The 56649-nt window shown below is 45.6% G+C and carries 59 protein-coding genes, 3 pseudogenes and 1 other annotated feature (1 of these 63 only partly in view); of the genes and pseudogenes, 15 read left to right on the top strand and 47 right to left on the bottom strand.

What is annotated here, in order from left to right; translation table 11 throughout:
- The 3 genes in view from CI597_RS11670 to CI597_RS11660 are tightly spaced (at most 9 nt apart) and all read right to left on the bottom strand, a layout consistent with a single transcriptional unit that may run on beyond the window.
- On the bottom strand, positions 1 to 369 hold the start of the coding sequence (locus tag CI597_RS11670; protein ID WP_024728544.1) for a transglutaminase domain-containing protein. 759 nt of this gene lie to the left of the window's left edge; 369 of the gene's 1128 nt are visible here — the first part of the coding sequence; its start codon is at positions 367 to 369; its stop codon lies off the left edge, out of view.
- A gap of 9 nt (positions 370 to 378) precedes the next feature.
- Positions 379 to 1164 carry a Cof-type HAD-IIB family hydrolase gene (locus tag CI597_RS11665; protein WP_024728545.1) on the bottom strand — a complete coding sequence of 262 codons (786 nt, stop codon included), beginning with the start codon at positions 1162 to 1164 and terminating at the stop codon, positions 379 to 381.
- A 9-nt stretch (positions 1165 to 1173) separates the two neighbouring features.
- Positions 1174 to 1848, bottom strand: a complete 675-nt coding sequence (locus CI597_RS11660) for a uracil-DNA glycosylase (RefSeq protein ID WP_024728546.1) — start codon at positions 1846 to 1848, stop codon at positions 1174 to 1176.
- Positions 1849 to 2004: 156 nt separating this feature from the next.
- Between CI597_RS11660 and CI597_RS11655 the strand changes: the two genes are divergently transcribed.
- A complete protein-coding gene (locus tag CI597_RS11655; protein WP_024728547.1) occupies positions 2005 to 3564 on the top strand; it encodes a ClC family H(+)/Cl(-) exchange transporter in 1560 nt (519 codons plus the stop codon).
- A gap of 448 nt (positions 3565 to 4012) precedes the next feature.
- Here CI597_RS11655 and CI597_RS11645 read toward each other — a convergent pair whose 3' ends face one another.
- Positions 4013 to 5401, bottom strand: coding sequence for a YjbE family putative metal transport protein (locus CI597_RS11645; RefSeq protein ID WP_024728549.1), 1389 nt, complete (start codon positions 5399 to 5401; stop codon positions 4013 to 4015).
- 89 nt (positions 5402 to 5490) lie between these two features.
- A complete protein-coding gene (gene aspS, locus CI597_RS11640) occupies positions 5491 to 7236 on the bottom strand; it encodes an aspartate--tRNA ligase (protein WP_024728550.1) in 1746 nt (581 codons plus the stop codon).
- Positions 7237 to 7306: 70 nt separating this feature from the next.
- Positions 7307 to 7536 (bottom strand) — a binding site (T-box leader).
- Between the two features lie 174 nt (positions 7537 to 7710).
- Here aspS and CI597_RS11635 point away from each other — a divergent pair.
- On the top strand, positions 7711 to 8091 hold the full coding sequence (locus CI597_RS11635) for a hypothetical protein (RefSeq protein ID WP_024728551.1): 381 nt from the start codon (positions 7711 to 7713) through the stop codon (positions 8089 to 8091).
- A gap of 70 nt (positions 8092 to 8161) precedes the next feature.
- Here CI597_RS11635 and CI597_RS11630 read toward each other — a convergent pair whose 3' ends face one another.
- The 9 genes from CI597_RS11630 to CI597_RS11590 form a co-directional block, all read right to left on the bottom strand.
- Entirely contained in the window at positions 8162 to 8551 is a 390-nt protein-coding gene (locus tag CI597_RS11630; RefSeq protein WP_034550129.1) for a MerR family transcriptional regulator, read from the bottom strand.
- The gene (locus CI597_RS11625; protein WP_024728553.1) at positions 8552 to 9301 is read right to left on the bottom strand and encodes an energy-coupling factor ABC transporter ATP-binding protein; all 750 of its coding nucleotides are present in this window, start codon (positions 9299 to 9301) and stop codon (positions 8552 to 8554) included.
- Between the two features lie 14 nt (positions 9302 to 9315).
- On the bottom strand, positions 9316 to 10116 hold the full coding sequence (cbiQ, locus tag CI597_RS11620; protein WP_024728554.1) for a cobalt ECF transporter T component CbiQ: 801 nt from the start codon (positions 10114 to 10116) through the stop codon (positions 9316 to 9318).
- Positions 10100 to 11122 carry an energy-coupling factor ABC transporter permease gene (locus CI597_RS11615; RefSeq protein WP_024728555.1) on the bottom strand — a complete coding sequence of 341 codons (1023 nt, stop codon included), beginning with the start codon at positions 11120 to 11122 and terminating at the stop codon, positions 10100 to 10102. Before CI597_RS11615 ends, cbiQ begins: the two co-directional genes overlap by 17 nt.
- Positions 11123 to 11125: 3 nt before the next feature.
- A complete protein-coding gene (gene larE, locus CI597_RS11610; RefSeq protein ID WP_024728556.1) occupies positions 11126 to 11959 on the bottom strand; it encodes an ATP-dependent sacrificial sulfur transferase LarE in 834 nt (277 codons plus the stop codon).
- A complete protein-coding gene (gene larC, locus CI597_RS11605) occupies positions 11946 to 13214 on the bottom strand; it encodes a nickel pincer cofactor biosynthesis protein LarC (protein ID WP_024728557.1) in 1269 nt (422 codons plus the stop codon). The genes larE and larC overlap by 14 nt, the downstream gene beginning before the upstream one ends.
- Positions 13215 to 13216: 2 nt before the next feature.
- Entirely contained in the window at positions 13217 to 13957 is a 741-nt protein-coding gene (larB, locus tag CI597_RS11600; protein ID WP_034550134.1) for a nickel pincer cofactor biosynthesis protein LarB, read from the bottom strand.
- Positions 13958 to 14147: 190 nt separating this feature from the next.
- Positions 14148 to 15644 carry a glycerol kinase GlpK gene (gene glpK, locus CI597_RS11595; RefSeq protein ID WP_024728558.1) on the bottom strand — a complete coding sequence of 499 codons (1497 nt, stop codon included), beginning with the start codon at positions 15642 to 15644 and terminating at the stop codon, positions 14148 to 14150.
- Between the two features lie 149 nt (positions 15645 to 15793).
- Positions 15794 to 16684: a DMT family transporter gene (locus CI597_RS11590; protein WP_024728559.1), complete on the bottom strand. Its 891-nt coding sequence runs from the start codon at positions 16682 to 16684 to the stop codon at positions 15794 to 15796.
- Positions 16685 to 16810: 126 nt separating this feature from the next.
- On the opposite strand from CI597_RS11590, the gene CI597_RS11585 reads away from it, so the two are divergent.
- On the top strand, positions 16811 to 17101 hold the full coding sequence (locus tag CI597_RS11585) for a hypothetical protein (protein ID WP_024728560.1): 291 nt from the start codon (positions 16811 to 16813) through the stop codon (positions 17099 to 17101).
- A gap of 143 nt (positions 17102 to 17244) precedes the next feature.
- A complete protein-coding gene (locus tag CI597_RS11580; RefSeq protein ID WP_024728561.1) occupies positions 17245 to 17826 on the top strand; it encodes a zinc dependent phospholipase C family protein in 582 nt (193 codons plus the stop codon).
- Here CI597_RS11580 and CI597_RS19490 read toward each other — a convergent pair.
- The 5 genes from CI597_RS19490 to CI597_RS18600 all read right to left on the bottom strand — a co-directional run bounded on the left by CI597_RS19490 (position 17802) and on the right by CI597_RS18600 (position 20201).
- A complete protein-coding gene (locus CI597_RS19490) occupies positions 17802 to 17987 on the bottom strand; it encodes a hypothetical protein (RefSeq protein WP_235824614.1) in 186 nt (61 codons plus the stop codon). The genes CI597_RS11580 and CI597_RS19490 overlap by 25 nt on opposite strands.
- A 52-nt stretch (positions 17988 to 18039) precedes the next feature.
- Positions 18040 to 18912 (bottom strand): AraC family transcriptional regulator, encoded by an 873-nt coding sequence (locus CI597_RS11570; RefSeq protein ID WP_024728562.1) that lies wholly within the window; start codon positions 18910 to 18912, stop codon positions 18040 to 18042.
- Between the two features lie 90 nt (positions 18913 to 19002).
- The gene (locus tag CI597_RS11565; protein ID WP_024728563.1) at positions 19003 to 19605 is read right to left on the bottom strand and encodes a C45 family autoproteolytic acyltransferase/hydolase; all 603 of its coding nucleotides are present in this window, start codon (positions 19603 to 19605) and stop codon (positions 19003 to 19005) included.
- Position 19606: 1 nt separating this feature from the next.
- On the bottom strand, positions 19607 to 19885 hold the full coding sequence (locus CI597_RS18605) for a hypothetical protein (protein ID WP_235824612.1): 279 nt from the start codon (positions 19883 to 19885) through the stop codon (positions 19607 to 19609).
- A gap of 145 nt (positions 19886 to 20030) precedes the next feature.
- On the bottom strand, positions 20031 to 20201 hold the full coding sequence (locus CI597_RS18600) for a helix-turn-helix domain-containing protein (RefSeq protein ID WP_235824611.1): 171 nt from the start codon (positions 20199 to 20201) through the stop codon (positions 20031 to 20033).
- Positions 20202 to 20226: 25 nt separating this feature from the next.
- Here CI597_RS18600 and CI597_RS11555 point away from each other — a divergent pair.
- Positions 20227 to 20364 (top strand): annotated as a pseudogene (locus CI597_RS11555) (winged helix-turn-helix transcriptional regulator); the annotation flags it as partial.
- Here CI597_RS11555 and CI597_RS11550 read toward each other — a convergent pair.
- From CI597_RS11550 to CI597_RS11540, 3 genes are all read right to left on the bottom strand, one after another.
- Entirely contained in the window at positions 20353 to 21456 is a 1104-nt protein-coding gene (locus tag CI597_RS11550; RefSeq protein ID WP_024728565.1) for a metallophosphoesterase, read from the bottom strand. The pseudogene CI597_RS11555 and the gene CI597_RS11550 sit on opposite strands and share 12 nt — an antisense overlap.
- Before the next feature lie 201 nt (positions 21457 to 21657).
- Positions 21658 to 22869: a zinc-binding dehydrogenase gene (locus CI597_RS11545; protein WP_235824613.1), complete on the bottom strand. Its 1212-nt coding sequence runs from the start codon at positions 22867 to 22869 to the stop codon at positions 21658 to 21660.
- Positions 22793 to 23674: a nucleoside/nucleotide kinase family protein gene (locus CI597_RS11540; RefSeq protein ID WP_024728567.1), complete on the bottom strand. Its 882-nt coding sequence runs from the start codon at positions 23672 to 23674 to the stop codon at positions 22793 to 22795. Before CI597_RS11540 ends, CI597_RS11545 begins: the two co-directional genes overlap by 77 nt.
- A 211-nt stretch (positions 23675 to 23885) precedes the next feature.
- On the opposite strand from CI597_RS11540, the gene CI597_RS11535 reads away from it, so the two are divergent.
- The 5 genes from CI597_RS11535 to CI597_RS11515 all read left to right on the top strand — a co-directional run bounded on the left by CI597_RS11535 (position 23886) and on the right by CI597_RS11515 (position 28485).
- The gene (locus CI597_RS11535) at positions 23886 to 24647 is read left to right on the top strand and encodes a DeoR/GlpR family DNA-binding transcription regulator (protein ID WP_024728568.1); all 762 of its coding nucleotides are present in this window, start codon (positions 23886 to 23888) and stop codon (positions 24645 to 24647) included.
- Positions 24648 to 24881: 234 nt separating this feature from the next.
- Complete coding sequence (locus CI597_RS11530; RefSeq protein WP_024728569.1) at positions 24882 to 25589, top strand: hypothetical protein; 708 nt, start codon at positions 24882 to 24884, stop codon at positions 25587 to 25589.
- A gap of 16 nt (positions 25590 to 25605) precedes the next feature.
- The gene (locus tag CI597_RS11525; RefSeq protein WP_024728570.1) at positions 25606 to 26721 is read left to right on the top strand and encodes a zinc ribbon domain-containing protein; all 1116 of its coding nucleotides are present in this window, start codon (positions 25606 to 25608) and stop codon (positions 26719 to 26721) included.
- Positions 26722 to 26775: 54 nt separating this feature from the next.
- Positions 26776 to 27573 (top strand): hypothetical protein, encoded by a 798-nt coding sequence (locus CI597_RS11520; protein WP_024728571.1) that lies wholly within the window; start codon positions 26776 to 26778, stop codon positions 27571 to 27573.
- A gap of 9 nt (positions 27574 to 27582) precedes the next feature.
- Positions 27583 to 28485: an N-acetylmuramoyl-L-alanine amidase family protein gene (locus tag CI597_RS11515; protein WP_024728572.1), complete on the top strand. Its 903-nt coding sequence runs from the start codon at positions 27583 to 27585 to the stop codon at positions 28483 to 28485.
- A gap of 71 nt (positions 28486 to 28556) precedes the next feature.
- Here the strand turns inward: CI597_RS11515 and CI597_RS11510 are convergent, their stop codons facing one another.
- The 4 genes from CI597_RS11510 to CI597_RS11495 all read right to left on the bottom strand — a co-directional run bounded on the left by CI597_RS11510 (position 28557) and on the right by CI597_RS11495 (position 34971).
- Complete coding sequence (locus CI597_RS11510) at positions 28557 to 29006, bottom strand: PTS sugar transporter subunit IIA (protein ID WP_024728573.1); 450 nt, start codon at positions 29004 to 29006, stop codon at positions 28557 to 28559.
- Positions 29007 to 29046: 40 nt separating this feature from the next.
- Entirely contained in the window at positions 29047 to 30432 is a 1386-nt protein-coding gene (locus CI597_RS11505; RefSeq protein ID WP_024728574.1) for a PTS fructose transporter subunit IIC, read from the bottom strand.
- Between the two features lies 1 nt (position 30433).
- Positions 30434 to 31357, bottom strand: a complete 924-nt coding sequence (locus CI597_RS11500; RefSeq protein WP_024728575.1) for a 1-phosphofructokinase family hexose kinase — start codon at positions 31355 to 31357, stop codon at positions 30434 to 30436.
- A 170-nt stretch (positions 31358 to 31527) separates the two neighbouring features.
- A complete protein-coding gene (locus CI597_RS11495; protein ID WP_024728576.1) occupies positions 31528 to 34971 on the bottom strand; it encodes a hypothetical protein in 3444 nt (1147 codons plus the stop codon).
- A gap of 249 nt (positions 34972 to 35220) precedes the next feature.
- Between CI597_RS11495 and CI597_RS11490 the strand changes: the two genes are divergently transcribed.
- Positions 35221 to 35460, top strand: a complete 240-nt coding sequence (locus tag CI597_RS11490; protein WP_024728577.1) for a helix-turn-helix domain-containing protein — start codon at positions 35221 to 35223, stop codon at positions 35458 to 35460.
- Positions 35461 to 35498: 38 nt separating this feature from the next.
- Here CI597_RS11490 and CI597_RS11485 read toward each other — a convergent pair whose 3' ends face one another.
- Positions 35499 to 36251 (bottom strand): MurR/RpiR family transcriptional regulator, encoded by a 753-nt coding sequence (locus CI597_RS11485; protein ID WP_024728578.1) that lies wholly within the window; start codon positions 36249 to 36251, stop codon positions 35499 to 35501.
- Between the two features lie 151 nt (positions 36252 to 36402).
- On the opposite strand from CI597_RS11485, the gene CI597_RS11480 reads away from it, so the two are divergent.
- Entirely contained in the window at positions 36403 to 37260 is an 858-nt protein-coding gene (locus CI597_RS11480; protein ID WP_198959580.1) for a tagatose bisphosphate family class II aldolase, read from the top strand.
- A gap of 54 nt (positions 37261 to 37314) precedes the next feature.
- On the opposite strand, the gene sdaAA is transcribed toward CI597_RS11480, so the two are convergent.
- The 13 genes from sdaAA to CI597_RS11415 all read right to left on the bottom strand — a co-directional run bounded on the left by sdaAA (position 37315) and on the right by CI597_RS11415 (position 49209).
- On the bottom strand, positions 37315 to 38205 hold the full coding sequence (sdaAA, locus tag CI597_RS11475; RefSeq protein WP_024728580.1) for an L-serine ammonia-lyase, iron-sulfur-dependent, subunit alpha: 891 nt from the start codon (positions 38203 to 38205) through the stop codon (positions 37315 to 37317).
- An 11-nt stretch (positions 38206 to 38216) separates the two neighbouring features.
- Complete coding sequence (sdaAB, locus tag CI597_RS11470; RefSeq protein ID WP_024728581.1) at positions 38217 to 38879, bottom strand: L-serine ammonia-lyase, iron-sulfur-dependent subunit beta; 663 nt, start codon at positions 38877 to 38879, stop codon at positions 38217 to 38219.
- 258 nt (positions 38880 to 39137) lie between these two features.
- A complete protein-coding gene (locus CI597_RS11465) occupies positions 39138 to 40178 on the bottom strand; it encodes a galactitol-1-phosphate 5-dehydrogenase (protein WP_024728582.1) in 1041 nt (346 codons plus the stop codon).
- A gap of 16 nt (positions 40179 to 40194) precedes the next feature.
- Positions 40195 to 40665, bottom strand: coding sequence for a PTS sugar transporter subunit IIB (locus CI597_RS11460; protein ID WP_006567449.1), 471 nt, complete (start codon positions 40663 to 40665; stop codon positions 40195 to 40197).
- 12 nt (positions 40666 to 40677) lie between these two features.
- Positions 40678 to 41238: a 6-phospho-3-hexuloisomerase gene (gene hxlB / locus CI597_RS11455; RefSeq protein ID WP_024728583.1), complete on the bottom strand. Its 561-nt coding sequence runs from the start codon at positions 41236 to 41238 to the stop codon at positions 40678 to 40680.
- A gap of 13 nt (positions 41239 to 41251) precedes the next feature.
- On the bottom strand, positions 41252 to 41926 hold the full coding sequence (gene alsE, locus CI597_RS11450; RefSeq protein ID WP_024728584.1) for a D-allulose 6-phosphate 3-epimerase: 675 nt from the start codon (positions 41924 to 41926) through the stop codon (positions 41252 to 41254).
- Between the two features lie 18 nt (positions 41927 to 41944).
- Entirely contained in the window at positions 41945 to 42994 is a 1050-nt protein-coding gene (locus tag CI597_RS11445; RefSeq protein WP_024728585.1) for a galactitol-1-phosphate 5-dehydrogenase, read from the bottom strand.
- 2 nt (positions 42995 to 42996) lie between these two features.
- On the bottom strand, positions 42997 to 43404 hold the full coding sequence (locus CI597_RS11440; protein WP_024728586.1) for a PTS sugar transporter subunit IIA: 408 nt from the start codon (positions 43402 to 43404) through the stop codon (positions 42997 to 42999).
- 18 nt (positions 43405 to 43422) lie between these two features.
- Complete coding sequence (locus CI597_RS11435; protein ID WP_024728587.1) at positions 43423 to 45033, bottom strand: PTS system mannose/fructose/sorbose family transporter subunit IID; 1611 nt, start codon at positions 45031 to 45033, stop codon at positions 43423 to 43425.
- Positions 45034 to 45164: 131 nt separating this feature from the next.
- Positions 45165 to 46574: a PTS ascorbate transporter subunit IIC gene (locus CI597_RS11430; protein ID WP_024728588.1), complete on the bottom strand. Its 1410-nt coding sequence runs from the start codon at positions 46572 to 46574 to the stop codon at positions 45165 to 45167.
- A gap of 21 nt (positions 46575 to 46595) precedes the next feature.
- Positions 46596 to 46868 carry a PTS sugar transporter subunit IIB gene (locus tag CI597_RS11425; RefSeq protein ID WP_024728589.1) on the bottom strand — a complete coding sequence of 91 codons (273 nt, stop codon included), beginning with the start codon at positions 46866 to 46868 and terminating at the stop codon, positions 46596 to 46598.
- Positions 46865 to 47281, bottom strand: coding sequence for a PTS sugar transporter subunit IIA (locus CI597_RS11420; protein WP_024728590.1), 417 nt, complete (start codon positions 47279 to 47281; stop codon positions 46865 to 46867). Before CI597_RS11420 ends, CI597_RS11425 begins: the two co-directional genes overlap by 4 nt.
- A complete protein-coding gene (locus CI597_RS11415; RefSeq protein ID WP_235824610.1) occupies positions 47278 to 49209 on the bottom strand; it encodes a BglG family transcription antiterminator in 1932 nt (643 codons plus the stop codon). Before CI597_RS11415 ends, CI597_RS11420 begins: the two co-directional genes overlap by 4 nt.
- Before the next feature lie 212 nt (positions 49210 to 49421).
- On the opposite strand from CI597_RS11415, the gene CI597_RS11410 reads away from it, so the two are divergent.
- Positions 49422 to 49904, top strand: coding sequence for a hypothetical protein (locus tag CI597_RS11410; protein WP_051405247.1), 483 nt, complete (start codon positions 49422 to 49424; stop codon positions 49902 to 49904).
- Positions 49905 to 50672: 768 nt separating this feature from the next.
- Here the strand turns inward: CI597_RS11410 and CI597_RS11400 are convergent.
- The 7 genes and pseudogenes from CI597_RS11400 to CI597_RS11370 all read right to left on the bottom strand — a co-directional run bounded on the left by CI597_RS11400 (position 50673) and on the right by CI597_RS11370 (position 54885).
- Complete coding sequence (locus tag CI597_RS11400; protein WP_024728592.1) at positions 50673 to 51923, bottom strand: diaminopimelate decarboxylase; 1251 nt, start codon at positions 51921 to 51923, stop codon at positions 50673 to 50675.
- 1 nt (position 51924) lies between these two features.
- Positions 51925 to 52623 carry a TrmB family transcriptional regulator gene (locus tag CI597_RS11395; RefSeq protein ID WP_024728593.1) on the bottom strand — a complete coding sequence of 233 codons (699 nt, stop codon included), beginning with the start codon at positions 52621 to 52623 and terminating at the stop codon, positions 51925 to 51927.
- Between the two features lie 296 nt (positions 52624 to 52919).
- Positions 52920 to 53114: a helix-turn-helix domain-containing protein gene (locus tag CI597_RS11390; protein ID WP_051405248.1), complete on the bottom strand. Its 195-nt coding sequence runs from the start codon at positions 53112 to 53114 to the stop codon at positions 52920 to 52922.
- A gap of 5 nt (positions 53115 to 53119) precedes the next feature.
- A pseudogene (locus CI597_RS19485) lies at positions 53120 to 53539 on the bottom strand (RNA polymerase sigma factor).
- Between the two features lie 255 nt (positions 53540 to 53794).
- Positions 53795 to 54019 carry a hypothetical protein gene (locus CI597_RS11380; RefSeq protein WP_024728594.1) on the bottom strand — a complete coding sequence of 75 codons (225 nt, stop codon included), beginning with the start codon at positions 54017 to 54019 and terminating at the stop codon, positions 53795 to 53797.
- Between the two features lie 19 nt (positions 54020 to 54038).
- Positions 54039 to 54656, bottom strand: a complete 618-nt coding sequence (locus CI597_RS11375; RefSeq protein ID WP_024728595.1) for a DUF998 domain-containing protein — start codon at positions 54654 to 54656, stop codon at positions 54039 to 54041.
- Positions 54646 to 54885 carry an AbrB/MazE/SpoVT family DNA-binding domain-containing protein gene (locus tag CI597_RS11370; RefSeq protein ID WP_024728596.1) on the bottom strand — a complete coding sequence of 80 codons (240 nt, stop codon included), beginning with the start codon at positions 54883 to 54885 and terminating at the stop codon, positions 54646 to 54648. The genes CI597_RS11375 and CI597_RS11370 overlap by 11 nt, the downstream gene beginning before the upstream one ends.
- 578 nt (positions 54886 to 55463) lie before the next feature.
- Here CI597_RS11370 and CI597_RS11360 point away from each other — a divergent pair.
- Complete coding sequence (locus CI597_RS11360) at positions 55464 to 55802, top strand: transposase (RefSeq protein WP_024728597.1); 339 nt, start codon at positions 55464 to 55466, stop codon at positions 55800 to 55802.
- Positions 55799 to 56456 (top strand): annotated as a pseudogene (locus CI597_RS19480) (IS3 family transposase). The gene CI597_RS11360 and the pseudogene CI597_RS19480 overlap by 4 nt, the downstream one beginning before the upstream one ends.
- The last annotated feature ends 193 nt before the right edge of the window (positions 56457 to 56649 follow it).

Here is a 56649-nt window from a genome sequence, read left to right as displayed (position 1 = left end):
CTTCGTTCCCGATGTCTTCCATTTGATATTTCCGGTAAAATCGAACCAGAACAGTTCAGGGCAGTCGGATTCCATCTGCTTTAAAATATCCTCCATCCGCTTTGTAGTAACCTGCTCAATCTCGATCTCCTTTTTTCTGTTGAAAATCCCATAGTACATGAGGCTGTAAACCCTTTTGCCCTCTTTTGAAAGGCTCTGGTAACCGTACTTGGTCTCAAACAGGTCTTTGTGGGTCTTTTTTACCTCTGTGACAATCTTCTTTTGTTCCTTCTGGTGGATGCGGCTCTGGATCGATGACACCATATTCGGCAGCATAAAGACCAGTACCAGCAGAAGGATTGATGCAAATGCTTTCAGAACTTTTTTCATAGGCAGCTCCTACCCGATCAGCCCCAGGCGTTTCAGTCCCAGTGCCAGGCCGTCCCGGTCTGCAGGCTCCGTTTTGTATTCGGCCTGTTCCAGCAGTTCAGGGACTGCATTTCCCATGGCAACCCCGTATTGTACATAATTTAACATCTCAATGTCATTGGCGCTGTCTCCAAATGCATAGCTGTCTTTCCGGCCGATCCCAAAATGATCCAGCACCATCCTGATGCCGGTGGCTTTATTGACCCCTGAAGGGATAAACTCTACGGAATTCACTTCTTTATGTATGATACCGCTCATAGTTCCCCCGGTCATCTCCTCCACATATTCCTTCTGCGCAAAGTCCATGTGATGGTATGTCCATTTGTTCACTGCCTCTGCCTGGGACAGCGGATATATATAAGGGGTCGTGGTCTCTCTCAGCCTTTCCACCACTTTCAGATAAAAACCGTCCTGATTTTCCGGGTCATAATAGCTCCCTTTCACGCCTTCTAAAACGATCCCGATCCCATGTTTTTGTCCGTAATCAATGACCTTTCGCAGGTTCTCACCGGAAACCTGATCATTGCACAGCTCTCTGCCTTCACAGATCACATGGGCTCCTGCCGCCGCGATCATGCCGTGAAAACCCAGTTCCATATAGGATTCCGGTACCATGCCGTAAGCTCTTCCGGTACAGAGCATCACTTTACACCCTTTGTCTATCAGCTCAGCCACGGCCCTCTGAGCAGACTCCGGAATACCGATCCCGTCACAGTACAAAGTGCCGTCAATGTCTAAAAATACAATTTTATTCATGCTTCGCTCCTATATATTCTCAATCTGCCAGTCCACCGGCTCAATGCCGTGTTCTTTCAGAAACTCGTTGGTCCTGCTGAAATGACGGCATCCGAAAAACCCTCTGGACGCAGAAAAAGGACTCGGGTGAGGGGCTTCAAGCACCAGCTGTTTCGGGTTGGTAAGCATCCATTTTTTATTCTGGGCATTTCTTCCCCATAGAAGATAGACGATCGGGCGGTCCTGCTCGTTTAATATGCGGATCGCAGCGTCCGTAAACTCTTCCCATCCGATATCTTTGTGGGAATTCGCCTTGTGCGCCTGGACGGTCAGAACAGTATTTAAAAGCAGGACACCCTGCTCAGCCCATTTGGTCAGATATCCGTTGTTCGGTATGTAGCAGCCCAAATCATCGTGCAGTTCCTGGTAAATGTTGACCAGGGACGGCGGTGTCTGTACTCCCGGCTTCACAGAAAAAGACAGCCCGTGGGCCTGTCCTACATTGTGGTATGGGTCCTGGCCTAAGATCACCACCTTTACCTTGCTCAAAGGCGTCAGGTGGAACGCGTTAAAAATATCATCCGCCGGCGGAAAGATGTTCTTTTGTGCGTACTCAGCCGTCACTGTCTGATACAGCTTTTTATAATACGGCTTTTTGTATTCTTCTTTCAGATGCTCAGCCCAGTCATTTGTAATCGGTGGCATACTCTGTTCTCCAATCTGTTGCTTAAATTTCTATATAATATACGTGTGTATTATAAACTATAAGGCCCTGTTTTGCAAACTTGAGAAATGCGCAGATTCCTTTTTCTTTGGCACATCTTGTGATAAAATAATCTTGACAAAGGAGGATTGTCGCATATGAAAACTTCAAAAATTGAAAATCCCCACTCTCTGTCCGTCTCTATCGTATTCGACGGACTCATGGTGGGGATAGTTGCCGGCTGTATTGCCGTCATCTACCGTATTTTATTAAATCACGCGGAATCTCTGTTGTTCCGCATTATAGACTTTACAAAAGGAAATGCCTTCTATATCGCAGGCTGGTTTGCCGTCCTGGTAGTCCTCGGCCTGATCGTAGGCAGACTGGTCAGCTGGGATGAAATGTGCTCCGGAAGCGGTATCCCCCAGGTACAGGGGGAGATGACAGGATACATAAGCCAGAACTGGATCAGCGTACTGATCACAAAGATCACAGGCGGCACACTCTCGATCCTTGGCGGTCTGTCTCTTGGACGTGAAGGCCCCTCTGTCCAACTGGGCGCCATGGCCGCCAAAGGGCTTGCAAAGATCACACGAAAGAGCAAGACAAAGGAAAGGATCATGGAAGTGTGCGGTTCCGGCGCGGGTCTGGCCGCTGCTTTTAACGCACCTCTGGCAGGCATTATGTTTGCTCTGGAAGAAATTCAGAAGAACTTTAACAGTTCCATGCTGGTCTGTGTCACTGCCGGTGCCCTGACCTCGGATTTTATTTCTAAAAATGTATTCGGATTATCTCCGGTGTTTGAATTCAGGCTGAAGTCGGCCCTTCCGCTTAAATATTACGGCCTGCTGATCCTGCTGGGGATCATCCTTGGTGCTGCCGGGGCCATATATAACCGTGTCATGCTGAAAGGACAGGATGTTTACAAAAAACTCTCCTTCCTGAAACCGGAGTACAGGACCGTAATCCCGTTCCTCGTATCGGGTGTGCTGTGCTACTGCCTTCCTTCTGTACTCGCAGGAGGCCATGCCATGATCGAACGCCTGGAGACCGGACATCTTTTGATCGGAACTATGGTGCTTCTGCTCCTTGTCAAGTTTCTGTTTTCGGCTGTCAGCTTTGGCTCCGGAGCACCGGGAGGCATCTTCTTCCCTCTCCTGATACTTGGCGCATACATCGGTTCTATTTATGGAACCTCTGTCACAGGACTTACAGGCATCAGTCAGGATTACATCATTAACTTTATTATCCTTGCTATGGCCGGATTTTTCACTGCCATCGTCAGAGCCCCGATCACCGGCGTCATTCTGATTGCGGAAATGACAGGTACTTTTGAACATTTTCTTTCCCTGGCCGTTGTATCACTGACTGCCTATGTGATTGCCCATCTTCTGAAAAGTGAGCCAATCTACGAAAGTCTTCTGGGCCGCATCCTTGCAAAGAAGGGATTAAAAACAACGGATGCCGCAGAGGGAAAAGTGCTCTCAAGCTTTGTTGCCGGAACAACCTGTCTTGCTGTGGGAAAAAAAATCAAAGATGTGGCCTGGCCGGAACACTGCCTGATCGTCACCATCAGCCGGGGCAAAGAAGAGATTATCGCCAAAGGAAGCACTGTGGTACACTCCGGCGATACGTTAGTTGTCCTGGTTGATGAAGACTACCTGGGAATGGTAACTGAAAGCTTCCAGCTTATCTGCGGGGAGATTACGGCGGGATAACCCCCGCAGCTAGATACGCTTACCCCGTTTGGTCGACAGGGTAGGCATTTTTTATATTTATAATAGAGGGGGATTAAGCCGCCAGGTTGTGTATCCACCTTTTGGAAATGGATGCCTGCCAGAAAGGATAAACTTATGAAATACAAACAAGTTTTTCAGATGCTTGACAGCATCCCTTACCTTTCTGTCGGTCCTGATGTCGGTTCTGACTTTACCTGGATGTCGATCGCTCTTTTGAACGTAGCTTTTATCGGGAAACCTTTCAAGAGCATTGTGAACGCTACGCGGCAGCACACCTTTCTGCCTCTGAAAAGGCGGCATAGTCATTTGGAAATCTGCGTTTATGGATTGAAAAGGAGAATCAATGACTCATACGAGATATAATCTGAAATACCTTCCGCAAGTCAAAACCGTGATAACAACTTTATTACTGCAATTCCTCACTCTTTTAAAAACACCTGAAATGTCTGTTATTTTTTCTCTCCCCAATCATCAGCACAGGCAATATATAGATCGCCGACATAAAGATCCCTCGCATGATAAAGATCATATCGTGCATATGGCTTTCCATGTTTTCCAGATAATAATTCGGGAACATTCCCGCCAGCACGCTGGTCTCGTCGAGCATCAGCACAGAGGATATGACCGCTTCCAGCAGGAGGAACAAAAGGCTCATCCCCAGTCCCAATCCCCCGCTTTTAAAGGAAAAACACAGGAGCCCAAAGACCGCTGCATAGACACTCATCAACAGGAATTCAAAGAGCAGTTCGGAGATGAACATCCACACATCCGGTTTTCCCAGCCCAAAGTTAAGCGTCAGCCCTATGACATAGAGGGCCGTCTGAAACAGCAGAAGTCTTGCCATCGTATTTTCTACTTTTATGTATCTCCAGAAGAATGAGGACAGCTCCCTCCGCCTCATCACATCTGCCGTATAGACGGCCACGCACAGTTCCAGTACACCCGAGGACATGGAGGTGAGATGGACCGCGTTGATCCCTTTTGGCAGAAAACCGTAGAGGGCTTCCAGACTCAGCTGGTATCCCTTCGGAGACGGCCCGGTGCTCAGGTAAGAGAGCACTGCCATGTCCATGACTGCATAGCAGGAAAGAGCCGTGACACAGGCCACGATGATCTTTCCGCTGTGATATTTAAAATCCCTCCCCTCTGAATAGACTTTAAAACAGGCCACAAGAATACCGGCCAATGCCGCACACGGAGCTGCGATGGAAAAATTAATCTCCTGAAGGAAAAGAGATACGAACTCATCTTCCATCATCATTTTGACTGCAGTGTAGACAAGGTATCCGGAGCAGATATCATTTAAGACTGGAAACTCTTCCATCCACTCTGCGATGGTTCCGCTGAACCACAAAAGCAGCGGCACACAAAATGCCAGACCGCCGAAGATCAGCAGAAATTCTCTCATATGCAGACCGCCGCCGTCCGCAGACACGACCCCGAGTATAGCCAGTACGTTGTCAAAACTCATGCTCACATCTACTGCCACAATGGAAATGATGGCAAACCAAAAGTTATCCTTCTGTTCTGTCTGTTCACGCTTTTCACTTCCCGTTCCGCTTTCCTTCATCATCGTGAAAGTGACATACAAAAGCATCACACCTCCCAGTATCCTGATGTGAAGCCATGGAATCCTGAACAAAAATCCGATGATCCCCACAAAGATCATCTTAAGAAGGATAGACAGCCAGACGCCCAGATCTCTGGCCGCTTTGGCACGGCGCTTTGAAAGCCCCCTGGTTGCCATGGCGATGACGCCAATATTGTCCAGAGACACGACAAGGTTGATAAAAATAATCTGAAGAAGCGTACCCAAAAGGCCTTCCCCCTGTACAAACTTTATTATTTACCATATATATGCAGAAAGCCGCACATTCATTTCTGAATGTACGGCTTTTTTAACAGTTAATCCCTTACCTTGATGTGTGTTTCCCTGAGCTGAAGCTCCGATACTTCTCCCGGCGCACCGCACATCAAATCCTGTGCAGTTCCGCTCATAGGGAAGGCGATCACTTCGCGGATGTTTTCTTCATTTCTGAGGAGCATGATCATTCGGTCGACTCCCGGGGCCATTCCAGCATGAGGAGGCGCACCGAACTGGAATGCATTATATAACGCTCCGAATTTTTCTTTTAATGCCTCTTCATCATATCCTGCGATCTCAAATGCCTTAACCATGACATCCAGATCATGGTTTCTCACCGCACCGGAAGAAAGTTCCACTCCATTGCAGACGATATCGTACTGGTATGCGAGAATATCCAGAGGATCTTTTTCATTCAGCGCTTCAAGTCCTCCCTGAGGCATAGAGAATGGATTATGTGTAAAGGTCACCTGCCCTGTCTCCTCGTCTGTCTCATACATCGGAAAATCGTTGATGTAACAAAAACGGTACGCATTTTTCTCACAGAGATCCAGGCGGGCGGCAAGTTCGTCCCTGATCTGTCCCGCAAACTGACAGGCAAGTTTTTCACTTGCTGCGATAAAGAAGATTACGTCCCCTGCCTCAAGATGTGCCTTCTTTGCAAGCTCGCTCTTCATATCTTCCGGAATAAATTTGTCGATCGGTCCCTTGTAGGACATATCTTCTTTTACTTCCAGGTATCCGAGTCCTGCCATGCCGATGGACTGTGCAAATTTAAGGAGCTTTTCATGGAATCCTTTTGAGAGATTTGCGTGGACTTTCACGGCCCTCACTGTCTTGTCGTGGAACGGCTTGAAAGTACATCTCTGGAAAAAGTCTGTCACGTCCACGATCCTGAGAGGATTCCTTAAATCCGGTTTGTCCGTTCCAAATTCCAGCATCGCCTGCTTATAACTGATAACCGGGAATGGCGTGTCTGTCACAACGGACCCTTCCGGTGCAAATTTCTTAAAGGTCTCTGCCAGCACTTCCTCACCGATTTTAAAGACATCTTCCTGTGTGGCAAAACTCATCTCAAAGTCCAGCTGGTAAAATTCTCCCGGAGAACGGTCGGCGCGGGCATCTTCATCTCTGAAACAAGGCGCAACCTGATAGTATTTGTCGATGCCGGATACCATCAGCAGCTGTTTGTACTGCTGCGGAGCCTGAGGGAGTGCATAAAACTTCCCTTTATATTTTCTGGACGGAACAATATAGTCCCTTGCCCCTTCCGGTGAAGATGCGCAGAGGATCGGTGTCTGGATCTCCATAAATCCAAGATCATTCATCTTTCTTCTCAGGAAACTGATGACTTCGGAGCGGAATTTGATATTGTCCTTTACTTTGCGGTTTCTCAAATCTAAATACCGGTATTTTAAACGGACATCCTCACGGATCTCTTTGGACCCTGAAACTTCAAACGGAAGGTCGGTATATACCTTTCCGAGCACTGTAATCTTATGGGCTTCCAGTTCGATCGTTCCCGTGGGAATCTTCGGATTATAAGTCTCCTCGTCCCTGTGCTCAATGATCCCTTCGATGGAAAGGCATTCTTCTTTTCTCACTTCATTTAAAAGACTTCCGTCTCTTAACACGACCTGCATAACGCCATACATATCTCTTAAATCAATAAATGACACTCCGCCGTGGTCACGGATATTTTCCACCCACCCGGCGATCTTTAACTGGGACCCGATATCGCTCTCAGAAATCTTATCCATAGTCTTGCTGCGGTACATATCTGACATTTTTTTCTCCTTTTTCTTTCATCATGTTAGACTTTTTTGTAATAAAAAAAGTCGTCTATCCTAAAAAATCATTCAGGACGGACAACTGTACAAGTTCCGCGGTACCACCTGATTTGCTGCTTTTACAGCCTCTCTGGTATGCTGAATAACGCACAGCCTGCGACGCACCTACTGATCCTATGGACGTTCAGATTGCAGCTCCTGAGTGTTCTTCACATGGATTCACTCTGCAGGGTTCCCACTGTCTCCTGCTCACTGTAAGCGATAATCTATGCTACTTTTCTCAATCTACGCTTTTTGGATCATTATAGTTCAGTTTTGTCTGTCTTGTCAATTTATTTTTCTCTTTTTCTTTATTTCCTCTCTTGAGATTGACTGATTTACACAAAAAATACTATATAGTAAATTGGCCTGACAGGAATATACATATGAATACTAATAATTTTACTTCGGAAACGAGCATTTATATCATAGATGATCATTACAGGATCGTGCATTTCAACAGGGAGCTTCAGCAGGTCTTTCCAAAAGGGCAATAAAAACCTGTTTTATAATCTCACGAATCTCTCTGCCTATAATGAATTATTTGAACTGAATCTCACAAAAGATTCCTTCAAAGTTTTATTCCATCTTTCTGACAAATATATTATTCCCCCAGAAGAGGGATCTTTATCCACTTTGATGACCCAAGTTGTTGCCCGTCAGTTAGTCCATCCCGATGATGCCGCGGATTATCCTGACTTCTGGAATCTGGATACGATTATGGAACGGCCCAGCAATGCCTCTCCGTCTCCATTTCTTTTAGGCCAGTTCCGGAAAGCATTTTCCTGCTTCGGACAAGAGAAGGGAGAATAGAATTCAGAATTTAAGGCTTCTGTCAAAATACGTCTTCCTCAGGAAGAAATAATCTCTATATCTCTGGATATCAGTCCATCTGATATTCTGCTGACATCTTTCCCCGTTCATACATCTCAATCTTATAATCCAGACGTTCCAGAGTCTCCTGCATATCCTGCATTTTCCGGACCAGACGTTTTCTCTGTTCCATGAGAATTGTTTTCCGTGCGTCAATGGTCTCATCTCCCCGGCGAAACAGCTCCACATATTCAATCAGTGCCTCGATCTGCACCCCGGCTTTCCGCATGCACTTCATCAATTCCACCCACTGGCAGGATGCCTGGTCATAATCCCGAATGCCGTTCGGCTTCCTCGGGACAGCCGGTATCAGTCCGATCCTCTCATAATATCTCAGCGTATCTGCAGTTATGTCATACTTTTTACTTACTTCTGCGATGGTCAAAATACTTTCCTCCATTCATTCCAAAGTCCTGGAAAATGACAGCGGGAGCTCCAGCCCATTGTCTTCCAGAAGTGTTTGATCCCTTAATATTTCCTCCGTGGGTCCGTCTGCCGCAAGTCTTCCGTCTGCGATCAGGATTGTCCTCTCACACGTATCATAGATGAAATCCAGGTCATGGGACGCAATGATCTTAGTCCCGGAAAGTCCGTTCAGGACATGGATCAGGCTGCGCCTGTTTTTGGGGTCCAGAGCCGCCGACGGCTCATCCATAAGGATCACCTCCGGCTCCATGGACAGGATCGATGCGATGGATGCCCTTTTTTTCTCTCCTCCGGACAGCCGGTAGATGTGCCTGTCTTTCATCTGCTCCATATGAACACTCTCCAGTGCTCTCAGCGTCCTCTCTCTTGTTTCCTCCTCAGAGAGTCCGTAATTGCGTGGAGCAAATGCCACGTCTTCATACACAGTAGACATAAACAGCTGGCTGTCTGAATCCTGAAACACATATCCCGTCTTCTTCCGAATATCTGCCAGCGACGCTTTCTCTGCCCGGATTCCTCCGATTCTGAGCTCTCCTTCATAGTCTGTCAGAAGCCCTACCATGAGTTTGAGCAGTGTAGACTTCCCCGCTCCGTTGGCCCCGATCAGTCCGATGCTCTCTCCATCTTCAGCAGTAAAATTTAAACCGGAAAGCACATTTTTTCTGCTTGATGAGGCTCTTTTTTCATAGGAAAAGGTGAGGCCGTTTACTTCAATTTTGTTCATACTTCCTCCGTATTCTATTCTAACAGACTTCCGGCAAGTTTAAAAACAGAAACATACCGCAGCAAAACAACGATACCCAGCCAGCCTGCCAGGTACACTGCACTTCTTCTGTCCATTTTCTGCTTCTTTGACAGACGGAAACTTCCGTCAAATCCCCGGAGCAGCATGCTCTCATAGACCGTCTGGGCCCGGTCGATACTTCTTAGCATCAGCTGTCCCAGTAAGGTTCCCCATGCCCGGTAATGGATTCCCTTCTGATCCGGCGCTCTCATGGAGTACGCCTGGGAGATCCGTTCGGCTTCTTTCAGCAGCACGATCACATACCGATAAATCAGAAGCACCATGGTCACCATAATCTTCGGCACATGCAGGAGACGCAGAGCATAACAAATGCTCTCCATAGACGTTGTCAGGATCAGCAGGTAAGATGCCAGCACCGCAAATGCTCCTTTGAGCATCAGTGTGGCCATGGAGATCATGCCGCCGGTTACCGGTAAAGGCCCGGCCCGGAAGAGTACGGCCCGGTCAAAAAACGGATTGGCAATCCCCACTGCACAGACGAGCAGAAGAACCGGCTTTAATTTTCTTATACTTCTGACCGCAGAGATGCCTCCTGCCCGCATAGTTACTGCGGGATACAGGATCATGCCGAAGATTCCGCCCGGTTCATAGACAGGAAATGACATGGTAAAAGTGATATACCAGACGGTGACGAGAAGCTTGCTCAGAGGATGAATCCTGTTGATCCGCCCCTCTCTTGAAGCCATGGCATCCAGATGGTGTATTTCATGAACTGCCTCATTGATTCTGCTCATGACGTCCTTTCTTTCTAAACAGGCCGAACAGATAACAAACGGCTATACATAATACGATGACTGCCAGTCCGCCGAAGATGCCGGACAGAGAAGTTCCAAGCATCGTCTCCCGGTCCGGGATAGAATAATCCGGCAGAAGGGAGGTCAGACTCTGGATCCTCCCCGCCGCAGCGTGAACCGGACCGGACGCCGCAAGCTCCGCGGACCCTGTTATTTTTTGTATGGACCATTCCAGCCCGTCCGGGTTTGCAGATGCCGCCAGAGATAATGCTCCTCCGATCAGTATAAATGCTCCTGTGAGCGCAAGCAGCACTTTTCGGAAAGAGAGCTTCGGCTTCTTTGCGCCTGCCGCAGATTTCCCGGAGTCCCCGGTCCAGATAAGCTCCGGCCTGGCCTCGTACAAGAAACAGAGCACTGCAGCGGTGATAAGCCCTTCCACCAGTCCGATGACCAGATGGATCGGCTGCATGGCAGCCGCAAATACTGCAAACGGCAGCTCGGTAATGCCCGAAGCAAGAGTCTCTGCTGTCACGGAAAGTGCTCCCAGCTGTAAGGTAAGGATACATCCGATGACGGATGCATATGTAATCTTCTTTTTATCCGGTCCGTTTTTCATGATCCGCCTCCAGAGAAGCCCGGCTCCTATAAAACAGCCATAAAACGCCATGTTCCAAATGTTGCATCCAAGTGCGAGAAGTCCCCCGTCCGCAAAAAGAAGGCACTGGATCAGCAGTACCCCGATCATGGTCAGGAAACCTGCAAATGGTCCCAGTACTGCCGACACGAGCATGCCTCCGCACAGGTGGCCGGAAGAACCGGTGCCCGGAATCGTAAAATTGATCATCTGCCCTGCGAACACAAAGGCTCCCATAACCCCCATCAGCGGAACTTTTTTCGGGTCGTCCTCCTCCTGTACTTTTTTTACCGCCCATCCTGCTGCCGCCGCAGAACAGGCATACATGGTGCCTGCCACCGCAGGGGCCACAAGCGCATCTGCCATATGCATATCTTATTTCTCCTTTCTCTGTTTCAAATGAGTGTCCATGCTGCCGGACCGGAATCCCTCCAGATCCGCTGTAACATATGTAAAACCTATTTCCTTGAGCCGCTTTACCGCAGCTTCTCTGTTTTTGATCAGCCGGGGAAGCTCCTTCTCATCTACTTCGATTCTCGCCATGTCTCCGTATATACGGACACGGACGTTATAAAAGCCCATTGCCCTCAGATACTTCTCCCCTTCCTCCGCCATTTTCATTTTCTCCCCGGACAGTCTGGCCCCATATGGAAATCTCGTGGCAAGACAAGGACTTGCCGGGCGCTCTGCCACGGAGATCCCATATTCCGATGCCATCCTGCGGATATCATCCTTGGTCATCCCGGCCTGCACAAGAGGACTCAGAATTGCAAGCTCTTTTACTGCCCGGATTCCGGGACGGTAGGCGTGCAGGTCATCCGCATTGGTTCCTTCCAGTACAGTCTGTATCCCTAACGATTCCGCCGATTTAAGCAGTTCTGTATACAGATATTTCTTGCACAGATAGCATCTGTTCTCCGGATTATCTATGATCCCCGCATGGGAAAGTTCATCTACATGAACGACCTGATGAACGGCTCCCGCTTCCCTGGCAACTCTCTCTGCAATTTTTATATCCCCGGACGGGTGAAGTTTTGTCACCATTGTAAATGCCGCCACCTTTTTCCCGGTTTTCTCCGCTGCCAGGCATAGAAGCTTTAAGAGCAGGCTGCTGTCCACTCCCCCGGAAAAAGCAAGCGCCACATCTTCCTTTACAAAACCTCTGACTGCTTCTTTTAAATTTGCACAGTGTTCCTCATATCTGTCCATGGCATTCCTCTGCGATCTTTTGGTAAGTTTCCTGGAAAGACAGCCCATTCTTTCTGCACAGTTCCCTGACACTCTCATACTCCGGATAGACTCTCATGCCGTTTTCCATAAAGCATACCTTTACCCGGGCTTCTCCCAGAGAAGTTCTGACTGTTTTCACCTGCCGTTTCAGCACACTTCGCTCCATCTTCTGTCTGCGGATACCGATGGTCGTCGTTTCCCGGAAAATGATCTCCTCAAGCTTCTCTATGTCTTCCTCCTTGCAGATGACATTGAGCTGATAGGCCGGTCTGTTCTTTTTCATAAAGACAGGGGTATAATGGACGTCTCTTGCCCCTGCCTTCATCAGCTGCTCCATCACGTATCCCAGAGCTTCCCCGGTACAGTCGTCAATATTGCTCTCCAGCTTGTATATAAAGTCGCCGGCGCTGCTGTTTTCTGTCTCCCGGATCAGCATGGCCCGCAGCAGGCTCGGCCGTTCATACTCTCTCTTTCCGGCCCCGATCCCGGTTTTCTCAATCACAAACCGTTCCGGCAGCCGGGAAGAAGTCCGGATGGCAGCTGCGATGGCGGCGCCGGTCGGAGTGACCAGTTCTCCCTGCACATCTGTCATGTGTACAGGAAGTGAATATCTGGATGTGATGGCAGTGACCGCCGGCACCGGGATCGGGATCACACCGTGCTGGCACCGGACAGATCCGCTCCCCTCATAAAGCACCGGAATAATGACCTTGTCAATCTGCAGGTTATCGAGGCAGACAGCCGCTGCCGTAATATCCACAATAGAGTCCACGGCTCCCACCTCATGGAAATGGACCTTTTCTATACTGGTGCCGTGTGCCCTGGCCTCCGCCTCTGCGAGGATCTCAAAAATTCTCACCGCCTTCTCTCTGGCGCCGTCCGTGATCTTTGCCCTGCAAAGTATCTCAAGGATCTCTGTAAGACCCCTGTGTTCGTGATCATGAGAATGATGTCCGTGATCTCCATGAAAATGGTCATGACCGTGGATGTGTCCGTGAAGATATTCCATATCGTGGTCATGGTTCTCATGTTTGTGATCCAGAATCACATGAAAGTCACATGCGTCCAGTCCTGCCTTTGATACTCTTCTCACCTCTGTCTGAAATCCCTTTACGGGAAGGCTTTCAAGAGCCTCCAAAAGGACCTTCTCATCGGCCCCGAGATCCAGCAGGGCCGCTGTCATCATGTCGCCGCTGATCCCGGAATAACATTCTAAATAAAGTGTCTGATTCATGATCATTCCCCCAGTCTGTTGATCTGTGATGCCATGTATCCGGCACCGTATCCATTGTCAATATTTACAACCGCAATGCCGTTGGCACATGAGTTAATCATCGTGAGCAAAGCCGCAATGCCGTGCAGATTGGCCCCGTAGCCCACAGAAGTGGGCACTGCGATCACCGGCTTGTCAACAAGTCCTCCGATGACGCTTGCCAGAGCACCCTCCATCCCCGCCGCCGCAACCACACAGTTGGCACTCTGGATCACATCCAGGCGGGACAAAAGCCGGTGGAGTCCGCTGACTCCCACGTCGTAGATGCGCTCCACGTGATTGCCGAAAAATTCCGCTGTCCGGGCCGCTTCCTCGGCCACAGGAATATCCGCCGTGCCTCCCGTACAGACCGCGATCCTCCCAATCCTTTCTTTGTCCGGCTTTTCAATTTTCATAATACGGGAGATCGGATCATATGTAAGTTCCGGAAGTTTTTTCCGGACAAGTTCAAACTGTCTTACGGAGGCTCTCGTGCCGAGTACTTCTCCATTCTGTTCCCAAAGCCTTTGAAAAATGCCGGCCAGATGGTCATCGGACTTGCCGCTGCAGAAAACCACCTCGGCGGCGCCGTTCCTCAATTTTCTGTGGGTATCCAGTTTGGCATATCCCATATCCTCAAAGGGCTCCCGACGGAAAAATGCTTCTGCCTCCCCTACGGACATTTCTCCCCGGCTGACTTTTTCTAATACTTCATGTGCTTCCATCTCTGTGCACTCCTTACTTTTTTATTTGAAGGCCGCTGCATCTTCCTGCCGGCCATTATGTGCTCCCGGACTTACTATATCACCTGGAGCTCACTCTAAGTCAATATTTTTTACAATCCCGCTTAATTGGTCCAACCAATCTTGTCATATTTTTTCACCAGTGTGAAGACTGGTGAAAAAATCAACTTTCCTATTCTTCTTTTGCCCATCCGTAAGAATAACGGACCGCCCGTTTCCATCCGGATACCTTTTTCTCTCTTTCTTCCTCACTGATCTGAGTTTCAAAGACACAGTCAATATCCATGTTCTCGGACAGCTCCTCTTTGCTGTCCCAGTAGCCAACTGCAAGGCCTGCAAGGTATGCCGCTCCCATGGCAGTCGTCTCCACACAGGCCGGACGGTGTACCGGAGCACCGCTGATGTCTGCCTGCATCTGCATTAAAAGATTGTTCTGGCTGGCGCCTCCGTCCACCTTGAGAGAACTTAAATGAATGCCTCCGTCGGCCTCCATGGCCTTCAGCACATCGTTGACCTGAAATGCAATGGACTCGAGTGTCGCCCGGATAATGTGGCACTTGCTGACTCCGCGGGTGATGCCGAGGATCGTTCCTCTGGCGTACTGGTCCCAGTGGGGAGCACCCAGTCCCGTAAACGCCGGCACCACATAACAGCCGTTGCTGTCCTTTACCTTTTGGGCCATATACTCGGAATCCTGGGAGGAGTCAATGAGCTTTAACTCATCCCTCAGCCACTGGATGGCAGCTCCCGCCACAAAAATAGATCCTTCCAGCGCATAGTCCACCTTACCGTCCAGTCCCCATGCGATGGTTGTCAGGAGTCCGTGCTGGGAATTCACCGGCATCCGGCCCGTATTCATGAGAAGGAATCCTCCCGTGCCGTATGTATTCTTGGCTTCGCCCGCCTTGAAACAGGTCTGTCCGAACAGAGCCGCCTGCTGGTCTCCCGCCGCGCCCGCAATAGGAATCGCACCGCCGAAATAAGACGGGTCTGCCTCACCGTATATCTCACTTGACTGGACAGGTTTTGGAAGCATCGCTTCCGGGATATCAAGTATCTCAAGTATCTCCTTATCCCATGTGAGATCTTTGATATTAAAAAGCATGGTTCTGGATGCATTGGAATAATCCGTCACATGGACCTTTCCTTTTGTGAGCTTCCAGATCAGCCAGGTCTCCACGGTTCCAAAGAGAATCTCTCCCTTCTTGGCCCTCTCCCTGGCTCCTTCCACATGGTCCAGAATCCACTTGACCTTCGTCCCGGAAAAATAGGCATCAATAATCAAACCGGTCTTATCCTGTATCTTTTCTTCCAGTCCCTGCTCTTTCAGGGAATCACAGAGCTGTGAGGTCCTGCGGCACTGCCACACAATGGCGTTATAAATCGGCTCCCCCGTCTCCTTGTCCCAAAGGATCGTAGTCTCCCTCTGGTTGGTGATGCCGATGCCCGCGATCTGTTCCGCCGTGACACCGATCTTCTGCATGGCCTCCACCGCCACTCCGAGCTGCGTAGACCAGATCTCTCCCGCATCATGCTCCACCCATCCCGGATTCGGAAATATCTGAGTGAATTCCTTCTGAGCCACACTGCAGATCTTGCCTTCTCTGTTGAACAGGATACATCGGTTGCTCGTTGTGCCCGCATCCAGTGCCATAATGTATCTCTCCATATTGCCCTCCTAGATCTCCGTTAGTTCTCTGTGCTCCCACACGTTATGTCAGATTTATTATAGCATATTGCACAAATATATCCAACAGAACAGCGATTATTTATAAATTTTTCAGCCACACAGAAGGGAGCAGACAGGCCCGCCTTATTTTATGCCCGGTCAAACACTGCCAGGGATGTGACCCCTCCGATAATCAGAGTGAATCCCAGGATATCCATGCCAACAAAAATCTCTCCCAGCAGCAGTGCGGACATGACTGCCGCCACCAGCGGCTCCACACACGCAAACATGCTGGCTCTCACGGGACCCAGCATGCGAACGCCTTCCAGATAACATCCAAACGGAATAACCGTTCCGAAGATGATAACGGCCAGTGTCATGAGGACCGTTTTCATGTCCCATATACCGGGGACATGAAAAAAGCCCGTCACAGGTATCATAAGCAGTCCCCCTATGAACATTCCCCATCCCACTGTCTCCAGGGAGCCAAATTCATTCAGTAGTTTTTCCGGCTGAATATTATAGACAGCCAGAGCAACTGCGGCAGCAAGTCCCCAGAACAAAGCCCTGCCTGTGACGGCCAGACTGCCGGGATCTCCGTGAGTCGCCAACAGAAAAACCCCGGTGATGACGCAGACCAGAACGATCACTTCCAGGCGCTTCGGCTTTCTATTTTCTACTGCCAGACAGAACAGCATGATAAGCGCCGGGGCAATGTATTGGAGCACAGTAGCTGTCCCCGGATTAGAATACTGGATTGCAAGAAAATAAGACATCTGGCAGGCTGTCATCCCGAACAGACAGAACACAAGCTGACTCACTGCCGTTCGTTTCTTGTTCCAGACACGGAATATATCCCCCTTCTTTTGGACTACCGCCAACAAGAGCATGAGCAGTCCTGCCGACAAAAGCCTCAGCGTCACAAGCCAGACGGCCGTGAGCTGCCTTTCGTCAAACAGATATTTCCCGATAATCCCGGAAATCCCCCAGAAGATTCCTCCCAACATTGTAAAGATCACGCCTTTTGTATTTTGATTCATAGGTTTCCAAAATCCTTTCTCGTGTATTTCAGTTTATTATAATATAAAACAGTGTTTTGAGGAATTTGTTTTTACAGTATAATGATGAAAGAAGGATATTGTCTCTGCACGCAAAGGAGCCTGCCTATGTCCACAAATATCTTTGATTATCTCGCCTGGAGGGGAGATGTAAGCTTTCAGGAATGTGGGATGAATGAGGTTGACAGCCTGATTCTGTCCTGTCTTTCCTACATCCGGTTTCCGGGCATTGTCCCCGATATCTCGGAATCCGGCTCGGTGACAATAAAGGAGGCATCCGAAGCATTTTTCTCTCAGGACAAAGAAAACCGCAGTACCAGAACGAAAGAAGACGAAAGACTGCTGGATATTTCTCCGGAAATCGCCGCATGCTTCACCGTACTTTTTTCAGGCTTCTGAATGCGGTGAAAGAAGCATTGCTGAATGATCTCTAAAAGGATATCCCCTTGCGAATTTTTTTAAACTTCCATCACTATTTATACACAATTCGCAGATACTATGAAGACAAACCCGAAAACACTGTTTTTATATAGAGGTATCCTATGGAAACAAAAGATCATTTTGCACTTTCAAAACTGCTGGCCCGCCGAATGTTCCTGAACAATTCCAAAACCTTTGCATTTATCCTGGGAAATGTTCTGCCCGATCTCAATCCTTTCTCCTATCTGGGCGGCTCCAATGCCGCAGAACTGAAAGGACACAGTTATGACTCCCGCAGACATCTGATGGGACAGGCTTATTCGTCAGGCTTTCGGGATACTTTTGCCGGCTGGTTCCGGGCCGGTGAGATGATGCATTATCTCGCTGATTCTTTTACCCGTCCCCATAACAAAGAATTTCGCTATTCTCTGAAAGAGCACATAAAATATGAACGCCGGCTCCACCTGGTCTTCTCAAACTGTCTGAGAACGAATCAGATCAGCCGGCATATAAAATCGTGCTCAGGCATCTGCAGATTTGAACCATGGCTGGAAAACCTGCACCGGCAGTATATTCTCTCCTCCTCAACACCGGAAAGTGACTGCCGGTATATTCTTCACTCAGCCCTTATCGTATGCAAAGGACTGGCACAGAGAAATGGTTTTTTGTCCGGGAGATATCATGCTGTAAAACCGCTTTTATAAATTTCCCAGTCGATGTCTTTAAATACATTGAAAACTATACGCTTTAAGCCGCTTCCTTTGTCCAGATAAGCAAGTACCGTATTCAGCGCGATTTCTGCGGCCTTCCGGTTGGGAAAATGATATTCTCCCGTGGATATGCAGCAGAATACAATACTGTCCAGTTTCTTTTCCTCCGTCAGTTTAAGGCATGACAGATAGCAGCTTTCAATGGCTTTACTTTTCCTCTACGGAAAGCCATATTTCACAATGGAAATTATTATCGTAAATTTCAGCACTCGGATAAACCTCAATGCACATCCCGCCCGCAGGCTGATATTTACTGGTTGGAAAGAATTCTGTATAAATTTTCCGATACAACTCTTGAAACGCTTCTGGCATTCTCCCAGTACAAGGGAAAACTGCCCAAGTATTTGCAGGTACTTTCTCAATCGTCAATCCTGCTACCACATCGCCGCCTGTATAAGCCGCTCCGATTGCATAATCAAAGTCCCCCTCAATCGGATTGTCAAAGCATATCCCAACGATTGCTCCTCCGAAGATGTTTTCTGGATTGATATATTTGCACAAAGTATCAATCGTTCCATCTGCTCCGCAAGCCGCCCATGTTGCATGGATATTCTTCTGGCTGATTTCCTGTCCTCCTCCATATCTGGCTCGTTTGGCAATGACCTCAAACCCTTCTCGTTTCTCAATTCTGTAATCCATTGTTGTTCCTCCTTCTAATATGATTTTTACGGAAACTCTGGAAAAAGATCTGAGTGTAAGTTTTTCATTTTTCGCTTGGACTGGCGTAATTCCATGAAATTTTGTAAATGCCCTACTGAAGCTTTCTGGACTGTTATATCCATATTTTAGGGCTATATCTATGACTTTTTCATTTTCCGAAGATAAATCCGCTCCTGCAAGTGACAACCTCCTGTTGCGGATATACTCACCGATAGAATAGCCGCAGATAATATGAAAAACCCTCTGGAAATGAAAGCTCGAAGAATACGCCTGTTTTGCAACTTCAGCATAATCTATATCTTCGGTAATGTGGTTTTCAATATAGTCTATTGCCTTTTGCAATCCCTTCACCCATTCCATGTTTTTCCTCCTTCCGTAATCATAGTATAGTAAACAAACAATGTCTTTTCCTGATATTCTATGCTTTGCTTTGTTAAGTTTCAATTATCCTCATTTGACACCAATATCATGCAGTCTGTTATCTATCACGAATTTCTTTTTTCTTGGGTCACCCTCTGCACGGTAAATGATTAAACTCCCTAAATCAAAAATGGAACTCCAAACGGTTTCAAAGTCTGGCTCATTATCATATTGGCACATAAAGCCATAATCACCTTTTAAGAGATGTTTGGTGGTTTCAATATAATCATCTTTTATCTTCCCTGAAGAAAAACTGTCTATGACAACCTCGTACCGTTTGTGGGAATCATAGTCATTCCCATGTACGTCATCATGCATTTTCATATCATCAGACGCAAAACTGTTGACCGTACAAACAATTCTTCCACTATCAAAAGCTTCTGCTTTTCGGATTTTTTTGACAGACGGCGTGCACTCAACCACTACCATTCTGCCGCTTTTATCTGCAAGTAAAATATTACAATTAGAAGCTATGGGTAAATTACAAAGCAATGAAATTGCCTGCTTCGTATCTTTCGCTTTTTCAAGCAAATACCTCACAATGAAGCAAGAATTAAATCCCGCCTGTATCTTTTGAGGAGCAGTCATCACAAATGTCATCGCAACTGCAAGACCATATTCATTCACTCCCATTTCATAATGGTCGCCTTTTAAGGTAATACACTAATTCCAATATTCCGCCCGGCTCTTGATTGGATAATCTGTATATTTTCCATAATTGATTTCCCTGCACCGTGGATTTCCAAAAATCAGGAACTGCCCTTAGATTTTCTTCCGTATCCTCAACCATTGGAATACGGATACCCACGATACGCAAAGGCTGTTTTTCTGCAATGTGATACGCCATCGAACTTCCTCCTGATATTTTGATTGAAAACTGAATTGACGGATATGCCTGCAAAATGCTGCCCATAGATTTTGCTGCTGTCGGCGTAATACCGTGAATATTTTGGAATGCCCGATTAAAAAGAAGTCGAAGAAGAATATCCATATTTCAGAGCAATATCTATTACCTTACAGTCCTTCCGCTGCAATTCAAATGCCGCCTGTGTCATTTTTCAGCAACATATGTATTCAGACAGTGACATACCCGAAACATACGAAAAAATACGTTGAAAATAATAGGGAGAACAACACGCAATGCGGGCTGCTTCATCATACGATATTTCCTTATCCAGATTATCTTCTATGTAATCAATGGCTGCTCCAAGTTTTTTCAACCATTCCATCTTGTTACCTCCTTAAAAATAAGGATATCCTCAGGTCCCTCCGAAAGTAGAGTATTCTCTCACAGAGACCGGCCTGAGCTTAAAACCGATCCTGGACTCCATGGCGCAGTGGGGAACCGAATACAGAGACAAAACACGCCGTGGTGAAACCTCATTCCTTTGACACCACATCTATGATCACATATTCACAGTGTCCTCCCGTGCGGATCGGATATCCCCATCCCGCCATGCCCGATGTCACCACTGTCTGAAGATTTCCGGTCTTCCGGAAGCCATAGTTGATCTCATTGATTCCAAGAAGCTGCATCAACTGCCCGGTAGGCCAGATCTGTCCCGCATGGGTATGGCCCGACACCTGCAGATCGATCCCCTGCCTGTTATTTTCCTTCAGATCTCCGGGCTGGTGATCCATTAGGATTCTGAAACTGTTTTCCGGTGCATCTTTCATGATCTCTTTCAGACTCTTCCTGTCCTGGTCACCGGCATCCTTTCTTCCGATGATGCAGATATGATTCCCTGTCTTAAACACCTCATCCTCCAGCACATGGACTCCGGCTTTTTCTAAAGTATTCCTGAGATGTCCGGAAGTGTACTCCGGCTTTTCCCTGTATTGATTGGAATCATGATTCCCATATACATAAAAAATTCCGTAAGTACTCTGCATCCGTCCCAAAGCTTTGGCCGCCCGTTCCATCTCTACTCTCCCTGTATCCTCATCGAAGATATCTCCGGCCAAAAGAACCAGATCCGGCTCCTGATTCTGTATTTTACTGCACCAGTTCTCCAGGTCTTCGGCACTCATCGTAACGCCCAGGTGGATGTCCGACATCAGGACTATCCTGAGTGTTTCCTCTTGATGAATCTTAGAAGTCCCGATCCTGTAACCGGTCTTCTCAATCTTCTGCATATTCATATATCCGTAAGAAAAAACAACCGAAATGATGAGAAAAGACAGTACTCCGCTTCTGTAAATCAGATCCCATTTTTTGAAAACAAACGGTGCTCTTTTGATGAGAAAATTGACCAGCTCAATGACCAGGGAGACTCCTGCAAGATGCAGGACGGCTACTCCTCCCCATCCATAGGCCGGCCAGGCAGAAAAAACACAGGCCAATGCCAAAGCCGCACTCAGTCCTTTCGCCAGGCGTACGTCCCTTTTTAAGAAAAGGCTCAGAATCCTGCGGAAGAAAACATATAAATATATTCCTGTCGGTATGAGGATCAGGATCGGCAGTATGAAAAATAACAGATACAATGTGGGGCCTCCTTCTGTTTATTACATAAATATTCAAACATCATTATTGATGTTTTTCCATGATAGCATTTAGACCCCACTCAAAGTCAACAGTTTCACATAAAATAAAAACATATATTGATATTTTTAGGTACAGCTCTCCCAGGAGAACAAAGTGGGCAAGCCCTGAAATTAAACAGGGCTCTTCTTCGTCATTCTCTCTTACTCTTCCGGTGCTAAAGTGTCGAGTAAATATTCTTCCGCCTCTCTGCACCAAACATTATTGTTTGCCTTGCATATCTCTGCCAGATGTGCAAACATCTCGTTCTCTTTTCCCAATTCCTCAAAATCTTCAATGGCAGTCAGTTCCATCTTGATATGTGGGTAGATCAGTTTTTTGCCTCCCGGAAGCTTCGGCAGATTCAGGATCGTATCCGGTGCCGCGTCAATGCCTCCGATATGTGTAACCATGTAAGACGGATTGATCTTTCCTGCCGCAGACAGTTCCAGAGACTCGATCATATCCACAGGCGCTCCTCCTGAAGTTCCGCAGATGTGGGTTCCTTCGTAGTGGACATTGTAGAAATTATATTTTGCCTTGAAGTTGTTGTCCGTAGGCCCTGCAAAGAAATTCAGGCAGCCGTCGTTTCCTAAAAGATCGTCTCCCATCTCGATGAGGGATTCCACCGGTGCGAATACGAATACTTCATCATATCCCTTCCCACCGTTTAATTCTTTCAGTTCTTCTGTCGCATTTTCTTTTCCTGCGGTGTTCACATAAATGAGTTCCACACCTTTAGAAGCCGCATCCTCCGGAGTAATCAGGGATTTTGCTCTCTCAAGCCTTTCTTCATTGATGTCCGTCACAACGATGCGCTTTGAATGATACGGCCCGTTCAGTGCATAATCAATGGCTCCGATCCCCATCGGACCCGCACATCCCAGAAGAGCCACACTTCCCCCGTCCTTTAATCCCATTCTGTGTTCATACACATACGGTGTTGTGTGGTAGGTAGCGTGAAATGCTCCGATGATACATGACATCGGCTCTGCCAGAGATGCATTTGCAAAATAATCACCGTCATACGGAAGTACACATCCAATGTCGATGGAAACCTTCGGAATAATACAGTAGGTTGCGTTTCCTCCATAGTATTCGTAGCTGTATCCGGCAGAATATCCGCTCGGAAGTCCCATAGCCGGCTGGAGTACGAATTTTTCTCCCGGCTTGAAGCGGTCTTTCAGCTTTTCTCCCACTTCTACGATGTATCCGCCGAACTCATGGCCGGTAATCGTCGGGTGCTCCGGACTCAGATCATCCGGCACCCTCTTGTGCTCCCCGCCCCGCAGTGCCGCCTTATAAGTTGACAGGCAAATGCTGTTTGACACAACCTTTACCAAGAGTTCCTCTTCTCCGATTTCCGGAAGGGCCACTTCCTTTACATAAACCTGATTTTTCCCTGCAAGAACTGCCGCTGTTGATTTCATCCTTTATCCTCCTCGTATAATCTCCGTCTGGTTCTACCTTTAACATCAAATCCCCATCCAGAGAAGTCTCCAAAACCCTTCTCACATTCACGCTGTCGCTGTTTATGTACCAGTCTTCTGCCTCTTCTCTCGTAAGGCCGCCCTTCATCTTCCTTCCGATCAGCCGTTCCTTTAACGTCTCTTCTTCAGAGCGGATTAATATCGTATAATCTGCGGTATCCTTTAATGTCTTCCACGGCTCCTCATCAAGGAGCAGCCAGTTGCCTTCGATCAGCACAATGTCCTTCGTAATTTTTTCCAAATCTTCCACCACATCGTGGATGTTTCTGTCATATATGGGCCAGAGAATATCTTCTTCTTTGATCCTTCCAAGCTTCTCCTCAAGCTTCCCGGTATTATAAGTTTCAGGACATCCCTTTACTTTCTTCATAGGAACTTCTTTTCCCATCACGACCGCATTGTGGGTATTAATGTAATCTGAGTGGTAGTGAAAACCATCCAGTCCTATCGCCTGTATCTCTGTCAGATCTTCCTGCTGCACAGCCAGATATTCCAGAAACTTGGACAGTGTTGTCTTTCCCACTGCCGGCGGCGCCGCCAGAAATACGATCAGTCTCCGGCCCAGTTTTTTCTGCATACCGGTGAATTTTCTCAGCATGGGCAGGAAAATGGTTTCTATGGTTTCCTCGCTGTAAAGCGTATTGATCTGAAATCCATTGACATCAAACACATACTCTTTCCAATTTTTCATGATCTACCTCATTAAATTTTGTTTACGTTGTTTTATGTCCGTTTATTTTTGTTTTATGGGTAAATTATATGATTTTTTCCTTGTTATGTCAATACTCTGACATAAATTACGTTTGTTTTTGTTGTTTTGTTTTTGTTTTTGTGGATTTAAATTTGAAATGAATTTGAATTTCTGTTATGATGAGTGTAACAGTAAAAAAGGAGGAACGGACATGGGAAAACTTCTCGCAAAAGAACGGCAGAAGGAAATCGTCGAATATATCAACAGTACAGGAAGTGCTAAGATCGGCGATCTTGCAGATAAATTTGAAGTGACAAAAGAAACCATCAGAAGAGACCTGACTCATCTTCAGGAGATCGGGGCTATAGAGCGCAGCCACGGGGGCGCCACCCTGGTCTCAAGCTTCCGCCCGATCCCCATCGAAACACGGGTCAGCGAAAACAGCTCCGTAAAGTATGCCCTCTGTGAGAAGGGATTGGAATTGATCCCGGAACAGGGTGTCATTTATCTTGACGCCGGAAGCACAATGCAGTGCATGGCACAGCTTTTAAGCCAGAAATCCGGTTATACCATTGTGACCAATGCCATCAACACCACTTACCATTTAAATAACGGCAACAACGTGACCATCTTAACCGGCGGCCAGCTGAACCCGAACAATATGTCCACAGAAGGGTTCCAGACCACCAACTTTATCAACACTATCAAGGTAGATATCTCATTTCTGGGGACCAGCGGATTTGAGCAGCACAACGGGCCGGCAGTCTCAGAATTCACAGATGCACAGATCAAGCAGGCCATCATCCCCCAGTCTAAGATCATTGTTGTCATCTCTGACAGCTCCAAGGCCCATATCTGCTCTCTGGTGCAGTACGCCAACTGGAAGGATATCGACTATTTTATCACGGATAAAGATCTGCCGTCTGCTGTTTATAAAACACTGAGTGAACTCACGGAAGTTATCTTGGTGTGACATTTTCCACATGATTTCCGTTCGGCTCTTAGAATGCCTCACTCCAATCATGTAGAACACGGACGCAGTATCTGCTAGATAAGCATGTCAAAACAAAAGGTGTCATGCAAAGGCAATTTTGCATGAGACCTTTTTTTATTCATAAAATCGTTTTACAAGATGATGAGGTAATTGAAATTTTAGTCAATTATTGGTATAATAATACAGTTACAAGAGAAAAGGGAGGAATTATGTATGAAATACTGTAAATTTTGCGGAAAAAGGTTAGAAGACGGGGAGGTTTGTACTTGTCAGATCAAAGAAGATGAAACAAGTTTCTTTCAAGATATTGATAAAAATAAAATTTCAAGCGGAATAAAAAAAGTACTAGTGAAACCTGCCTCCGGAGCAAAACAAATTACTGCATCGTTTTCGCTGAAAGAGAGTGCAGTAACTTGGCTGGGTGAGGGCATTATTACAGGCATTTGTTTGATGATACTTGTATCATCCACTTTAGGATCATCATATTTTGGACGTCAGATGGTCTCTTATCCAAAAATATTTTTCTATGCACTTTTGTTTGTCATTGGAATGAACGCACTGACGACACTTGTGCTTTGGGCATTGGAAAAAATGATAAGCAAGAGTGACGCAGCCTATGTTGATTTTATGACCGTACCGGCAACAACAGCAGCAATTAATATTCTATTTTTAGTACTAGGTATCATCTGCCTGTTATTAAATCCAGGATTCGGTATCCTTGTTTTCATCAGCGGGAAGCTTGCTTCTACTTTTTTGATGGGAAAAGCGGTTGATGAAGTGAAAGGCGCAGATAAAGAAAAAACTATGTATATTCTTGCGGTGGTATTTATTGTTGTGAGTCTTGTTTTATATATTGTTCTTAAAACATCTCTTACCAATATAGTAAGCAACTATGGAAGAAATATGTTTATGGGATTATAGAGGAGAAGATAAAATTATGATTTGTCCAAATTGTGGAAAAGATGTACCCGACGGAAATTTTTGTGAAGAGTGTGGTTCCTCTTTGCATATAAAAAAAGAAACAAAAAGAAAACCGGCAAAGACAAAAAAGAAAGGGGAAGAATTCTCAAAGAAAGGTAAAACCATTATTGGAATTCTTATTTTCATTTTATGTATCAGTGTTGGTTTTTTTTACATAGAAGGAAGTAAATTTAATACCGCCGAAAAAACAGCGGAGCAATATCGTAAGTATTACAACAATCAACAGTGGGATAAAATCTATGACATGACAAATATCACCGAAACAGAATTTATTACGAAAGCCTCTTATGAAAAAGTCATGGCAAATGTAACAGGTGAGTTAGGTGAGATCAATAGCAGTAATGATAAAGACTCAGCAGAAAAACAGGTTTATTTTGGGTCTGATTACTACTGCAATGTTCAAAAGTTAAATAAAAAAAGATATTTTTTCTTTGACCAGTGGGAATTAGCTGACTTAAAGGTTGATACTGTCCAAGTAGAAATTCCATATATTCAACAGTGTCCAGTTTCTATAGACGGAACTAGGATCAAAGATATTTATCTGAAAGAAGAGGAAGATGAAAAATATTATGATATTGAAGTATTAGAAGGCAATCACACTGTAACCTTTGAGGATAAGGATGATTTTTTATCACAAGATACTTATGAGTTAAACACGGGTTCTTTAAAAGAACTTTCACTTAAGTATAGCAATAAGCAAGTTCAGGCAGCAAAAAACACAGTGATAAATTTTTTAAAAGAGTGGACCAACTATCTGGGAAAAAAAGATGTTTCTGCTGATGAGATCCAAGATTATTTCTATTCAAAAGAAGATGCGGAAAGCTTTATCTCTTCCTATACTGTTTATGGAGGTACCAAGAACTCCAAAGCAGACATTCAGACTCAGCCTCAAACAGGTGAAATTATGGAAAGTCCGGCAAAGAACTTTAAGGAGCCTTATATTTCATTTAATGCAAGTTGTGAATATACTTATACAAACGAACTCTGGGGACAAGCTACAAAAGATACGCTCTCCATTGATGAAGATTTTTATATGGTGTTTGTGGATGGATCCTGGAAAATAGCTATGTAATCATAATGCTTTTTATAATACAGTGATACATTTGAGAAAGAAATGGAGATAAATATGAGACAAAAAGAAAAGAAAATCATTCTTGGTTTGAGCATTGCAGTCGCTTTATCCATTATTTTAAATATTGTTTGCTATGTGTCTGCAAATAAAGAACAGACGCCAAGCGCTCCCACAGTTGATAACGTCACAACTGAAAACACAGCTGCAGAGGAAGAAAAAACTACGGCAGCAAAAAAGACTACATCCGAGTCAGCTACAGAAAGAAAAAACAACGATAACACCAATAGTAAAATTGCAGTGGATGCCAACAGTACCAATGACTACAGCAAATGCCTAAATACCCAATTATATAAAAAGGTAACTTGCAATACCAGCGGGGGATATAGCTTTGTGTATCCTAAGAACTTCTTCAACCGTGTAGATATTAATAAAGATGGGAAATATGTTTTTTCGGCAGACGACGGGGTGACTGAATATACTGTATTTTCTCAAAAGGCAACCGCTGGATCCGCGCAGCAGGAAGTAAAAAATCTGGCGGAAGATTATAAAGATGAATTCTCCCACTTTTATTTTAAGTTTCCAACAGAGGGGGTTAAAAAGTCAGGAGCCTTTTGCAGAAAAATTTATGGCGGTCACTTAAATAGTGATAAAACCATAGGTCAATATATGATCATTGCTTCTAATGGAACCTATGATTACATTCTTAAATTTAAATATAAAGCAGATGATAAGAGTAATAATCCAAAGGGCCAGGCAGATTATATGGCTGACTGTTTTTACCGCGGAGCATCTTTCAGCGGTTCAACGAAGGAAATCCGAACATACAATGAATTTCTGTCTGACGAATCATAGAGGCTGCCCATGAAAAAACTAACATTCTTTGTTTTTGTTGTTTGTGGTGTGCTTATCTTTTTAATCTATGCAAAGAAAATAAATGTGCCGAATAAAACGGATAAAAGGACAGCTGCGAAGGCAACCGAAGTGACAGTTTCAAATAAGGATAAGGTTGAGAAAGTGAGAATAGAAATCGATCCCGGACATGGCGGTGTTGATACAGGTGCCCAGATTACAGCAGATGGGACAGTAACCTATGAAAAAACCTTAAATTTAAAATTATCTTTGTACTTGAAAACAGAGTTAGAAAAATATCAGGGAGTTACTGTTTCTATGACTCGCAAGACAGACAAAAATATATCTTTAAAGAAACGAGTGGAAAAAGCAAAAAAAGATCAGGCGGACGCATTGATAAGTATTCATCATAATGCCAAAGGCAGCATTGTTAATGCAAAAGACGGCGCTTACGTTTTGGTTGCCAGCGGAAATGAAAAAGAAAATCTGGCACAAGAGGAAGAGCAATTAGGTGCAAATATATTAAACCGCATCAGTGAACTTGGGCTGAAAAACAGAGGGCTGCTGCGTAGATTGTCTGAGAACAGAAATACCTATAGAAATGGCAGATTATGTGACTATTATGCGATCGTAAAAGGTGGAATTAATGAGGATATGATCGCTATTATTATTGAACACGGATATATGGATAATATAGATGAATTTCAATCATATTTTTCTTCCGATGAAAAAATTCAAGAAATGGCTGAGAAGGATGCCCAAGGGATTGCTGATTATTTTCATCTGCTAAAAGACTCGCATAAGGCAGCTAGAGCAACAATCAAAAAAAATATAAAAATAACAACAGTAAAAGATCCTAAAGGAAAAGACAATACGTATCAAACCAGGTCTTATCAATTAAGTGTAAATCAATAAAATTTTTGAACCTGTAAACGTTCTAAAAAAGCGGCAGAAATAAATTCCGCCGCTTTTTCTGATATCTGCTATTATAAAGTCTTTAACACATCCATAACCTCTCCTGCAGTATTGGCTGCCAGAAGCTTCGCTCTGAAGTCTGCTTTAATCAAATTTCTTGAGAGTGTCGCCAGCGCCTGTAGATGCAGGTTGCTGTCTGTATCGGTTGCCGCTATCATGAAAATCAGGTGTGCTTTTGTCCCGTCCTCGGCTCCGAAATCAAATCCTTTGTCAGACTTTCCGAAGGCCACCCGTGCAGTTTTTACTGCTGCGGTCTTGGCATGCGGGATCGCAATGTCAAATCCAAGTCCTGTGGAGGACTGTTCTTCTCTGGCATAGATCGCTTTTTTATAGTCGTCCTTATCAGCGAGCACTCCGCCTTCATCTAAAAGTGTTACCATTTCTTCAATGATCTGGTCTTTTGTCTCTCCCTGTAAGTTTAGATTCATTGTTGACTCATCAAATAATTCCATAATTTCCATAAAAGTTACCAACCTTTCTAATACCCAGTAGGGTAAACGTTTATTTCTGTTCTACATCCTTTGCAGTGAGAACATAAAGTACTGCGCCTACTACAGAACCTGCCAGGATACATAATACCCATGTGACAGCCGGATGTACTAATGGAAGGATCAAGAATCCGCCGTGAGGTGCCGGAACCTGGACCTTCATCACGTAGGAAAGAATCGCTGAGATAGAAGATCCTGCCATTAAGATCGGAAGTACCCTTACCGGATCCTTGGCTGCAAACGGAATCGCTCCCTCTGTTATGTGTGTAAATCCTAATACATAGTTTACAAGTCCTGCTGCACGGTCAGATTTTGTAAATTTCTTTGGTGCAAATGTCGCTGCAAGCGCGATGATCAACGGCGGTGTAATACATGCAGCGGACACACCTGCCATAAAGTAGAAGTTTCCCTGTGCTAAAAGTGTTGTTCCTGTGACATAAGCCGCTTTGTTGATTGGGCCTCCCATGTCAAATGCAGACATACAGCCTACAGCAAGTCCTAAGATGATCGGGCTGGAGTTCTGTAATCCTGCTAAGAAATCCATCATTCCCTTGTTGATCCCGGAAACCGGCCCTGCGGTAATCTGCATCAAAATACCTACGATGGCCACTGTGATAATCGGTATAAAGAAGATAGACTTTAAACCTTCCAGCTGTCTTGGGAGTCCTTTTAAAGCGTTTACAACAAACTTACATAAGTATCCTGCAAAGAAACCTGCGATGATGGCTCCGATAAATCCAGACCCTGTGGTGTTGGCGATCATACCGCCTACAAAACCTGCGATCATACCCGGACGGTCACCGATTGACTGGGCGATGAATGCTGCCAGCACAGGAACCATCATTCCCATAGATGTACCGCCGACGGTCTTGATAGTGGCTGCTATTTCATTATACTGAGCATTTGTAGGGTCTGCTGAATAAATACCCCATAAGAAAGAGATGGCTGTCAATACACCACCGGCTACAACGAACGGAAGCATATGGGAGACACCGTTCATCAGATGCTTATAGATCTGATGTCCAATAGAATCTTTTCCTTCTTCTGCTTTCTTTTCGCTTCCGGCTGCCTTCACTTCCCCACCTCTTACTGAAACGTTTCCATCAAGCATCTTCTGCACTAATTCTTCCGCTTTGCTGATCCCGTCTGAGACCGGCACTTCTATGACTGGTTTTCCGTTAAAACGGTCCATGTCTACATTTTTATCACAAGCTACAATAATTCCGTCACATTCAGCAATATCCTCAGCAGTCAATTCATTCTCGACACCAACAGCTCCGTTGGTCTCAACTTTCATTTCAGCGCCCAGCTTTTCGGCAGCTTCCTTCAAAGCTTCCTCCGCCATGTAAGTATGGGCGATCCCGGTTGGGCAACCTGTAACACCTAATAGTTTTTTCATATCATTTCTCCACCTTTCTTATTTTGATATTGTGAAAGTAAGTATCTACTTTGGCAAAATCACCGAGTGCGTTGCTCTCCGCCACATTTGCCCCTGTGGCAGCCGAACGCTTCAATGCATCCTCAACATTTTCCGGATGATCGAGCCAAAGGCTTAAAAAGCTTGCCAATGCGGCATCTCCCGCACACGCCGAGCTTAATAACTTAACCGGCTGGGAAGATGAATAATACACATCTTCTCCGTTACTGAAATACGCTCCTTTGCTTCCGAGCGTCAGCAGTACATTCCTGGCCCCCTGTTCTTTCAGAAAGGTAAGGACATGCAGAATGTCTTCTTCGTCCTTGATCTTGATCCCGAAGATCTCTTCAATCTCTTCATCGTTTGGTTTGATCAGCAAGGGCTGGTATTTTAATAAGTCTTTCAGTTTCGGGGAGCTGATATCCAGCACCACATCAATGCCCCTCTTTTTACAGATTGACATAATACTTTCATAATAACTCGGTTCGATTCCAGGCGGAAGACTGCCGCTGATCACAAGGCAGCTCAGATCTTCGGCTGTCTCAAAAAGATTCAGCATTTCTTCCTGCTGGTCTCTTCCGACAAACGATCCGCTGTTGACAAATTTGAATTCGCCCTCTCCATCATTTAAAAATATATTGATCCTTGTTGTGTCACCGACCCAGACCGGCTTGACCGCCACCTGTCTTTTTTCCAGTTCCTCTACAATATATTTTCCCGAAAATCCTCCAAAAAATCCAGTAACCGTGGAATCTACCCCATAATGCTTTAATGTCAGCGTGACGTTGACACCTTTTCCATTGGGAGTGTAAACCGTATCGAATGTGCGGTTTACTTTTGCACGTTCCATTCCTTTTGTGGAAATGTTCATATCGATGGCAGGATTTGTAGTTAACGTATAAATCATACTGCTCCTCCATAGAATACAATCTCTTTTTACAGTCTTTATTATAGACAAGTATTCCATGAAAATCTTTTCATATCCTGAAAACGGAACAAAGTGGACCAAATACCATAAAATTAGAAAAATCCCGGAAGCCTGTAAAGCCTCCGGGATTTCATATCCTCATGGATTTATTATTTTGTTTTTGTCTTCTTTACCGTACTCCATGCACCGTAGTATGTCTTTCCTGCAATTTTCTTTGTTGCACGGATGCGTACATAATAAGTCTTCTTCTTTGTGAGTCCCTTTAATGTGGTGCTTGCTGTTTTTCCTGATTTGATGGTAGCCTTCTTCACCTTTTTGGTAAAGCCTTTATTCTGTGCAGCATATACCTGATATCCTGTCGCACCGGAAACCTTCTTCCATTTAATTTTCAGCTGGCCCTTCTTGGATGTTTTCTTTGCGCTTGTCAGGGAAGCTTTGGAAACCTTTACTGTGATTTTGAATGTCTTTGATACACTTCCAGCATAATTTCCTTTTCCAGTCACGGTCACTGTTGCCGTTCCCGGGTTTTTGTTGTTTTTGTATGAAAGCGTGTAGTCTGTTCCGGATTTTAAAGTCCTGCTGCCGTCTTTTACTGTGACAGAAGTCGTCAGATTCTTTCCGGTATAGGTCTTATCTGCCGCGGTCACTTTTGCACCTGCGATGGATTTCGCTGAGATCTTAAAGGTCTTTTCTGCTGTTCCTTTGTAATTACCTTTGCCGGTCACTGTCACTTTGGCAGTTCCCGCATTGATATTTCCTGTATAAGCTGTATCATAATCTGTGCCTGCCTTTAGAACTCTTGACCCGTCTGTAACTGTCACAGCAGGTTTTAATTCACCTCCTGTGTAGGTCTGATCCGCAGCTGTGATCTTTGCATCCCTCAGATCCTTTGCAGTGATTTTAAATACAGTCACAAATGTACCTGTATAATTTCCTACTGCATCTGTGTATACAACTGCCATTCCCGTATTTACATTGTCGGCATAACGGTTTACTGATGGATATGTAGATTCATCTTCCTCGTTTATGGCGCTTAAGTTTACATCCGGTTTGATCTCTGAACCTGTGTACACCTGATCCTCCAGCATATACGGAACCGTCAGCTTTCCAGCGGCATTGGCAGGATTTACTGTAAATGTCTTCTTAATAGTTCCTGTATAGTTGCCGATTCCATTGATCTCGACATCATATGTCTGTGCATTCAGCATCTCAATTCCGGAATTTAATATGACGGTATAATCCTCCTCCGTAAGTCCCATTACCTCTACTGTTGGTGTCTGCCCGCTTCCGTTATAGGTTACGGCATCCAATCCTGTTACCTTGTCGCTGTAATTTTCAGAAATATCCTGCGGAGCGATGGTAAACTTAATCTCTTTTGTACCTTTATAGTCCGCGCAGGAATCCAGTATTTCTACGGTAACACTTGCATTGTCTCCCGCCTTTGTTGTATTTTTATAAGATCTGATACGGTAGGCATCCTTCGGGATCACACTTCCTTTTCCGTCTGTCAACTTGATATCTTCTGCCGCCGGTTTCTTGGCTGTTCCGTCATAAATATAGGAAGTGGTGACTTCACCTTTTACAGCTTCATCTGAAATATCCACAGCCGCTGTGATCTCAAATGATTTCTCCGCTGAATCTTTATAGTTGCCGCCTTCTTTTGCAGTGATCACGAGTTTATATTGTCCTGCATTCTTTAGGTCAGCCGCACCATTTTCTAATTTTGTTCCATCTTCCGTCTGATATTCCAGAGTGTAGTCAGTATCTAGAACTAATTCTGTATCACCGTCTTTTACCACGACCTCTGGCTCGTCAATAGCTGAACCGTCGTCCTTTTGGCGGTACTTATCCTGGATGCCTTCAATGGAAACATCTGAGATCGATTTTTGAATAATGTTGTAGGTAAGAGCCTCCGCTGTCTCACCTGCCACGGTTCCTTTATAGTTTCCCGCTCCTTCTACCACAGCCTTGATGCCGTTTTCCGCTTTGGTTCCTTTTAACTCCTCCGGTTTTACTGTGAAATCATCTGAAGTTAATGGTGTGCTGTCATCCCCCTCTTTCACGATGATATCTTTTGCGGCCGGAGCCTGGGCTTTTCCATTGTATACAAATGATGTCTCTGCACCTTCTGCGAATGCCACTTTATAGCTGCTGATATCACATGCTTCAATTGTATATTTTACCTCCAGAGGATCACTGCCAGTATATTCATAATTTCCACCCCCGACGGTGACGGCTGCAGTAGGAGCCGCTTCAGCATCTGCTTGCGCAGCATTGACATTATTTTTATATTCTACTGAAAAATCTGCAGCTTCTAATGTCTTTTCTTCTCCGTCTTCATATGTAACCTTAATGCCAGGCTTCTTTTCCGTTCCGTCATAAGTGATATCCTGACTTTCATCCTCCAGCTTTACGGTCATTTCTCCTACTTTTTTCGGAGCAATGGTAAATGTCACGCTTCCCTTTGATCCTTCATAATCGCCGGTTCCGGTGATCTGGGCTGTGTAGGTTCCGGCGTTGATCAACTCTTCCGGCTCTACTGTATCTCCCTCTGCTGTTTCTCCTTTGTGGTAAGTAACAGTGTAATCTGTGTCACCTGACAGCTCCTTATCGCCGGACATGACGTTCAGTACTGGAGTCAGAGCTGATCCGGTATAGGTAAGATCGGCTGTCTGATCGGCTGTCAGACTCTCATCCGCTTTTGCTGAAATCTTAAAGCCGGAAACCTCAACCTGTTCACTGCTGTCAGCATAATTTCCGCCTTCTGCACCTGTGATCACGGCCTTTGGTGTATCTGTTGTTTTTGTATTGTCGGACCACTCCACTGTATAATCTTTATCCCTCAGAATCTGTCCGTTTACTTTTACGGTTACCGAAGACTTGCCGGGCACCACAGGTTCCCCTGTATAAGTGAAATCACCTGAGACACTTACTTCCGGGCTTTTCCCTGTTAAACTTGCTCTCTCTATCTCATAGCTTCCCGCAGCTGTTCCTTCATAATACTTATTGTTCACACCCGCCGTCACCGTCACAGTTCCGGCATTTACTGTATCCTCACTGTATTCCGGTATTACAGTTCCAAACTCTTCCTCAGAAAAATCAAGACCGTCAATCTTTTTGATGGAGAGCTCATGGCTTTTTCCATCATATGTCTGTTTTTCATCGGAAAACGATAATTTTTTGACCTCTTTTTTTCCTACAGTAAAGGATGCCTCTGACGTGGTCTCTCCGTCTTCTGACGTCTCCGTCACTGTATAAGTGTGTCCTACCGTTTCTTTCCCAGAGATATCTATAGAAGACTCCTCACCCTCAATGGCTTCTCCATCCTGTTTCCAGCTGTATGTACTTTCATCTGTAGTTCCCTCCACTTTGACAGTTGCTCCCCAAGGAATGGAAGCCCCATTCTCATAGGCTGCTCCCCCAACGGAGAAGCTCAGTCCTTCCGTCGCTCTTTTCACTGCCTCATTTACTGCCTTATTTGAGACTGGTCCTGCAGCAAAAGCCGGTGCCCCTGTCGAGCACACCATTGCCATTGATAATGCCAGGCTCACTGCCGATTTACGAAGACGTTTCCCCGTAAGCTTCTTTTTCATACTACGTACCTCCTGTTGTTTACATTGTTTTGTTTCAATCCATATCTGTTTATTCGATACAAGAATATATTATTCTTAATAAGAATAAATGTCAAGTTTTTCTACCTCCTCTGAGAAATATTACAATGTAAGAAAACCAAGTGATTCTGTACCCTTAGCCTTAATATTCAATATTGGAATAATTTATATCATCCTATCATAAATTATATATCTTTTTTTTGAGAGAATCATAGTATGGAGGTAACAGAAATGAAGAATATAAAGTTCATCCGGGTTTCCAGGGATATCACCCAATTAAGAGTACAAATGGAGACCGGAATCAGCCAAAGTACTATTTCAAAATATGAGACAGGGGAATCAATCCCTACAGTTGAAAATCTGCTGCTTTTAGCAGATTTTTATAATACCAGCCTGGATTATCTGATGGACCGTACAGATGCTGTCACACCTTATCCGAAGAAGTCGTCTTCCCCTGGATATCATGAATAGAATACAAGAATGGACAAAAAATAAGGCCTCTTTGGGCCTTATTTTTTATGGTCTATATTCTCGACTAAAAAGTCTACGAGGATTCGGCACATAATGTACAGCGGAAGCCTGGACGTTACCTCATAGTTTCTTATTGCAATGTGAGAGTGTTTGTATCCGAGCCATGTATAATCTGAATACTCAAATAGCTCACTGGTACTGCTGCAGCAGAGCGTGATCACCTTACAGCCTCTGAGTTTTGCGTTCCTGGCTGAGTCGATCAGCTCCTTGGTCTCCCCGTTTAACGACAGGATGATCACAACCTCATCTTCCTGTAAGTTCTTTGACATGATCCTCATGATCTGCGGGTCTTCCACATCCACCACAAAAAAATCCAGCACCTGAAGCTTCATGCTCAGCTCCTGCGCCACCAAGTGTGTAGGCCCTCTGGAAAAGATCAGAACCCTTTTGGCATCCTTCATGGCATGCAGAATATCCAGCACATTGGGAATGGACATATGCTCAATCACGGAAGTCGCCTCGATCAGAGACTTGTTCATGATTTCATTCAAGTCTTTCACTTCTGTATCTTCCGTCTTTGCCGTTAATTTATACCGCAGCTCGTTAAACCCATTGATCCCGCATTTGCGGATGGCTCTGGACACGGTTGCCGGGGAGGAAAATGTTTCAAAAGCAATATCTACTATGGACAGGTCTGAAAGTTTGTCCTCATTGTCATTGATATAGTTGACAACTCCCAATTCGGTCTTGGACAGATTTTCTGCAATCTTGCTGTTTATTTCAATAATCATCACTCGTCCCTCCTGTCTGTGTGAAAGATCTTTTTTATTATACATGATTTTCATCCGTTTTCATAACCTGAAAAGATTTTCACCCCCGGTTTTTTTATAATGTAAATGGTTAAACTAAGACAAAAAGCAGGAAAGCTTTAGGAGGATGAATATGAGTAAGATGGTATCAACCAGACATATGTTATTAGATGCACAGGAAAAACGATATGCCGTGCCGGCATTTAACATTCACAACTTAGAGACGATTCAGGTAGTGGCAGAGACTTCTGCAAAGCTTGGCTCTCCGATCATTCTGGCAGGCACTCCGGGTACATTTTCTTATGCAAACCGTGATTATCTTCAGGCGATCGTCGAGACAACTGCTAAAAAATATAATGTTCCGGTGGCACTTCACCTGGACCACCATGAAGAATTTGACGGTATCAAAGAATCCATCGACCTTGGCACAAAATCTGTTATGATCGACGCTTCCAGCCTTCCATATGAAGAGAATATAGAAAAAGTAAAGAAAGTCGTGGCTTATGCTCATCTCCATGATGTTACCGTAGAGGGAGAACTCGGACGTTTAGGCGGACGCGAGGATGACCTTGTGGTAGACGAAAAGGACTCCATGTACACAAATCCTGCACAGGCTGCCGACTATGTAGCCCGCACGGGCATTGATTCCCTGGCTGTAGCCATCGGTACCGCCCACGGTTTATATAAAGAGGAGCCAAAGCTTGACTTCGACCGTCTGGCAGAGATTCGTGAGGAAGTATCTATACCGCTTGTGCTCCACGGTGCATCCGGTGTCCCGGGCGACGCTGTAAGACGTGCGATCGAGCTTGGAATCTGTAAGGTCAACATTGCTACGGAATTAAAAATTCCTTACTCTCAGGAACTGAGAAAGACCCTGGTTGAAAATCCGGATGCCAACGATCCAAGGATTTACACAAAGGAAGCAAAAGAAGCAATGGCAGCTGTTGTGGAAGAAAAGATCAAGATGTGCAACAGCCAGAACCGTTACTAAATTAAAATAAAGATACTTATACCCGGCCTTAACATTTACAGGCCGGGTATTTTTTTAACATTGGGGAGTCTGATTCCTCTGGGCCAGATCGAGAGCGACCCTTTTTCCGGTCTCTGTGACGGCAAGCCCTGCCTGGCTTGTCTCTTTGAGTCCTCCCGGCATCATTTCTCCGATTTCTCCCATGGCATCGATCACCTCGTCAAATGGCACTCTCGTAAGAATTCCAGCCATCGCCATGTCCGAACAGGCCACTGCGCTGACGGCTCCCGCCACATTTCTTCTGATGCACGGAATTTCCACCAGTCCTCCCAGAGGATCGCAGACCAGTCCGAGCAGGCTTTTCATGGCAAATGCTCCTGCCGAAAGGATCTGTTCATTACTTCCTCCCCGAATGGAGGTCAGCGCCGCCGCGCACATAGCAGACGCGGTCCCAACCTCCGCCTGGCAGCCGCCCTGTGCACCGGAAATACTGGCTCTGCGGGCAATGACCTGACCGGCTCCAGCGGCCATGAAAAGCCCCTCGATCATCGTTCTTTCCGGTATCCGATAAAACTGTTCATACGTCAGAAAGACTGCCGGCACCACGCCGCAGGCTCCTGCCGTGGGCGCAGCCACAATCCGTTTCATGCAGGCGTTGGATTCTCCCATTTTCAATGCTCTTGTGACGACCATCCCCATAAAGCCGCCGGAGACGGCTTCTCCTTCCCGGACAAACCGATGCATGTTTGCACCGTCACCGCCGGACAGGCCGCTGAAAGATTTTAAATTCTGCTCATAGTCCTCATCTGCATGTTTCATGGCATGATAACGCTCCCTCATCTTATCCATTGTCTCCTGCATTGATACACTGCGCTCTTTCATGTCTTCCTCCATGACCGCTTTCCAGAGAGGAATCCCCGCAGCTGCTGCCGCCTTTTCCATATCCGCCATCGATATAAAGCCCATGTTCCTTCACCTCAATCCATGCCCGCCAGACTGGCGGCTTTTTGGATTCCTTTCATCTTTTCGATCTGTCTCACCGTTTTTTCCGGTATCTCTTGATCACATTCCAGCACCATGACCGCACTGCCGTTTCTCCGATCCCTGGAGAGCCGCATGGACGCTATATTTATTCCTGCGTCTGCAAGCAGAGATGCAGCCGCAGACACATGTCCGGGGCTGTCCTGGTTGTGAACGATCAGTACAGGCATATCACCGGAAAAAGACGTGTAAAGACCATCCATCTGACAGATCTCCACTCTTCCGCCTCCGGGAGAGCTCGCCACGATTTCAAGTTTTCTTCCGCTTTCTCCTGTGAGGCACAGCTTTACACTGTTTGGATGAACATCTTTCAAGTGCGCTCTTCCAAACGTCCATTCCATTCCCTGTTTCCGGGCCAGCTCAAGGCTTTTCGGAATCCTCAGGTCATCCTGTGCCATTCCCAAAAGTCCCGCGATGACTGCCCGGTCTGTGCCGTGTCCGATACCGGTGGCAAAAAAAGAACCGTGAAATAAAATCTCGGCCTTTTGAACTTTCTCTCCTAAAAGCTTCCTGGAAATCAGGCCAATCCTGACAGCTCCTGCCGTGTGGGAACTGGACGGGCCTACCATAACCGGCCCCATAATGTCATACAAATTCATGTGTTTATCTCCATTGTTTGTTTTTTACTTTTCATCAGTATGTTTCGTTTTTCTGATTTTATGAATAATCTCAATCTTTGAGGGGCTTTTAAACTTTGCGTGCCAGATGCGATTTGACGTAGTCAAATGATTTCCTTACGCATCTGTGCACAACCTGCAGAGCGTTTTTATTTCATGGGGAAGGTCGCAGAACTTTCCTACTGAAATGAAAAAGTCTGTATCCTCCTCCGACTATAGGAGTGATACAGACTTTTATTTTTAAGGCCGGCAGACGGCCTTGCATATGGTTATTTCTCTGTTATATATCTGGTCAAACAATTCCTTCAGGTGTTCAAGATCGGCGCTGTGGGTGATCAGGTCGTCTACTTTCAGACTTTTATCGGCGATCCTGTCCGCGGTATACTGCCATTCGTTGAACGGAAGGTCATTATAGTAATTATTCCACACCCCGGTAAGCCGTAACTCTTTCCTCAGTATCTGGCTGTGGCTGTCAAGTTTGAGCACTGTGTCCTGATGAGGATTTCCAAGAAGCACCAGCATTCCAAAAGGTTTTAAACATTCCACTGCCTGATTCCACGCCGGAGAACTTCCGGTCCCTTCGATAACTGCGTCCGCCATGTGTCCTCCGGTCATTGCCCGGATCTGTTCCGGTATCTCTCCGTCCGCAGGACTTATGACTTCCAGTCCTTTTTCCCTGGCAAACTCTGTTTTTTCCTCACTGATCTCCACCAATACGGCCTGGATGCCGAACAGTCCGCACCAGCGGGCCGTCAGGATGCCGATGGGCCCTGCACCGAAGATCACTGCCGTATCTCCGCCTTTGATCTCCCCCTTGCGAATCGCATGGAGGGCCACACAGGCAGGCTCCACAAGAGCCAGCTGTTCGGCAGATACCTTTGTATTTTCAGGGAATATAAGGTGTTTCCTCGAAGGTAGCAGACAGTACTCGGCAAAGCCGCCGTCCGTTCTGGAACCCAAATTCTTGTAGCTCTCACACTGGGCATACTGGCCGATCCGGCAGCTGGGGCATTCCATGCACGGAACCACCGGATAGACTGCTCCGGTTTTCCCAATAAGTTCCTGATCCTCCTCACTTCCGGCACTCACAACCGTGCCCACGTATTCATGTCCGAGGGTAACCGGATAAACCTTTGTTCCCAGCTCATAGACTCTGGGAATGTCGGAGCCGCATATCCCGCAGGCTTCCACCTTCACAAGGATCTCGTGTCCCTGCGGCTTTGGAACTTCCACTTCGTCCAGTGTAAATTTCCCTATTTCATGAAGTCTCATAGCTTTCATCCCTGTATCCCCCATTCTATAAGAGACCGGCAACATCCACAACCTTGTCGGCAGGAATCACCTGAATCTTCACCTGGATTCCCTGATCCAGAAACTTTCTGATCGCATCCCGTTCCTGAGGGTCGGCTGCGATATTTTTATACAAAGTCTTTCGTTCGCCGCTGATCCCCATGCCTCCGATGTTAATTGCAGGGATGTGAGCTCCCAGGTCTACAATTTTTTCATAGGTAAGCGGTGTTTTTGCCAGCATAATGGACGGGACTTTCAGGCCGTCTTTCAGCGCTTTTGCCGCCTCTTCTACGGAGTAAACTTTCACCTTTACCCCGGCCGGAGCCGCCATAGTCAGCACCTGTGTCATAAATGGGTCTTTTGCCACTTTATCATCTGCAATCAATATTTCTTTTGCAGGCAGAAGCTTCATCCACGCGGTCATCACCTGTCCGTGGATCAGCCGGTCATCTACCCTTGCAAGCAATAATTGTTCCATCTTTGTATCCTCCTATTCCAGATTTGCGTGCTTCTCCCACAGAGAATCCACGTCGTCAATTTGCTCTTCCTGCATGATCATCAGCGCCGCCGCATCCAAGAGCAAAAGAAGACTCTGCTCAAACAGGCTGCTCATGATCTGTGCGGACTCGATCTCGTCCGGCAGATCAAGCTTTGTCCTGCACGGAATCCTCACGAACAGATCCTCATAGGGAGCCATGGAGCTTTTTGCATTGGAACCGATATGGATCACCGACGCGCCGAACTGTTTTGCCTTTTTCACAAGTCCCAGAGGAATCAGACTCTCTCCTGAGCCGGAACCGGCGATTAACACGTCTTTCTCGGTGATCGCGGGCTCATTCACATCTCCCACACAAAATGCATCGATACCCAGATGATTCAGCCTCTTGGCAAAAGCTTCCATCATCATGAAGACTCTTCCGACACCTGTGACAAATATCTTTTCCGCATGAAGTATCATCTCCGTCAGTGCCCGGACCTCCTGTCCGTCTACCGCTGCCAGTGACTGGTCAAGTTCTCCCAGAATCAATTCTTTAAAATCTTTATATTCCACTTTATCCTCCCTGTCACTCCAGAGCTGCTTTATAACTTTCCGTCATTTTCACACAGGCTGTTTTCAGGTCTTTGTCCAGTCCGAACAGCCCGGAGCTTCCGAGAATCAAAATGTCCGCACCTGCCTCGGTGAGTTTTTTAAACGTAGAAGACTTGCAGGACCCGTCGATCTGTATCTGATAGTGGTATCCCTTTTCTTCCCTTATCCGCTTTGCCTCCTGGATCTTGACGAGCATTTCTTCGATAAACGGCTGCCCGGCGAAGCCAACATCCACGGTCATGATGGTCAGCAGGTCAATCCGGTTCAGGTAATGAGCCGCCTCAGAAAGAGGAGTTGCCGGGTTTAAAACAAGCCCTGCTTTTAATCCCAGTTCCTCAATCCTGTTGTACAGCCGGAATGCCTGCCCGTTGATCGTCTCAGCGTGCAGAGATATGATATCCGCACCTGCCTCTGCCACCGGGTCAATCCAGTCCTCCGGATTGGTCGTCATCAGATGTACGTCCAGCGGAACTTTGGAGACCTTCTTAAAACTCTTCACCAGATCCGGTGACAGGGTGATATTTTTGCAGTAATGACCGTCCATGATGTCCACGTGGTACATTCCCACCCAGTCATTTAATATGTTAAGCTGTTCCCCGACATTCAGAAAATCCATACACATCAGGGAGACAGAAAACTTCTCTTTCATAAAATTGTCCCCTTTCTCTCAGGCCTTAGAGCTGTAAATTGCCTTGCAGATCGTGATTTCTTTATGATAAATCTGCTCAAACAGCTCACTCAAATGTTCCAGATCGGACGTATGGGTGATCAGGTCATTCACCTTGAGTCTGCCCGCGTCGATCATCTCTGCCGTATACTGCCATTCATTGAGAGGCATCTGTGCGTAATAGGAATTCCACACGCCTGCGATATCGACTTCTTTTCTCAGGATGCTGCTGTGATTCTTAAGCTTTAAAGAAGTATCTCTGTGGGGATTTCCGAGCATGGCGATCCGTCCGAAAGTTCTTACGATCTCCACTGACTGGTTAAGGGCTGCAGAAGTCCCGGTTCCCTCGATGACTGCATCCACATGATCCGTTCCCAGCACTCTTGCGAGTCCGTCTCCCGGATCTTCTTCCATAGAATTTAAGATGGTCAGTCCCCGCTCTCTGGCAAATTCAATTTTTTCTTCATTTATATCAAACAAGACCACTTTCCCGGCACCGAAAAGTTCTGCCCATCGGGCCGCCATGATACCGATGGGACCTGCCCCGAAGACAGCAATGGTCTGTCCGGCTTTGATCCCTGATCTTCTCACCGCATGCTGTGCCACTGTGGCCGGTTCCACCAGACTCAGTTCTTCCTTTGTAACTTCGGGGTTTTCTGAAAATACCAGATTCCAGCGGGACGGGATGACGCAGTACTCCGCAAATCCGCCGTCACACCTGGACCCCAGGTAGTTATAATTCGCACACTGAGCATAGTGCCCAGTTTTACAAAATTCACACTCTCCGCATGGGATGAGCGGGAAGACGGCCGCCGTCTTCCCTACCAGTTCCTGGTCTTCTTCCCTTGCTGCTTTTACGATCGTCCCCGCGAACTCATGTCCTATGGTAATAGGGTGAACATGTGCTCCCAGCTCAAACACCCTGGGAAGATCGGAGCCGCAAATCCCGCAGGCCTCCACCTTCACGAGGAGTTCTTCTCCCTTTATCTCCGGAAGGGGCATTTCTTCCATCCGGAAATCTCCGATTTTATTTAGTCTCACTGCTTTCATCTTCACGCCGTTCCTTTCTCCTGAATGTCGAGCCTCTTTATGCCATCATGTCCCGCCTGTTCACAGATCTTCGCAAGTTCTGAGAGTGTCGTGTCCTCCTCCCTCTGAAGCGCCGCGGCGATCCCCATAGCCATATTGGCTCCGGTGATGACCGCTGCCGGATATTCCTGGCACAGCATGGCAATGCTGTTAAACGGTGTCCCTCCTAAAAGATCCGTCAACACAAGGACTCCCATGCCGGTGTCCAGCTCTTCCACTGCCTGCCTCACCTTTTCCTTAAACTCTCCGGGGTCCTGGCCCGGCTTCAGGGAAATACATTCTGACTGTTCTATGTTTCCTGCTACCATGGAGACACTGTCAGCAAGTCCCCGGCAGAGCAGTCCGTGACTGATTAATAAAACTCCAACCATGTCTCATTCCTCCGTCTGCTATGATGCCACGGCCAGCAGGCCGATCAGTGAAGTGATAACGCCTACTACAAAGATGATAACGATGATATAGGTCGGCTTCACCTTCTTGCTCAGGAGCTTCCACACAAGCAGCGTCGCGATCAGAGGCAGCATTCCAGGCAGCAGAGAATTTAAGATATTTTGAAGATTGATTCCTACTTCCCCGACTTTAAATGCGATCGGAGTCTTGATATTAACTCTGGTAGCCGCCATATTTCCGACAACCATCAGTCCGACGATACTGAATGCTTCAGTGATTCTGTTTAAAGTTCCTGCACTTAAGATTTTTACGATGGCACTTTTTCCCTGCTTATATCCCATCATATACATGGCATATCCCATACCGATCATCAGAACTTTGTACGCAACCTCAAACAGGATCGGTCCGGCTACATTTCCGGCCAGCGCCAGGCTGCAGGCGATTCCGGCTAAGATCGGATAAGCGATACCCTGGGAAACTGTGTCCCCGATTCCCGCCATCGGTCCCATTAATCCTGTACGAACCGCATTGATGTCTTCTGCGTCAATGTCTGCTCCGTTGGCAGACTGTTCTTCCATGGATGCTGTAACTCCGTGAATAACGGTTCCAATCCATGAAGGTTCCGTGTTGAAAAATACCATATACTTCTTTAACGCTTTTGCCTGTTGTTCTTTTGTCTCATAGAGCCTTCTTACAATCGGCACCATGGCATTGGTCGTACCCAGTGCCTGGAGACGCTCGTAGTTATAACAGGTCTCGCTGGAATATCCGAGAAGAAAATGTTTGACCAGATCTTTTTTTAAAAGTTTTTTGCCGCCGGTCTGCACATCGGTCTCCTCCGGGGAGACTGTTTCGATTTGTTCCGCCTCTGCGGCCTGTTCTGATTTTCCCGTAAAGAGATAGATCAGGACTGCTACAGCCGCCGCAAATACAGTCACCGCCATGGTATCAACTTTTGCGTAGATGGTCAGGAAGTAACCGATAAAAAAGAATGCCACGATTTTCTTTTTGCCGAGAAAGCTTAACAGCATTGCGATTCCAAGTGCCGGCATCAGTGCCCCAACCACATTTAACGCTGCGATCATCGGCTCCGGTATTGCCTTTAAGGCGTTGGTTGCAAAATCTCCTCCGAAATACACGAGGGCAAATGCCGGAATTCCGTAGAGAACTGTGGCAGTGATTCCGGACGGCAGGTAGTTCATAAGCCTTAATCCGCGGATATTTCCTTTCTCCAAGTACTGATCTGCCTTATGTACCCAAAAACTGTTGATGGTCATGTAGGCCTGGTTGATCAGAATTCCCAGCAGGCTGAACGGCACCGCAAAGGTTGGTGCCAGATTCGGTGATGCCCCGGAAATGATGGTCAGCGCCGTTCCGAACACTCCCGCTACCATCAGGTTGCCCGGCATGGTACCTCCGGCTGTGATCCATCCAAGGTATGTGAGCTGGATATAGGCTGCGGCCTTCATTCCGAGGACCGGTTCTCCCATAGCTACCGCTACAAGGAATCCCGCCCAGATTGGATACAGCCATGTACGGGTGATTGTGTGGCTGAACCACCACTGGCTTCCAATGGCGATCAGCGCGACTAAGATTGCTGAAATTAACATAATACTTTCCTCCTTTTCTGTTATCTGATAAGTATAGTCTACCGGCATAAGAAAACTGCCGCCATACCAATTAATTTCCTGAAATGCGGAAAAGCGGGAACCTGCCCAACGCAGATCCCCGCTTTTCCCTGTTATTTCTTATTCGTCATTTTTGATTCTTTTAAGATCTCATCGGTGTCAAATGTAAACCATTCGTCCTGGTTTTCTTCCATGTCATCCATCATTTCGGGGATCAGGATCATGATGATTACAATGCCGATCAGGATCGTCAGAGTCCCGTAGCTTCCGATCCGATTCAGCCAGTCTCCCAGAAACACTCCCGCAAAGCCCATATCCGCATCCGGAAATGTGACAGAGGCGTTTACCAGTTCCCCCAAATGCGGCAGAAAAATCACCGGCAGAAAAGAAATCAGCACTCCGTTTAGGAAACCGCCCAGAATGGCTCCCCTTCTTCCTCCCGTGGAATTTCCATAGACTCCTGCCGTGGCGCCGCAGAAAAAATGCGGAACGACCCCCGGAAGGATCACGGTGAGATTACATGCGATCATAATACCGAGGGAAATAAGCCCTCCCAAAAAAGACGAGATGAATCCCACAATCAGGGCATTGGGTGCATACGGAAAGACGACGGGGCTGTCCACTGCCGGTTTGGCATTGGGAATCCAGTTATCCGCAATCCCCTTCACCGCGGGCACGATCTCATTAATAAACCAGCGCACACCGGTGATGACCACAGTAAATCCCACGGCAAAGGTCAGCCCCTGGACGATGGCATAGACCAGATAATCTTTTCCTTCTGACAGATTCTGTTCTACAAATTCACTGCCGCAGGCCAGAGCCGCCACCACATACATGGCAATCATCGTAATGGATACGGTAACCGAAGAATCCCGCAGAAACGCCAGTTTTTTCGGAATGTGCATCTCTTCTGTGGACTTTGAATTTTCTCCGTATATTCCTCCCAGCCACGCAGACAGAAAATAAGCGCTTCCTCCGAAATGTCCCAAAGCCACCGAGTCGTTTTTACAGATCTGCCTCGTATATTTCTGCAGGATGGCAGGCGAAAATACCATCAGAATCCCAAGAGCCAGGGCTCCGATGGCATAAAAAATCCATCCGCTGATCCCCGCGCCTTTCATACATACGACGATCATGCCTGCCATGAATAACGTCTGATGCCCGGTCACGAACACATAGCGGAATCTGGTGATCCTGGCCAGAATCAGGTTGACTGTCATCCCAAGCAGCATGACAACGGAAATCTCCATTCCGAACTTGCCCACGGCAATTCCCGCGGCTCCTTCCACACTCAGGATCACTCCGGATACATGAAATCCGTACTGAAACATCCTTCCAAAAGGTTCCACACTTTCTGTGATGATATTTCCCCCGATCCGGATAACCATAAACCCTATGACCGATTTAAGAGTTCCCTTTACCGTGGCCTCCAGACTTTTTCTCTGCAGCACCAGACCTAAAAAGACGATGCCTCCGACCACGATGGACGGTTCCAGTACCAGGTCTCTCAGCATTTTTAACATATATATATCCCTCTTTTATCTTTAAGACAAGAACGTTGTCAGTTTCTCTCTCAATTCATCTTCGTCAATCAGGGATTCCAGTACGATCAAATGTTCCACAGGAGGAATACTGTCCTTTAAATCGTTTGCCACGATAAAATAGTCTGCGTCCATGGCACTCATCTCATATACTGAGGAATGGCATGTCTCAAACTCCTGCTCTTTCCCAAGCTCTCTCAGAATCTTCTGTATATTCATTTCCACCAGGAAGCTTGACCCGAGGCCGGTGCCGCAGACTGTCATGATCCTTTTCATTGTTCTTTCTCCATCATCATAAGCATTTCCTCACTGCTTCTGCATTCCAGCATCTTTTTCAGGCTCTGCTTTTCCGAACAGATGCCAGCGATCTGCTTCATCAGTACAAAATGGGCCGCCTCATCCCTGGCCGCCAGCGTAAAAAAAATGCGGACTTTCTTCCCTTCAAAATCCACCGGTGTGTTTAGTTTTATGATGCACAGTCCCGTGGACAAAACACCCGTCTCCGGTTTTGCGTGGGGCATGCACACCCCTTCCCCCAGATAGAAATATCCACCGTATTCTCCGATATTGTCAATGATCCCCCGGTAATATTCCCCGGTCACCATGCCATACCGCTCGAGTATCTCACAGCTTTTTCTGATAGCCTGTGTATATTCACTGACTTCCTCCAAGATTTCGGCACAAATCATAGGCTGCCGCCTCCCTCTTCAGATCTAAGAGAAAGAAGTTCCTCATAAGAACTGATATGCTTAATTCTTTCCATGTTGTTCTCCCATGCCAGAATCCGGACCAAATCTGCCAGATTCTCGTTCTCGGTGATATTTCCGAGGACAATGATGACTTTCACATCTACCTTTGCCTTGCTCCCAAAATCAATGGGATGTTTTAGCTTCATCAGGCTGATGCAGTTTTCCCGGACATTGTCTTTCCTCCCGTGGACGAAAGCAATCTCCGGAATAAATACCATATAGTTCCCCAGGTTCTGTACAATGTGGATCATCTCTTCCACATACTCCGGCTTCACAAGGCCGTTTTTGATCAGCGGCTTACAGGCCATGGCGATGGCCTCCTTCCAGTCATCTGTCTCTGCATCAAACCGGCAGTATTCTTCTTTTAAAAGGTCCCCGATCCCCCTCTGCATCGTCTGGTGGATTCTGTGGACCAGATACTGGTTCTTTCTGTTGTATGCGAGGACGGAAATAATATTTTTCACCCGGTCAATATCAGGAGAATTTAAGAGTGGATTTACGTGAATGACCTGCTGATTTTTAAGACTCAGCGGAACTGTGCTGATGATAAAGTCCGGCCGGCTTCTTTCAGTTTCCTCCTCCACATCGCTGACCCTGCAGATTTTTCTGACCCGGAGTTCCGGAAAATATTTTGAAATCCGCTGTTTTAACAGCACTGCTGTCGCCGTGCCTCCCCCGCAGACGAGCACGACCTCCGGTGACAGATTCAAGCTGAAGTTTTCCTGGAACAGCACTTCAAAATACATGGTCGTATAGGCGATCTCAGCGTCGGGAAATACCACGCCCAGCATCTCTTCCTGCCCTTTGAGCAGCCGTTCCGTCAGCTCATACATAAAGGAATGGGAATACTTTATATCCTCCAGCAGAGGATTCTTGATCTTTATTTTATTTTTCAGCCGGAACACCGCCACTTTTAAATGCATCATAATCTGTCTTTGAATCTCAGGGTCAATCTCACTGCTGATCTTTAAATCACTGCAAAACTTCCGGATCAACTGCTCTGTGGCCTGCCTCACCCTGCCGTCCTCATCCCAATTTTCAAGACTCTCCCCGTCCATCCGTTTCGTACTCTGGAACAGCATGACAAAATAGTCCAGATCCCCTTTTGTCACCTGAAAACCGGGGAGTCCGGAAAGGATCGCTTCTCTGTAAATGCCGTCCGCATCGTCCAAGCTGCCTCCCCGGACATGAAACCCCCACCGAATCCGGCACAGTGACGCAAGAATCATGCTTTCCAGTTCCCCGATGGATTCATCCGCAAACCGGATGCCCATGGCTGCCTCCACTCTCCGGATCATGCGCATCCCTTCATCCGGGTCCGCTGCCCCATACTCTTTCAGAATAGGAAGAATGTTCAGGGAGCCCTCACTGACCGTCTTTATGTATAGATTAAACAATGTATTCCGTATCTGTTCTTCGTCACCTTTCAGGGACATCCCGTAGTAGGACTTTTTGATGAGCCGCACTTCGTGCTTTTTCAAAAACTCTTCTGCCGGCCTCAGATCCTGTACAACCGTGTTCTTGCTGACCTGAAGCTTCTCGGCCAGCTGCTCGATGGTCACTTTCTCTGAGATCATCAGCAGCACAGTGATGATGACCACTCTCTCTTCCCTGGAATAGACTTTGATCTCATTGCTGAAATAAAGGCTTGTGATATCAAATCCCTTTTTGACAATGAGACGGACACCGAGCCTAGGTGTGCGTTCGATTTCCACCGGCAGTCCTTTCAAATAATATTGAACCGCATCCAGATCGTTGCGGATCGATCTGCTGCTGACATGAAACACCTCTGCCAGTTTTCCCGCCGTCGTATAACCGTCACATTCCTGAAGGTATTTTACTAATTGCAACTGTCTCTCTGTCAACAATGTCCTCTCTCCTTCTACTGAAGCTTATTAAAATTGTAGCACATCCGCAAGCCTGAAAGCTATGCCAAAAGCTTTCCACATATGAAGAAGTTCTTAAGTTGTTCCAGAAACAGGAAAGCCGCCTCATCATATCAATATATTACAATATAATGATTTTATAAGACAAGAAATGCACCTGAAATGATGATATATTGCAATTACAGTGATAAACAATGAAAATACAGGAGATATACTATGAAAAAGATATCATAGAACTGACAAAAGACGGGGTAACATTAGGATGCGCCACGATCTGCATCAATCCGGGTTATATTGAACGTTGTACACCATATGTGGAGGGCACTGACACGGGGCTTTGTCCGGTAACCATTTCCACCGAATCCAAGACCACACAGATTGAGATCGCGGCCGGATACGATACCGTAACAGAGATCGATGTGGTCGCAAACTTCGGGCTGATACGGTCAGTGGAATATGAAAAGGTCACTGCGGACCTGAAGGCCTGTGCCGATGCTGCACACAAATACGGTCTCACCGGATATGAACCTCGGGGAGCAGCACCGGATGTCGTACAGCATATGATGGATGAAGCAGGTGAAAAGTGTAAGATCAAGGGAAGCGGCTGCATCCGCACGAGAGAACATTTTTTACAGCTGATCTCTATGATCTCTTTCGATGTCTGCGTAAGAAGATAAACCGAATAGTCCAGCCGCTTACTGTTGATATACTCGGTTGGAGTCACGGACATGACAGACTTAAACACTCTGCACAGACAGCACTTGGCATAAAAGGCCGTCTTCTGAATCTTAGGTGTGTCCATGAGAATATTTATTATAATACGGAAGTCATCCGAAAAGTATGTTCACTTCCGTAAACAGGGATATGACCCATGATGACCTCAATCTTTACAAAAAAGCAAGATTGACTGCAATATCTTTTATCAATTCAATAGAATTCAGTTAAGCTGCCGACTTCTGATTCAAATGTGCAACTGCAAGAGAAAGGTTATTCAGATTCGCTGCTGCGGTTTCCGGTTTATTGGATTGAGCCTTTTATATAATTCTCTGTCAGAAGAAAGATTACAGTACAAACCCTTTGTCAAAGGATTATATGTCACGTAATCCACAAAGAGATCGTGATCCCATGTTAAATCTGTTGGTTTTCCTGTTTCTCTGTCGCACCATTATGAAGTAATGATTGTTTTTTTCGTATCCATTGCTGCCAAATACAACTTATCCTCTTTGACAAATATATAATTCAGGACATCACACCAATCAGTCAGCTGTCTTATATTCTTTGTCCTGCAATCATATACAGAAAGCGGATATTGGGAAGTGTACGGAACCGTTGCAATCATTATATCATAAGACTATTGTACTACAAGCTTTTTCCAAAAATTATCCCACATAAAAAGACAGATCCTGTCTGCATACAGAACCTGCCTTCTTTCATCATAGTATTCTTTAGAAGTTAAATCCTTCAATAGTAGCAAAATAATCTTCCGGCGTCTCAGCCCTCCTGATCATCTCCGTGCTTCCGTCTTCTTTCAATAAAATCTCTGCTGATTTTAATTTTCCATTGTAGTTATATCCCATGGCAAACCCATGAGCACCGGTATCATGGATCACCAGCAAGTCTCCGTTCTCAATCTCGGGAAGCTTCCTGTCGATAGCGAATTTGTCGTTATTTTCACAGAGAGATCCGGTGATGTCATACATGTGGTCACACGGCTCGTTCTCTTTTCCCATCACAGTGATATGGTGGTAAGCTCCGTACATCGCCGGGCGCATCAGGTTGACTGCACAGGCATCCACGCCGATATATTCTTTGTGGGTGTGCTTTTCATGGATCGCCTTTGTCACCAGATGGCCGTTCGGCGCCAGCATATAGCGGCCCAGTTCCGTAAAGATCTTCACATCTCCCATGCCCGCAGGGACAAGCACTTCATCAAAAGCCTTGTGTACTCCTTCACCGATCACTGCGATGTCATTGCCCTCCTGGTCCGGAAGGTAAGGGACTCCAACACCGCCTGAGAGATTGATAAATCCGATGTGCACACCGGTCTCTTTCTGAAGTTCTACTGCCAATTCAAACAGCTGTTTTGCGAGCGTCGGATAATATTCATTTGTTACCGTGTTGCTGGCCAGGAAAGAATGAATTCCGAATTCTTTGACGCCCAGTTCTTTGAGTTTCAAAAACGCCTCTGTCATCTGAGCTCTGGTCATGCCGTACTTGGCATCTCCAGGGTTATCCATGATATCTGTCCCCAGAGAGAACACACCGCCCGGATTGTACCGACAGGAAATGACTTCCGGGATTCCCGCTGCTTCTTTCAGAAAGTCGATATGTGTAATGTCATCCAGATTGATCGTGGCTCCCAATTTTTTCGCAAGCACAAATTCTTCAGCCGGTGTGTCGTTGGAAGAAAACATGATCTCACTTCCGCCGAAACCGCAGCGGTCGGACATCATAAGTTCTGTCAATGAAGAACAGTCGGTTCCGCAGCCCTCTTCCTTTAAAATCTTTAAGATCGTAGGGTTAGGTGTCGCTTTCACGGCAAAATATTCTTTAAATCCTTTGTTCCAGGAAAATGCCTTATTTAAATTCCGTGCAGTTTCCCGGATTCCTTTTTCATCATATAAATGAAACGGAGTCGGATACTTTTTTACGATTTGATCTAATTGTTCTTTTGCTACAAACGGTCTTTTTGCCATTTTATTGATTCCCTTTCTTGATTTCTAATAGTTTTATCTCGTTGGCCAGAGCGTCTTTGAACACCTCTGCCAGATTATGATTGCTGGAAAACAGACAGGCTGCATTATACCGGTCCACAAGGTCTCCCGTGAGCACATAGGTAGAGTCTGTGATCAGGCGGATCTGTTCTTTCTTATGCTCCGTCAGATAGATGATGGCTCCTTTAAGCTCAAAAGGCTCATTGGTAATGATCACTACCTTGATGCCGCGGTTTACTAAGTCCGTCAGACAATCCCGGAACATGTTCAGCTTTTCGTTGGAGGCAGACACATAGACCCTTTCTTTTGTCTCCCTCAGCATATTCGTAAACTTGTCAAGGATCTGTCTTTCCCCTTTGATGGTCAGATATGCCCCTTTATTGATCCTCTGTTTCGGAAGTTTTACAGCCAGTTCTTTTTTGCTCCTTCTCAAATCCCGGATCTTATTGTCACAGAACTCGTCCACGGGCACTGCCTGATATTTGACGGTGTCTTCCTCGGACATATATGCGGCCCCTTTTTCCACAAGCCCTGCCAGCGCGTTGTAGGTGTTGGACCTGGAGATGCCGCTTTTTTTCGCGGCCTCGTATCCATTCAGTTCTCCCTCCAAAACCAGAAGAACATAGAGGTTCGCTTCCTGCCTGGTCAGTCCGAAATTCATCAGACATTCAACATTTTCCATTCTGCGCCTCCGTTCGTGTTCCTTTATAGGAATACTATAATACGGCGACATTTTTTTGTCAATAAATTAGAATAATTTTATATGAGTTTTTGAATTATCCGCATAAACACTATATCTATAAGCAATTTCAAAACTAAAAAACATTCATTTTACCACGAAATTACCACGATTGAATGAGCCTTGATATGGCAATAAAACCGATAAGGGAGATAGCACATGAAAGCTGTGTATCTCCCTTTGTTCTTGTTAAATGATTACTTCACTCTGATTTCAAACTTTAAAATAGCTTTCATCATTTACGCATGAATTTCTCCCTTTAGTTCTTCATCAACTTGTATATGTACAGTACCATTTGCGTAATAACATGGTCGCAAGCATATTTTAGAGATATAAGCATTATAAAAGTCTAATATTTCTCTGACCGCTTTTTCATCTCCGCTAGTCACTCTGCAAATAAGGTCGTAAGAGGGATAGTCATAATCTTTTTTCATTTTTCCTATTTCCTTTCGTTTAATAACTTCTGTAATTTCTTTAGTCCTCTATCTCGTCTGCTGTTGATAGCAGAATGTGATACATGATACAGTTCTGAAATTTCTCTGTCGTTCATGTCTTGAAAGAAATGCAACAAGATAGCATTACGCTGTTTCTCTGTTAATTCTTTCAATGCTGCACTTAATTCTTCATCAGATATATGAATTACAAAATTCATCACTTGAAATGATACAAATTCATGCGAATAGTTATCATTCACACTATGTTCAATCTGTTTCATTTCAAGCAATTAACAAAATAATACTTCATACTTAGAACGCCTAGCAATCTGCCTTCTATGCCTTGATAATGTGCCTTTAATAACAATCATCATGAAAGCATTAAACTGTAATCTGACGATATGCTCGAAAGAAGATGTCCTCATAATTTCACCCCCTTACTGCCAAAGCAAAACTATATAAACGAAATATTTCATAGTGGAAATACTGTTTATAACTTTTGAAAAGTACAGAAAAAAAGGTGTATAAAAAAGCCCGTACAAAACATATAGTCTGTACGAGCTTTTAAAGCTGTGAGATATTCAGTTGTTGAAAAAATGCCGTTAGGTAGTGTATGACTGTATAAAATTATGCCTTAAAACTTTCCATAGTACAAGCCCCCTTACAGCACTTGTTTTGTATTATGCTTTTGTCTTTTTGGTAATTGTATAAATATATTCTTCTGGGGTAGGGCGTTTGTTTCCAAAATACTTTTTGAAATTTGCCTGCACCTCTGGGTCGGTGCTGTTCATAGCTTCATCAATCGTTGCTTCAATGTTTGCCCGAACATCAGCCAATGACACACCGCCAGCTTCTGCACCAGCTTTCAATGCCTTTTTTATATCTCGTTTTTTAAGTCCTATCATAGATTTCACTCCTAACAATTTATTTTTCCAGCAATATTAAACACCCCAAAGGTAAATACATAAACAGTAATGATAACCGTTGCCATAAGCCTTCAAATGCTAAAAATGTATTTTTAGCATTAGGCTTATCTCCCATAACAAAACATGAAAAACACAATATTGCCAATATGAAGCACCCTATGCTGAAATAAAAGAATTTAATGTTGTTTATTTTGTATGAATAAATTCCTACGAAAAGTGGTGCAAATGTTAAGCACATAAAACCAATAACAGAGCCATAACCATGTATTTTTTCTGAAAGAGTAGCAAGACTTTTTACTTCCCCAACAGAGAATATCCCAGAAAGAATACACCCCCCGATTGCATAAATCAGTAATATGGTAAAAAGGATTATTGCAATCAGACTTGAACACTCCGAAACAATCGTATATACTTTGAAATTGATTACTATTAAGATAATTCCAAAGACTATCAGCCACGCATTATATACATTATGTAACGGTGCTTTACTATTTCCAAGAACGCTCATAACTTGTGTTAAATGATTATATCCCTTATATGTAGGTGCTAAGATAAAAGGAATAAGTAAATCGAAAATGAAAACTATCGGTAATATAATCATAATATTATTTTTCATCTTCTATACCACTACTTAATTTGCCAAGCCCTTTCAATATTTTCACAGCTAATTCTTTCAGAACGTCTGCTTTCACAATCGCTATCCCTTGTTCTTCATCGCCCAAAACTAATAAGGTATCTCCTGCTTTAATATTAAAAATCTGTCTTGCTTCTTTGGGAATAACAATCTGTCCTTTTTCGCCCACCTTAACTGTTCCAAATATATGTTGTCCTTTTTTCATTGACATATCCACATCTCCAATCTTATTTTTTGGTTTAGTTATACTTTTCATACTCACAAGAAAAGTATAATATAAAAAATGAGGTTTGTCAAATTCAAGAAAACGTGTACCCCAGTAAAGAGATACACGCCTTATTGACTATCCTACAATCTTCCAGTTACTATCCTTATGTAGCACAAGCTCAAACTGCGATACCTGCATTGCCTTCGTATAACGAGATATGGAGGGTTATGCGATCTGATTTACCATAAATCAGATTTTATCCCTTTCTTCCTCTTGATTACCCAACACAGAAAAGAAAAAGCTCTGTCAAGAGCTTGCCACCATTGGTGGTGCTTTGCACTCTTGATCGGGCTTTTTGTTTTCTGTATCTTCTCGCAAGAGGAAAAAAATTACTCGTCCTCATCACCAAAATCAAATTTGCCTGTTATCCACGGTAACTGCGATAACAGTTCCATATCTTCTTTTAAATTTGGATTTATCCTTTTTACAGCATAGTAAGGTGTTTGATGTGGTATAAAAAAAGTTGACACCCCATTCTCAAGGATTTGATATATAATCAAGAGAATAAGGAGTGAACAAAAATGGCAGAAAACAGGCAATATGATCATGAATATAAAGTTCAGGCAGTGAAACTTGCAAAGGAAATCGGACAAGCTAAGGCTGCCAAAGAGTTGGGGGTTCCCAAGAATACCATGTATGGCTGGGTAAGAGCCAGCCGGCTTGGCAATCTTGATCTGGGAGCAGGTTCACAGAGCCCACAAAGCGCCATGACACTTAATGAAGAACTTATCCGACTTCGCCAGCAGGTGAAAGAACTGGAGAAAGAGAACCGTCGTTTAAAGAAGGAAAATGATTTTCTGGAGGAAGCCAGTGCTTTTTTCGCTGCGAGCCGTCTGAAGTCAGCAAAAACGAAAGAATGAAGTTTATTGCCTTAAAAACGAAAGACGGCGAATTGAAGGGGGATATCTCCTTTTGCTGCAGGGTTCTGCATGTCAGCAGACAGGGATTTTATCAATATCTTGCGAACAAAGACTGTCCCTGGAAGTATCAGCTGCTGGCAGATGCTATGATGGAAATCTAGAAGGAAGACGAATGTAATGACACCTATGGGCGAATCCGGATGTACCAGGCATTGATCCTGAAACAGCCTGAAAATGTTGATATTCCAAGTGAACGCACTGTTTATCGTGTCATGGAAGAGATTGGTCTGAACCATCATCCCAGACGGAAACCAAACGGAATTACGAAAGAAGACCGTGAAGCCAGGAAGCCAGTATACCAGCCGGATTTACCGGGAAGCGATCTGTAAATATGGCATTCGGCAAAGCATGAACAGTGCAGGTGGAAGATGCCATGACAATGCCCGCTGCGAAAGCATGTGGGCCAGAATGAAATCCGAACTGTTATATGACCGTTATGATACGGAGAAGATGACTACAGATGAACTGAAAACACTTATCTGGAGATATTTCATCAGCTACTGGAATAACCGTAGGATCTGTTCAGCTAATGGAGGTCTTCCTCCAATGGTAAAACGACAGCAATACTATAATTTCCTGAAAGAAGCTGCATAGGATTCAAAATCCTTGAGGAAAATGTGTCAACTAATATTGACAATATCATAATCATTTAGCAAGAACAAAGGGGCTGTCGGTTAATAGACAGTCATGAATAGTGAAGGCAGCGACTCGGTGATGTCGCTGCCTTCCCTAACTTTATCCCTATAAAAAGAGAAAAAGATGGCTAACCATAACCATCTCCTCTCCG

It is taken from the genome of Anaerostipes hominis (ex Lee et al. 2021), assembly GCF_002270485.1.
GTDB lineage: Bacteria > Bacillota > Clostridia > Lachnospirales > Lachnospiraceae > Anaerostipes > Anaerostipes hominis.
This window is presented reverse-complemented; position numbering and strand designations above follow the sequence as displayed.

What these genes read in the sequence shown, in the direction of transcription:
- CI597_RS11665 (WP_024728545.1), bottom strand. Translation starts at nt 1,164, where the DNA reads ATGAATAAAATTGTATTTTTAGACATTGACGGCACTTTGTACTGTGAC.
- CI597_RS11660 (WP_024728546.1), bottom strand. Translation starts at nt 1,848, where the DNA reads ATGCCACCGATTACAAATGACTGGGCTGAGCATCTGAAAGAAGAATAC.
- CI597_RS11655 (WP_024728547.1), top strand. Translation starts at nt 2,005, where the DNA reads ATGAAAACTTCAAAAATTGAAAATCCCCACTCTCTGTCCGTCTCTATC.
- aspS (WP_024728550.1), bottom strand. Translation starts at nt 7,236, where the DNA reads ATGTCAGATATGTACCGCAGCAAGACTATGGATAAGATTTCTGAGAGC.
- CI597_RS11635 (WP_024728551.1), top strand. Translation starts at nt 7,711, where the DNA reads ATGATCATTACAGGATCGTGCATTTCAACAGGGAGCTTCAGCAGGTCT.
- CI597_RS11630 (WP_034550129.1), bottom strand. Translation starts at nt 8,551, where the DNA reads ATGGAGGAAAGTATTTTGACCATCGCAGAAGTAAGTAAAAAGTATGAC.
- CI597_RS11625 (WP_024728553.1), bottom strand. Translation starts at nt 9,301, where the DNA reads ATGAACAAAATTGAAGTAAACGGCCTCACCTTTTCCTATGAAAAAAGA.
- cbiQ (WP_024728554.1), bottom strand. Translation starts at nt 10,116, where the DNA reads ATGAGCAGAATCAATGAGGCAGTTCATGAAATACACCATCTGGATGCC.
- CI597_RS11615 (WP_024728555.1), bottom strand. Translation starts at nt 11,122, where the DNA reads ATGCATATGGCAGATGCGCTTGTGGCCCCTGCGGTGGCAGGCACCATG.
- larE (WP_024728556.1), bottom strand. Translation starts at nt 11,959, where the DNA reads ATGGACAGATATGAGGAACACTGTGCAAATTTAAAAGAAGCAGTCAGA.
- larC (WP_024728557.1), bottom strand. Translation starts at nt 13,214, where the DNA reads ATGAATCAGACACTTTATTTAGAATGTTATTCCGGGATCAGCGGCGAC.
- larB (WP_034550134.1), bottom strand. Translation starts at nt 13,957, where the DNA reads ATGGAAGCACATGAAGTATTAGAAAAAGTCAGCCGGGGAGAAATGTCC.
- glpK (WP_024728558.1), bottom strand. Translation starts at nt 15,644, where the DNA reads ATGGAGAGATACATTATGGCACTGGATGCGGGCACAACGAGCAACCGA.
- CI597_RS11590 (WP_024728559.1), bottom strand. Translation starts at nt 16,684, where the DNA reads ATGAATCAAAATACAAAAGGCGTGATCTTTACAATGTTGGGAGGAATC.
- CI597_RS11585 (WP_024728560.1), top strand. Translation starts at nt 16,811, where the DNA reads ATGTCCACAAATATCTTTGATTATCTCGCCTGGAGGGGAGATGTAAGC.
- CI597_RS11580 (WP_024728561.1), top strand. Translation starts at nt 17,245, where the DNA reads ATGGAAACAAAAGATCATTTTGCACTTTCAAAACTGCTGGCCCGCCGA.
- CI597_RS11570 (WP_024728562.1), bottom strand. Translation starts at nt 18,912, where the DNA reads ATGGAATGGGTGAAGGGATTGCAAAAGGCAATAGACTATATTGAAAAC.
- CI597_RS11565 (WP_024728563.1), bottom strand. Translation starts at nt 19,605, where the DNA reads ATGGGAGTGAATGAATATGGTCTTGCAGTTGCGATGACATTTGTGATG.
- CI597_RS18605 (WP_235824612.1), bottom strand. Translation starts at nt 19,885, where the DNA reads ATGGGCAGCATTTTGCAGGCATATCCGTCAATTCAGTTTTCAATCAAA.
- CI597_RS18600 (WP_235824611.1), bottom strand. Translation starts at nt 20,201, where the DNA reads ATGGAATGGTTGAAAAAACTTGGAGCAGCCATTGATTACATAGAAGAT.
- CI597_RS11540 (WP_024728567.1), bottom strand. Translation starts at nt 23,674, where the DNA reads ATGAAAAATTGGAAAGAGTATGTGTTTGATGTCAATGGATTTCAGATC.
- CI597_RS11535 (WP_024728568.1), top strand. Translation starts at nt 23,886, where the DNA reads ATGGGAAAACTTCTCGCAAAAGAACGGCAGAAGGAAATCGTCGAATAT.
- CI597_RS11530 (WP_024728569.1), top strand. Translation starts at nt 24,882, where the DNA reads ATGAAATACTGTAAATTTTGCGGAAAAAGGTTAGAAGACGGGGAGGTT.
- CI597_RS11525 (WP_024728570.1), top strand. Translation starts at nt 25,606, where the DNA reads ATGATTTGTCCAAATTGTGGAAAAGATGTACCCGACGGAAATTTTTGT.
- CI597_RS11520 (WP_024728571.1), top strand. Translation starts at nt 26,776, where the DNA reads ATGAGACAAAAAGAAAAGAAAATCATTCTTGGTTTGAGCATTGCAGTC.
- CI597_RS11515 (WP_024728572.1), top strand. Translation starts at nt 27,583, where the DNA reads ATGAAAAAACTAACATTCTTTGTTTTTGTTGTTTGTGGTGTGCTTATC.
- CI597_RS11510 (WP_024728573.1), bottom strand. Translation starts at nt 29,006, where the DNA reads ATGGAAATTATGGAATTATTTGATGAGTCAACAATGAATCTAAACTTA.
- CI597_RS11505 (WP_024728574.1), bottom strand. Translation starts at nt 30,432, where the DNA reads ATGAAAAAACTATTAGGTGTTACAGGTTGCCCAACCGGGATCGCCCAT.
- CI597_RS11500 (WP_024728575.1), bottom strand. Translation starts at nt 31,357, where the DNA reads ATGATTTATACGTTAACTACAAATCCTGCCATCGATATGAACATTTCC.
- CI597_RS11495 (WP_024728576.1), bottom strand. Translation starts at nt 34,971, where the DNA reads ATGAAAAAGAAGCTTACGGGGAAACGTCTTCGTAAATCGGCAGTGAGC.
- CI597_RS11490 (WP_024728577.1), top strand. Translation starts at nt 35,221, where the DNA reads ATGAAGAATATAAAGTTCATCCGGGTTTCCAGGGATATCACCCAATTA.
- CI597_RS11485 (WP_024728578.1), bottom strand. Translation starts at nt 36,251, where the DNA reads ATGATTATTGAAATAAACAGCAAGATTGCAGAAAATCTGTCCAAGACC.
- CI597_RS11480 (WP_198959580.1), top strand. Translation starts at nt 36,403, where the DNA reads ATGAGTAAGATGGTATCAACCAGACATATGTTATTAGATGCACAGGAA.
- sdaAA (WP_024728580.1), bottom strand. Translation starts at nt 38,205, where the DNA reads ATGGGCTTTATATCGATGGCGGATATGGAAAAGGCGGCAGCAGCTGCG.
- sdaAB (WP_024728581.1), bottom strand. Translation starts at nt 38,879, where the DNA reads ATGAATTTGTATGACATTATGGGGCCGGTTATGGTAGGCCCGTCCAGT.
- CI597_RS11465 (WP_024728582.1), bottom strand. Translation starts at nt 40,178, where the DNA reads ATGAAAGCTATGAGACTTCATGAAATAGGGAAATTTACACTGGACGAA.
- CI597_RS11460 (WP_006567449.1), bottom strand. Translation starts at nt 40,665, where the DNA reads ATGGAACAATTATTGCTTGCAAGGGTAGATGACCGGCTGATCCACGGA.
- alsE (WP_024728584.1), bottom strand. Translation starts at nt 41,926, where the DNA reads ATGAAAGAGAAGTTTTCTGTCTCCCTGATGTGTATGGATTTTCTGAAT.
- CI597_RS11445 (WP_024728585.1), bottom strand. Translation starts at nt 42,994, where the DNA reads ATGAAAGCAGTGAGACTAAATAAAATCGGAGATTTCCGGATGGAAGAA.
- CI597_RS11440 (WP_024728586.1), bottom strand. Translation starts at nt 43,404, where the DNA reads ATGGTTGGAGTTTTATTAATCAGTCACGGACTGCTCTGCCGGGGACTT.
- CI597_RS11435 (WP_024728587.1), bottom strand. Translation starts at nt 45,033, where the DNA reads ATGTTAATTTCAGCAATCTTAGTCGCGCTGATCGCCATTGGAAGCCAG.
- CI597_RS11430 (WP_024728588.1), bottom strand. Translation starts at nt 46,574, where the DNA reads ATGTTAAAAATGCTGAGAGACCTGGTACTGGAACCGTCCATCGTGGTC.
- CI597_RS11425 (WP_024728589.1), bottom strand. Translation starts at nt 46,868, where the DNA reads ATGAAAAGGATCATGACAGTCTGCGGCACCGGCCTCGGGTCAAGCTTC.
- CI597_RS11420 (WP_024728590.1), bottom strand. Translation starts at nt 47,281, where the DNA reads ATGATTTGTGCCGAAATCTTGGAGGAAGTCAGTGAATATACACAGGCT.
- CI597_RS11410 (WP_051405247.1), top strand. Translation starts at nt 49,422, where the DNA reads ATGAAAATACAGGAGATATACTATGAAAAAGATATCATAGAACTGACA.
- CI597_RS11400 (WP_024728592.1), bottom strand. Translation starts at nt 51,923, where the DNA reads ATGGCAAAAAGACCGTTTGTAGCAAAAGAACAATTAGATCAAATCGTA.
- CI597_RS11395 (WP_024728593.1), bottom strand. Translation starts at nt 52,623, where the DNA reads ATGGAAAATGTTGAATGTCTGATGAATTTCGGACTGACCAGGCAGGAA.
- CI597_RS11390 (WP_051405248.1), bottom strand. Translation starts at nt 53,114, where the DNA reads ATGAAAAAAGATTATGACTATCCCTCTTACGACCTTATTTGCAGAGTG.
- CI597_RS11380 (WP_024728594.1), bottom strand. Translation starts at nt 54,019, where the DNA reads ATGATAGGACTTAAAAAACGAGATATAAAAAAGGCATTGAAAGCTGGT.
- CI597_RS11375 (WP_024728595.1), bottom strand. Translation starts at nt 54,656, where the DNA reads ATGAAAAATAATATTATGATTATATTACCGATAGTTTTCATTTTCGAT.
- CI597_RS11370 (WP_024728596.1), bottom strand. Translation starts at nt 54,885, where the DNA reads ATGTCAATGAAAAAAGGACAACATATATTTGGAACAGTTAAGGTGGGC.
- CI597_RS11360 (WP_024728597.1), top strand. Translation starts at nt 55,464, where the DNA reads ATGGCAGAAAACAGGCAATATGATCATGAATATAAAGTTCAGGCAGTG.